Consider the following 41907-nt stretch of genomic DNA (forward strand, 5'->3'; position numbering starts at 1 on the left):
GTTAATTGTTAATTGTTAATTGTTAATTGTTAATTGTTAATTGTTATTCGTTGATTGTTAATGGTTAATGGTTGTTCACAAAAAAAGAAAGCTGCCCTTGTTTTAGAAGAGCAGCTTATGCAAGCAAAGAGGTTAAACATTTTTTTGATTTAGCTTAAAGATAGCGGTCCACTGGTAATTTTCAAAAATTAATTAGTGGCTTTAAGAAGACTCTAAGTGGTTTTAAGAAAACGCTACCACCAAAGGGCGGGACGAAGTCCCAAAAAGCGGAGTTCCGTAACAGTTGTTACAGTTGTCGGGAAAAGCACTTTTGGGACAAGTGTAACGCAGACAGACATTGACGTTTTCTTACAGACACTAACTACCTACTAATACAAATCCACCCCAGTAATAAGGTTCTTTATATTTGATTTTTAAGGCTAGCTGCGCTTCCTTAAAGGCCTGTTGTTTATTACCTGTCTTTAACCAGCCAGCATAAAATTTCGTCATTAGTTCCTGGGTGGCTTCATCGTCAACCTTCCACAAGCTCATGATCAAGGCTTTGGCGCCTGCCGCAAGAAATGCGCGTTGCAAACCGTAAACCCCTTCCCCTGCCTTAACGTCTCCCACTGCCGTTTCACAAGCGCTTAGCACCACCAGGTCCGTGTTGTCCAAAGACATATTCATGGCTTCATAAGCGGTAAGAACACCGTTATTGCTACTTTCAAATGTATTTTGCCGTTCACCCGTTGTGGATCCGGCCCCCGCCAGCAACAGTCCGGCCCTCAGCAAAGGGTTATCGCGAGCACTCTCGGAACTAATACCAAATACTTTCCCTTGTTGCAAATGCTTGTCTTCCAAAAAATAGCCATGGGTGGCAACATGTAGCACTTTCGGATTTGCAATGGCTTTAAAGGATTGTTCGCTGGCGTTGGCACCACTTAATGTCGATATTTTGTATGCCTTGCTTGTCAAAAGTCTGCCTATGTTAGTTACTTCGGCTTTGGTTCCCGGTAACGGTGGGATATCACCATTTCCATATTCCGGAAAGCCGACCAGCACAGCGGATTTGGTTTGACTGGCAGACTTATTATTCCCAATTAAATCCCTGCTATTCGCCAATAGGGTGAGGTCATATTCTTGTATTAAATAATTACCTGATGGATTTCGCAAAGTATTCAAACTGATTTGGTTATATACCCCATCCAACGATAAGTATAGATGCCTGGCTTCTTTTGTCAGGGGGCGGATAGGCGCCCAATACTGCGGGTATGAATATTCGTCAGTTATTTTTTGATGAATAGCGTTATTGTAGTACTTAAAATACCTTCCCTCCAGATGATCTCCATTGTCTATCACTACCTTGGATGGAAAGTCAGCCGTAGGGTTCAATGCCAATACCAGATACCTTGCACCGCTAAAGGTTTTATCATAATTTCTGAACCTAATCACCTCAATGGCTACTTCTGATTGCTTCAGCCTGGCTTTTACTTCTTTATATGTTACATTATTCAGTTGATAGCCCTCTGAAAAGATCTCAGATCTCTGTGACAACTCCTTTTCAGTTGCATTTGCCGCTTTTTCCAGAGAGTCACGATTTATTTTCTGTTCCACCAGTTCTTCCCGGGAATAGGAATATAGCTTTGCCAGCTTCTCCTTTTGGTCAAGCCACATTAAATATTTGCTGATGAGCTCCTTGTCATCGCCTCCCAGTATCTTTTTCTTTATTTTATTAGTAGAGTTAAGCAACAGTCCTTTTGTTGCTATATGATAGTCATAGACATCACCTAGCAAAGGATGGGTTTCGGAAGGCGCTTCTGCTGCGAAAGCATAAAAACGCTCAAACCTCGGACGAAGCTTGTCCCAATACCTCGTCTTTTCGGCTTCACTCATGGGTGGGAAGTACCTGTTGATAAATGACAGAGACTGTTGTAATGACTCCTTGTAAAGACTCTCAGCCTTCTCTCTTTCACCTTTCTTCCAGTACAAAATGGCTATATCCTCGGTAGACTGCACATATTGAGGGTGCTCGGTGCCAAGGAGTTTCTTACGAATATCTAATGTTTCGCTCAACAAAGGTTCAGCAGCACCAAAATCGGCCTGAAATCGATAAAAATTACCCAGATCACTGATTGCTGCTGCATATAATGGGTGTTCTTTTCCAAACTTGCGTTCATAGATGCCTATGGCTTCCTTCAATAGGGTCTCCACCTGGTCATACTTACCCATTTCCATGTAAAGGGCGGCCAGATTATTTAACACATGAGCATAATCGGGATGCCGTTTACCAAAGCGTCTTTCCTTTAGGGCGATCAGGTCTTTATAGGTGGTTTCGGCCAGATCATATTTGCCCATTTCCTGGTAAAGCAATGCCAGATTAGAAATGAATTTCTGATGGTTTCCTGACTTTGAGCTTTGCAGACCGGCAGAAATATCAATAGCCTTTTTTAATACCACTTCGGCCTGATCATATCTACCCATCGCCTGGTAGATCATCGCTTCATTATTTTGAGCGATCGCAAAGGGCATGCTGTTATTGCCATGTATATCAAGTAGTATGGCTGCGGCTTGAACAATGGAGGCCTCAGCTTCGGTATACCGGCCGGTTTCCTTGTGCAATACAGCAAGGTTGTTGAGCGAAGCGCCATATCCCGTGCTTTCTTCACCACGGCTTTCCTTTTCCTGGTTTAAAGCCTGCAGTATAAACTCTTCAGCAGCAGTGTACCTTCCTGTAGTACTATATAGCAAACCCAGGTTGGATATCACCTTGGGATAATTGATATCATCGGTGAGCTCGTGAGTTTCGTATTTTTCCTTTGATGCCAGAAGCAGACGTTCAGCCATCTGGTAATAACCACTTGCATATAAGCCCTCACCTCTGTCCAGCAGGTCGCGGGCCTTTTCTCTCTCCTCCTTCTCATCCTCTACCTTACCAAGGTTAGAATATATTTTTAAGAACCCTTCACCCTTTTCCCTGAGATCATACAGCCCTGAGTTATCATTCAGAGAAATTGCATAACTGAAGCTGGTAGAATCAAAGTTACTTCTGGCCTCGTCCAATCTTTCGGCCGTCAGATCCCTTAGCTTATTCAGACCATCACCTGATGCGAAATTTTTAGCTTTGTCCTTCAACATTTTTCCCAACTGGCCAAATGTATCGGAGGACGGCAAAATAAGGAGAACCAGCAGCAACAAAGTATAAAGCCGTTTCATCACATTATAGATCATTTACCAAAGGTAATATATAGAAAAAGATATTCATCATTATTAAAAAGCTTTTCGTAATTTGGCGCCCCTTATGAGACTTCTTAAGAAAATTATTTCTAAAATATACCTGGTATGGGTGCTGTTGGTATTCAATGTATTCATGCTCATCTTCCTTCCTATTATTGTACTTCCCATATTGCTGGGCGAAAAATATGGCAATGTCACTTATTTTGGGCTTTATCTTTGGTCATGGGTATTCAGCCGATTGACATTCATTGGCTACAAGATCGAAGGCCGGGAGAATGTTGATAAGAGAAAGTCATATATCTATACCAGTAATCATACATCGTTTCTTGATGTGCCAGGGCTTCGCCTGGGCATTCCTACTCAATTTCGGCCATTAGCCAAAAAAGAATTGTTAAAAATACCCGGTTTTGGCCTGATTGTGAGAGTAGCCACCATAGTAGTGGACCGCTCAAACAATGAAAGCCGAAAGAGAAGTGTAAAAAGGTTAAAGCAGGCATTGGATAGTGGTATATCCATCTTAATATTTCCGGAGGGCACTCAAAATCGAACGGACCAGCCGCTGCAACCGTTTTATGATGGCGCTTTTCGCATCGCCATTGAAACAAATACTCCCATTATTCCTATTGTGGTGATCAACGCTGGCAATCTTATGCCTCCCAGCAAACTAGACATTAAACCTGGCAGAATCAAAGTTATCTTTGGCCAGGAAGTAGCTGTTGAAGGATATGGGTTAAGCGACCTGCCTTTCCTGAAAGAAAAGGTCTTCAATGCTATGAAAGATATCGTGGAGAGGGAATCGGGAGATAAATACCTCAAGTAAAAAAGTTGACAATCGGCAGAAGCAGTTGGCAACTATTTGACTCATCAATCTCATACGTTCCTATTGATCCGGAAAAACCGGGCTTTTGTTACCCGGAAAAACATTTGTAATGAGAGGCTTTTAACTTGTCATAGGCACTTCGATAAATAAAATTTCAGAATCTTTGATAGCTTTTATAGCAACACCGGATACTTCAAAGACACCAAGTCCGTCTCTTTTTGTAAGAGATTCTCCTGCCACCTCTACCTCTCCCTCTATTATAAAAATGTATACTCCGTGGTTATCGTCTCTCAGTTTATAGTCGGTTTCAAAGCCTTCCATAAAAGTGGCTAATGAAAAATAGGCATCCTGATTTATCCATAGGGCCCCTCCTGATGAGTCCGGGCTCACCACCGTCTTTATCCTGTTGACCCTTTGTTTAGGATCGAAATTCTGTTGCCCGTAACGCGGGTTTATATTTCTTTCTTTGGGGTAGATCCATATCTGAAGAAAATTAACACTTTCCGTGGCGCTATGGTTATATTCAGAATGCATGATACCGGTACCTGCAGACATGATCTGCACGTCATGAGTACGGATCACAGAAGAGTTTCCCATACTATCTTTATGCTCCAGGGCACCTTTTAACGGTATAGATACTATTTCCATGTTATCATGAGGATGGGTGCCGAAGCCGCCGCCTCCCCCCACTACGTCATCATTAAGCACTCTTAGCATACCAAAATGCATGCGTTCAGGATTGTGATAACCTGCAAAACTAAAAGTGTGGTGGGAATCCAGCCAACCGTGGTTGGCGTGTCCCCGTGTCTCTGCCCGGTGAAGCACTTTTCTCATGTGTATATAAATAGTATTGAGTATTAAGATAGCTCGAAGACCGAAGTCGGAAGTCCGAAGTTCCCTTTTGCCTATTGCCTTTGCCAACTGTCGATTTAGTCGTTCTACGTTGGTATAACTAAGAATGACTAAAGTTTATGCTCATTTCATCTGTATATAATTTTTAATTTCAATGGCCACATGGAATTCGCTATAAACTTTATTCATCCGCGGTTGGTATAATTTAGAATGACTAAAGTTTATGCTCATTTCATATATTTTCGGACAGACACTACTCCATTTCCACCACCATATCATCCTGCTGCACCATCTCCCCTGCCGGCAGGTATACTTTCTTGATCTTTCCATTAGCCGGAGCGCTGATGGTGGTTTCCATTTTCATTGCCTCAATAACAAATAACGGTGCATTTTCCCGTACTTCCTCACCTTCTTTCACTTTTACTTCGGCAATCCTGCCCTGTAACGGTGCTCCTATCTGCTTTTCACCAGCAGCTTTTGCGTGAGCAACTTTGTTTGTTTTGTAGCTTTGGTCTCTAACCTCCAGCACTCTGGCCTGCCCGTTCATCTCAAAGTAGACCTTGCAGACACCATTCTCATCAGGCATCGACTTATACAGCTTTTTAATTATGATAGCCTTACCTTTTCCTATTTCGACAAAAATCTCCTCATTATTTTTCAGTCCATATAAAAATGACAGTGTTGGCAGACGCCAAACCTCTCCGTAGTGCTGCCAATGATCGTAAAGGTCTTTAAATACTTTAGGGTACAGCTTATAGGAAAGGAAGTCCAGCTCATCGCAATATTCATCAAATTCCTCCTGAAATTGTTCGAATTCTTTATCAAAATCAACAGGTTCCAGGTGTGCATTTGGCCTGTCAGTAAATGGTTTTTCTCCTTTCAATATTATTTTGGTAAGCTGCTCGGGAAAACCACCCGGGGGCTGACCCAGATCTCCTTTAAATAAGCTTACCACAGACTCCGGGAATGACAGGGTGTGGCCTTTTTGAAGAATATCGTCTGCTGTCAGGTTGTTGGAAGTCATGAACAATGCCATATCGCCCACTACTTTTGATGAAGGAGTTACTTTCACCAGGTCTCCAAACAGGTCATTGACTATGGCATAGTTTTCTTTGACCCTGGCAAACTGATCCTCAAGCCCCAGCCCTCTGGCCTGAGGTCTCAGGTTAGAATATTGACCACCGGGAATTTCATGCTCATATACCTCAGCCGTGCCCGCTTTTAGCTCAGATTCAAAGGGGTAATAGAACTCACGAACGTCTTCCCAATAGTTACCATATTTGTTCAGCGACTTCAGATCAAACTTATGCTCCCGTTCATGCCCCTCCAGCGCCGCCAATAACGAGTTGAAATTAGGCTGCGATGTCAAGCCGGACATAGAGCTGATGGCTACATCCACTACATCAACACCTGCATCTATGGCTTCAAGGTAGGTGGCACATTGAAGGCTCGAGGTATCATGCGTATGCAGATGAATGGGCAGATCCACAGCTTTTTTCAACTCACTGATAAGCAACCTGGCGCTTCTTGGTTTAAGAAGGCCAGCCATATCTTTAATAGCTAAAATGTGAGCACCCTCATCTTCCAATTGTCTCGCCAGGTCCAGATAATATTGCAGGTTATATTTCGGGTTTTCCTTATAAAGATCTCCGGTGTAGCATATACAAGCCTCCGCCAGTGAATTGGTTCGTTCCCTCACCGTACGAATGCTCACTTTCATAGCCTCTACCCAGTTGAGAGAATCAAATATCCTGAAGATGTCAATACCGGTCTCAGCGGTTTTTTCAACGAATTTTTCGATCAGGTTATCAGGATAAGCCTTATATCCCACTCCATTGGAGCCTCTGAGTAGCATTTGCAGCAGCAGGTTAGGCATAGCTTGCCTGAATAATTTTAGCCTATCCCACGGATTTTCATGGAGAAAGCGCATGCACACATCAAAGGTAGCTCCTCCCCAAACCTCCATGGAAAAGATATTCGGGTGATTTTTGGCGTATCCCTCAGCCACCTTCAACATATCCAAAGTCCTGACCCTGGTAGCTAGCAATGACTGGTGAGCATCACGGAAAGTAGTGTCTGTAAAATGGATCCTGGGCTCGTTTTTCAGCCATTCTGTAAACCCTTCGCGCCCGAGTCTTTCCAGCTTATCTTTGGTGCCTTCCGGATAGTCGCCCAGTCTGTCAAAGACAGGCACCTTCGGTTCTCTGAATACTTTATTCGGATCAACATGTTTTACATCAGGGTTGCCATTTACTGCCAGGTTGCCCAGGTAATTGAGAATCTTGGTGCCTCTGTTCAGCCTACGTGGCATATCGAATAACTCCGGGTGATCGGCAATGAAATTAACGGTGGCCTGGCCTGAGTAAAAAACGGGGTGTGAGATCACATTCTGCAAAAAGCCAACATTTGTTTTAACACCCCTGATCCGAAACTCACTAAGCGCACGGTCCAGCCTCTCGGATGCCCCTTTAAGCGTCCTCCCCCATGACGATACCTTCACCAATAATGAATCAAAAAACGGAGATATCGTCACTCCTGCATAACAATTACCAGCATCTAATCTGATCCCGAAGCCATTGGCGCTTCGGTAGGCTATTATAGTGCCATAGTCAGGCTGGAAATTATTATGGGGGTCCTCAGTAGTAACCCTGCATTGAATGGCGTACCCATTACACTGCACACCACTTTGATCTTTGATAAATATACGGGGATCGGCAAGATCATACCCTTTGGCTATCAGTATCTGAGAGCGTACGATATCCACACCGGTAACCTCTTCTGTAATAGTATGCTCTACCTGAATACGCGGATTTACTTCTATGAAGTATATATTCTCATCACTATCCACCAGGAACTCCACTGTTCCCACGTTGTTATAGTTAACTTCACGGGCTATGGCCAGTGCATAGCCATATAATTTGTCCTTAGCCTCCTGACTGAGGGTGACACTGGGCGCCACTTCCACCACCTTCTGAAATCTGCGCTGTACCGAACAATCCCTTTCATATAAATGAACAATATTGCCATAGTTATCGCCCATGATCTGCACCTCTATATGCTTGGGGTTGTCTATATACTTTTCAAGAAAAACAGTATCATCACCAAAAGCCTTGCCGGCTTCCTGACGTGCTTCGTCAAAAGCCCTTTTCAGTTGCTCATCATCGCGCACCACTCTCATCCCCCGGCCTCCGCCTCCGGCTGCTGCCTTCACCATCACAGGGTACCCTATGTTGCTCGCTTCCTTCAGGGCAATGTCTGTAGACGTTAGCTTTTCCCTGCTGTCTTCAATGATCGGGAGCTGAGCCTTGATCGCTATTTTTTTAGCCTGTACTTTATCTCCAAGTTTTTCCATTACCTCGGGCTCAGGCCCTACGAAAACAATACCCTCTTCCCGGCAACGCCTGGCCAGTTTTACATTCTCAGAAAGAAAGCCATAACCCGGATGAATGGCATCAACCTCGTTGCGTTTGGCTACTGCTATAAGCTCTTCAATATCAAGATAGGGTTTTAAGGGCTCGTTATCCGCTCCGATCTGATAAGCCTCATCGGCCTTGTATCTATGTAGCGAGTACCGGTCTTCGTAAGTAAAAACAGCAACAGTTCTTATTTTTAATTCTGTCGCTGCACGTAAAATTCTGATGGCTATCTCACCCCGGTTGGCCACCATTAACTTCTTTATCTCTTTTAAGTGAACAGTCATTTATTCTCTTTGGATTAATTTCAAACGTTTTAGATGCTGAAAAATAAAACTTTTACAGTGTCTTAACAAAGAAATTCAGTTGTGGTTAAGATTTTATTATTGGCCTCATGAAATATGTTATGCTATCACTTATAGCAGCCTTTATCATCATGCAGTTTCCCTGTTTGGATAAATCAGTTTCTGAGTTTAGCGATGCAGATGATTCCTCCCCCGTCCCCGTAAGAGGTTAGGAACACGGGATGCCAGCCCAGGCGACAACAATGGAAGGTATTGGTCCACATAAAATAGGCATTACAATTGGCGCCTTCTTCAACATCTCATCAAATTTCGGGCGTATTATTTGACAGGTGTTTACGAAATGCTGTAAATTTACATAGTGTCTCTAAGAAAACGCCAAATGTCTGTGTTATGCTCGTCCCAAAAACTCACCCCGACAACTGTACGGGACTCCAGCTTTTTGGCACTTCACTAGCCTTGACCTTAACGTTTTCTTAAAGCCACTTAGAGTTTTCTTGCAAACACTACATAAGAAGAAGTATCAGTATTTGTGAATGAGAAAGAGACATACCCGCCAAAAATTGATATTCCAAAAGAATTTCATTCGTTTTCAAAAGGAGACTTATTTGATACGTGTATAGAATGTGACAGGTTTCTGCTTGAAGAGGGCACGGAATATTTCATAGAAAAAGCTATTAAGACTTATTCCGGCTATCAGGCTACTGATGTAATCTTTGAATACGCCATTTGCCTGGATTGTGCGGAAAAAATGCGTAAAAGGATGTCGATAGAGTCTATGCGAAGTATTGAAGATTATTTCGCCCGGAACGTTGACTTTCATGAACGGATGGAGTTGATGCAGGCAAACCCTCATAACCCTGAGGCCTGGATGGATAAATGCATGGTAAACGGCCACAGCAAATACCAGCTCAATGAGTATCAGATATATGCCCACTGTAATGGCAAACATATGGAGCTTACGCATATGCCATACCTCATTAGTGGAGAAGTAATCGATGAACTCACTCACTTACTTTCAGAAAAGACACTGGACGAGCTGGATGGATTCTTTAACAATCATTTCGGCCCACCACCGGAACTTATGGAACCATTACCCAGAAAAAGAATTGCATTGATATAACTCCGCCTGACGGGCTAATCATCGAAAATAATATCTCCATTGCTTTCAAGTTTTCTGCGAATGTTCCTGATAACAATATCCAGTTCACCTGCTGACTTGATCAGGTGCTCTACTATTTCCCGCTCACCATCTGCCATGCCTGACCTCTGGAGCAGGTCTATCAGCCCCATTACGCTAGCTACGGGAGCCCGCAATTCATGGGCATTGCTGTAGGCATAGGCGGCTAATAGTTTATTCTGATCTTTGAGCATCTTTGTTCTGGATTTCACCTTATTTTCCAAGGTAGCGTTGAGCGATTCCAGATTTTGATTTAGCTTCATGAGCTTTTCAGCCTGCGCCTGGATCTCTTCCGTCTGCGCCTGTATTTTCTCATTTTTCAAAGCCAGTAATTTGTTCACCCCTTGCTGTAACTTTCTTTGTTTATAAAAAGCGCCTGCAACCGCTGCCGATAAAATAAACAACATAACAATAGCGATAATAACGGTATTGCGCTGCTTCAGCTTGTTTTCCGAGGCCTCGTACTCCTTTTTCAGCAATTCCGTTTCAAATGAAGTTTGCAGTGTTGCTATCTGTTTTGACTTTTCCTCATTGAAAAGGCTATCTTTCAACTGCGCGTAACGCCTGTGGTACTGATAGGCGCTTTCATGGTCGCCACTATGAGCAAAAGCCTCTGCTTTATTTTTATAAATATTTATCCTAATATCATTTGCACTGATCTGAGTAGCCAAAGCGAGTGACCGGTCGAAGAAGCTTTGGGCAGTATCGGGCTTACCCATGGCATCATATATATTTCCAAGTAAAAGGTAGGTGTAGCAAACCCCTCTGAAGTCCTTATTGGCGGAACGAATTTCCAAAGCAGTATTCGCGCTCTTCAAGGCTTCCCTATAATTTTTCCGTATCAACTCAACCTCTCCGATCCCATGGTAAGCATATCCTTCATATTTTTGATTTTTCTCTGCTCTATTTGCTCTTAAAGCCTTCTTAAAATAGTAGAGGGCAGAGTCATAATTGTGAAGGGTGAAATGGATCTCTCCCAGGTTTGAATAGCCTAGCGTAGGATATCCATACTTTTCAAGGCCCTTTGTTGCTTTACGCAGATACCTCAACGATTTCTGATTATCACCCAGCTTTTTGTGGATCTCCCCGATATTATTAAAAAGCATGGCTATTTCGAGCTTATCTCCTAATGCTTCATAAATACTTAAGGATTCCAAATAATTTTCCAGGGCCTTTTCATAACTGCCCAATGACCACTGTACGCCACCAAGCACATTTAGCGCATGCGCTTCGCCCTTTCTATAGCTGATTTCTCTTGATGCTTTTAGAGCTATATCCAAGTCATCACGTGCCACTAAAGGATCTACATGAATATAACTGAATGCCAGTTCGTTGAGGATATCAATCCTGGCCGTATCAGTATCAGCAGTCTTTAAAACTTTAGAAAGACTGTCAATTTTAGTTCCTTGCGCACAAACCAGCGCACTGAATAAAATCAAATAAATAAATAATGGATACCTCAACGGCTTAACATTTATATCAGGTGTTAAAGTACAAAGTTCATTAATCACTCTTACCAATTAAACTGCATGTATGTTTTTGAGTATTTTTTTGCCCAATTAATTAGGCTACTTCCTCAAAATATCTTCACTCCAGATTCTACAAACGATGCAGCGTTAATCTCCAACCAGCTCAAAATCAACAATATATAATCTAAAAATAAAAAATGGCCTGAAAATTTCAGTACCTATTATATAACTAAAATATTTTCAATCATGCTAAGATGGACAGTAATATTCTTAATAATTGCATTGATTGCAGCATTATTCGGATTTGGCGGTATAGCTGCCGGAGCAGCCAGCATTGCCAAGATCCTTTTCTTTATTTTCCTGGTGCTCTTTGTCATCTCGCTTGTTGCCGGTGCCGTAAGACGCTAGCCAGTTAATGTAAGAAAACTTAACGCTGTGGGGATCACAGCGTTAAGTTCTACTATGGATATAAATTTCCTACACTAAAGAAAAGTAACCCCATACGTCTGATATTTAGAGCATGCAATAGTTATGTCATATTCAAAAATTTTTAATTTATACTTAGTGCCTTGATAAACAAGCTGTAAGCTCTAAGTTTATGGATCAGGCTGAAATGCTAGCGCAGCAGAATCGCCGGGGCTCCAGTAAAAAAGGAGTCCGCGGTAATAAGCTATGGCCACCCAAAGAACGTGGATTTTTTCCTCGCTATGGTTAGGTCGGCAGGGTTACTTCTTCGCAGTCCTTCGCAGCGGGAGCCCCGGGAATAGTATCAGGGGGCAGGTGGGCAGGTGCTTTTTTGAGATCGGAAGAACCTGTTGTGATGTAATATTAGCAATTACAGTAGAAATATTGCTTGATCAAGTCCGGGACTCTTTTTCCAAATGAGGTATGTACAACAACCCAACAATAAGAAAGGCCCCGCTCGTTTGCGGGGCCTCATCCCAAAACTTACTTACATTAACATGTTATCAACCTTGCAATTAGTAAGACAAGTACTATGCCAAAGCTCAGTTACTCATCGCCCTTAGCAAATCATGTTGTGTAATGATGTGTACTTCGTGCGCCTGGTCGCGCACCAAAACAGCCTTATTATCTTTGTTTATCATAGAAGAAAGCACATCCAGGGTATTGTCCATGGCCACAAAAGGCATAGGATCATCCATTACTTCGCTTACTTCTTTATTTTTTATATCGGGGTCTTCTATCAACTTTTCGAGAAGCTTTGTTGTGGAAATACTTCCAACAAAGTGATTATTTTCCACGACAGGTACCTGATCGATCCCTTCTTTATTGAGCATTTTCACCACCTCCCCTATCTTCTCGGTCTTCTGAACAGTGTACAGTTTATCGGAACCATTTTTACTGGTAACAATATCCTTCGCAGTGGCGAAATCTCTGGATTCCAAAAATCCATGATCTTTCATCCAGTTATCATTATACACTTTCGCAAGATACCTGGTACCATGGTCCGGGAGGATCACCACCATCATATCGTCTTCTTTCATATGCTCTTTGGCATACTCCAAAGCGCCATACACGGCAGATCCACAGGACCATCCCACAAAAAGTCCTTCTTCACGAGCCAGCCTTCGTGTCATGATAGCTGCATCTTTGTCTGTGACCTTAATAAAATTATCAATCAGATCAAAATCCACATTCTTTGGAAGTATATCTTCACCGATACCTTCTGTCATATACGGGTAGATCTCATTTTCATCAAATTGACCTGTTTCTTTATATTTTTTGAATACTGAACCATAGCTATCTATTCCTACGGTAATGATATTTGGGTTCTGCTCTTTTAAGAACTTCGCAGTTCCGCACATAGAGCCGCCCGTTCCCACACCGGCTGCATAGTGAGTAACCTTACCTTCGGTCTGCTCCCATATTTCAGGCCCTGTAGTTTCATAATGTGCAGCAGTATTGGAAAGGTTATCATATTGATTAGGATAAAAGGAATTTGGGATGTCCTTGTTCAGCTTTTTGGCTACTGAATAGTATGATCTCGGATCTTCCGGAGCCACATTGGTAGGGCAAACAATAACTTCTGCACCCATAGCTCTGAGGATATTGATCTTCTCCTGTGATTGTTTATCTGATAATGTAAAAATACACTTATAGCCTTTGGCAATTGCAACAAGGGCCAACCCCATACCTGTATTGCCGGATGTCCCCTCTATAATGGTACCTCCTGGCTTTAATACTCCGGCCTTTTCTGCATCTTCGATCATTTTAAGGGCCATTCGGTCCTTCATAGAATTTCCGGGATTGAAATATTCTACCTTGACCAGAATGGTACCTTTTATGCCTTTTGTAACGCTGTTTAATTTCACCAGTGGGGTATTTCCAATGGCTTCGATAAGTGAATTGTAGTACATATCGTAGGTTTAAATTTTTCGTAAAAGTAGGAAGATAATTGCTGTTTTTTGCAAGATGGCTCTTCTTATTTAACCCCAATCCAAACAAGTTAGTGCGGTAATCGTATAAAATTTTAACGTCTACCGGTTAACTCATCATGATAAAACAGTATCTCTGCTACCTGCTTGTGTTTGGTTTTATATTGGCTGTATCATTTAATGCTGAATGTCAGGAAAATAGACTGAATATAACTGTTGTAAATGCCGAAAGCGGAGAGCCGGTATCTTATGCCACTATCTCCTTCCCATCCCAACAATACGGATTTAGCGCCAATGCAAATGGCCAGTTCAGGCTACCGCTTCATCACACCGATATGGACAAAAAAATTGCTATAACCAGTATAGGATATGAGCGGTATGAAACCACCATAGGGCAGCTTGTAAAGGACAAGGTAAAAACCATTGAGCTGCAACCGGTGGTAACGATGCTACAGGAGATACTGGTAAAAGCCGAAAAAGAAACTCCGACAGAAATAGTTGCTCAGGCCGCTAAAAATCTCAACAATTTTCTAAGGAAAGACCCTTATTATCTCTACGGCTTATATAGAGAAGCACTAAAGAAGAATGGCAGATATGCGGGCTACACTGAAGCCTACGGTGTATTCCATATTTCCGGTTACCAGCCTTCTTATAATAGAAAAAATAAAGTTTTTGCCTATGACCTCGCTCAATGGAAAAATGTAAGGCGGTCTGAATATCGTCTGCCTCCGATATGTAGCACAAGGGAAAAACGCCTTTTATCCATTGACCGGCTCGCCAAAGCCAAGGCTGAGTATTTATATAACGGACCACTTACAAATAAAAACCGGGACCACTTTCGCTACACGATTGATAGCTTAACAATATATGACAATGCCGATGTTTTTGTAATCGGATTTACTCCTCTCAATTCGGAAAATCAATATTATGGGCGTTTGTATATCAAAGCTGATGATTATGCCCTATTGAAAATGACCATCCGCCAACCCAATATTACAGGCATATTATATGATGACTGTGACCTGAAGGTTTCTGGAAATTTTAGTGTTAGTTTCACGAAAGTGGGAGATAAATATTACCCCGACCGCATGGCGCTTACCTCTCTATATCAGGCGGGGTCAGGAAAGATTGAAGAATCTGCGGAAATAATAGGAGGGGAATTTCGTGACAATAAGGTAGTACAGCTTAACCAGGAGCAACGGATCATAGTGTACAATGAAATGTTAAATCCGAATATATTTTTTGATCCGGATTTTTGGATAGACCATGGAACGGGTATACCTCCACAAGCCCAAGAAGACCTGGGTAGGGAGACCCCTCTGCTGGATCAGTTCTTTGCCAACCATGGAAAAAGGATCATACCTTTGCCGGAAGGTTTTACAAGCTATGAAGATATGTCTCGTGACAGAGAGGTTTTCCGATTATTTTTAGAGGGTGATTTTTAGCTATCAATCTTTTCCTCCGGCCAGCAAGTAAAGCACTGCCATTCGCACAGCCACACCATTTTGCACCTGCTCAAGGATAATAGAATGCTCCGAATCTGCCACATCACTATTCAATTCCACACCTCTGTTGATAGGTCCGGGATGCATAATGGTAATCTCCTTATCCAGTTCATCCAGCATCTTTTTATTAATGCCGTAATAAAGCGAATACTCTCTTAAAGACGGGAAATATTTAATCTGCTGACGCTCCAACTGAATGCGCAATACATTAGCCACATCGCACCATCGAAGCGCCTTCCGTACATCCAATTCCATTTTTACGCCCAGCGCACCAATAAACTTTGGCAGCAGTGTATTTGGGCCGCAAACCATTACCTCCGCTCCTAGTTTTTGTAGCGCAAAAATGTTTGAAATAGCTACTCTCGAATGTAAAATATCTCCAATAATCGCCACTTTTAAGCCCTCGAGAGAACCGTGTTTTTCCATAATGGAGTAAGTATCCAGAAGTGCTTGTGTTGGATGTTCGTGAGTGCCATCTCCGGCATTGACGATATTGGCGTTGATATGTTTGGCAAGAAAATGGGGAGCTCCGGGACTGCTGTGACGCATAACCACCATGTCCACTTTCATGGCCAAAATATTATTGACGGTATCTAATAAGGTTTCACCCTTTTTAACAGAGCTGGTGGAAGAAGAGAAGTTTACTACATCTGCAGACAGTCGTTTTTCAGCCAACTCAAATGATAGCCGTGTACGAGTGGAATTCTCAAAAAACACATTGGCAATGGTAATGTCACGCAGTGATGGTACCTTCTTGATCGGACGGTTAATAACTTCTTTAAATGATCTGGCGGTTTCAAAAATAAGTTCAATGTCTTCCCGAGTGATGTTTTTTATGCCCAGAAGGTGTTTTTGACTTAATTGTGACATTATTCGCTTTCCTTGTTTATCAACCAGATTTTATTATCCTTAAAGCCTTGTGCCTCAAGCTCTACCAGTACTTTTTGTGTATCCATAGTATTGACATCCTTACCCACATAGTCGGGTTCGATAGGCAGATGCCTGGTATATTTTCTATTGACCAGTACGAGCAACTCCACTTTCTGCGGGCGCCCAAAAGCTATCATCGCATCTAGCGCCGCCCTTACCGACCGCCCGGTATATAGCACGTCATCTATCAACACCACGTTACGGTCTTCAATAATAAATGGCACCTTGGTGGTATTGGCTTTTACAGGCGTATCCCTTCTGCGAAAGTCATCCCGGTAAAAGGTAGTATCGAGGTAGCCAAGGTCTATTTTCCTATTGATATCACTTTCCAGCTTGCGGTGGATCATCTCGGCCAGATAAATGCCACGGGGCTGCATGCCGATGATAGCGGTATCTGAAAAGTCTCCGTGGTTTTCAATAAGTTGCTGGCAAAGCCTGTTGACTGTGATGTTGAGCAGGTGGGTGTCGAGTATTAGTTTTTTTTGCATGGCCAAACTGATGCAAATATAGACAAAAGTTTATAGGAAAGGCAATTGGTGAAGTGGGTTTAAAGAAAGTTTTATTCTTCATGCCACGAAGGCTCTAAGACACCAGGTTTTTCGCTTTGCGCCTTTGTGCCTTTGTGGTAAAATTAACAAGAGATAGACATTTGTGTGGAATATCTGCATCACTATTAAGTAGTTCTAACCGTTAAAACACTAAAATTGAGCATTGGAACAAAATTTGGCGCTGTAAAAGCAGTACCAAATAAATAAACATCATGTCAGCATCAAAGACAACCACTGATCATAATAAAATCAAGCAATGGGCGGAACAAAGACAGGGCAAACCGGCCATTGTGAAAGGCACCGAAGATAACCAGGATGGCGCAGGCCTGCTAAGGATCAACTTCCCGGGCCATGCGGAGGATAACCTGAAGGATATTTCCTGGGATGAGTTTTTTGACACCTTTGATAAAAGAAAACTGGCTTTTCTATACCAGGATGAGACCGATGGTGAGAAGAGCAGGTTTTTTAAATTGGTGGACAGGCAGAATTGACAAATTTTCGACTCTATGCAGCAACGGCACGAAGTCGCATAGAGTCGAAACATCACTTTTCTTTGGACAATTCGTTCACTTTTACTTTTAGTTCCGCAACTTCTTCCATCAGTTGCTTATTCAACTCATTTTGCTGAATGAGATAGAGTGTGAGTTCTTCTACTTTTTGAAGCAGTTTGATATTCATCTCCCCTAGTTCCAGACCATTTTCAAGCATTTCCTTTTCAGAAGGAATTTCAGGCAGGTGTTTATTTTCCATTACAAAGGCTGAGACATCTTCCAGGCTTGGGAGTGAATAATCATTTTCAAAGACAAAGTCAGCACCAGCATTTACAGTCACCTTCACCTCTCTGGAGTGGATATTTCCAGCCACAGTAAGTTTATCTGTAGCGTTGCTTGTACCTATACCCACATTTCCATTGTACGAGATGAACATTTTAGGTGTTGCATCTGCATTTGTCAGGAATTTTAATGTACCAGTAGAAAGAATAAAGCCCTCTGTGCTGCCACTGGTGATTCCCATAGAAATCTTGGCGCCATTAGTACGTTCCAGTCCTATAGAAGCATAAGGATCAGACTTCACCAAAATACTTCCGTCTATAACTTCGAGCTTTTGTGTCGGAGTGTTTGTTCCAATTCCTATTCTGCCATTAGTGTTGATGAACATCCTTGGCGTTGCATCACCGTTTGTTAAAAATTTAATGGAACCGCTCGATGACAGGTGTCCTTCATGGCTATCGGAAGTTACACCCATTCTAATCGTTGCTCCATTTAGCCTCTCTACCCCAATAAAGGAATAAGGATCGGATTTAACGTTAATACTACCGTCAATTACTTCAAATTTTTGTGTAGGTGCCTGTGTACCAATACCAATTCTGCCATTTGTTGTAATGAACATTTTAGGCGTTGCATCTGCATTTGTCAGGAATTTTAATGTACCAGTAGAAAGAATAAAGCTCTCTGTGCTGCTACTTGTGATTCCCATAGAAATCTTAGCACCATTAGTACGTTCCAGCCCGATAGAAGCATAAGGATCGGACTTCACCAAAATACTTCCGTCTATTAGCTCCACATTGCGGTTATTGGAATTACCAATATCACCACCTGGAACCAATAATGTCTGGGCGTTTACGCCAGTGGCCAATAATGTTAAAAGGATTGCATAAAGGACTTTCATTATTTTTTATTTTCTAATTCTTTAACTTTTTTTTCGAGCACTTCAATTTTTTCATTTTGCTGAATGAGGTAAAGTGTTAATTCCTCCACTTTTTGGAGCAGCTTAATATTCATTTCACCGAGCTCCAACCCGTTCTCAAGCATTTCCTTTTCAGAAGGAATTTCAGGCAGGTGTTTGTTTTCCTTTACAAAAGCAGAGACTTCCTCCAGGCTTCTGAGTGAATAGTCATTTTCAAAGACAAAATCAGCTCCGGCACCTACTGTTACCTTTACTTCGCGAGAGTGGATGTTGCCTGCTACGGTGAGTTTATCGGAAGGATTGTTTGTTCCAATACCCACCTTGCCATCTAAAAGCGTCATGGTCTCTACATTCCCTCCAGACCAGGTGTTAAACTGTAGCCCTGTACTTTGGGAATCGCTTCCCCTTCTGACTAATATTTCAGCCGCGCTACTATTTACATCCGTAACGAATCTGACTCCGGCTGAATGAGTTGAATTGTCGACATTCGCTGAACTTTTAATAAGTATCTTTCCCGAGTTTACATGAAGTTTTTCCAATGGAGTCGATGTACCTATTCCTACACTGCCATTGAGAAGCGTCATTGTCTCCAAATTTGCTCCGGACCACGTATTGAACTGTAGCCCTGTGCTTTGGGAATCGCTTCCTCTTCTAACTAATATTTCCGCTGCGCTACTATTAACATCTGTAACGAATCTAACTCCTGCAGAATGAACTGAATTATTAGAGTTTTCTGAACTTTTGATTAGTATCTTTCCTGATTGTAAGTGAAATTTCTCCAATGGAGCTGATGTACCTACGCCTACTCGACCGTTTAGCAACGTCATTGTCTCCAAATTTACTCCAGACCAGGTGTTAAATTGTAGTCCTGTGCTTTGTGAGTCGCTTCCCCTTCTAACCAATATCTCCGCTGCACTGCTATTTACATCCGTAACAAACCTGACTCCTGCAGGATGAGCTGAATTATTGGTATTTCCCGAACTTTTAATGAGTAGTTTTCCTGAATGTACGTGAAGCTTCTCCAGCGGAGCCGATGTACCTATACCTACACCAGTAGTTGTACTGGCTCCAACACCTCCGCTTCCACCAGGAATGTACAGAGTTTGTCCATGACCTGCCAGACATCCGACAAAAAATATTGACAATAAATAATACTTCATGTTTTTGTTTATTTTGAATTTATTCGTACCAGTTTATCCATGATCATTGCATTAACCCTTTTCAGCTCTTCTATTTCTTTTTCCTGATCTTTATTAACTTCATATTGCTGAATAAGGTGTAGTGTCAGTTCCTCCACTTTCTCTAAAAGCTTTAAGTTCATTTCTTTTAGCTCAATGCCATTTTCTTCCATTTCTTTTGCAGAGGGAATATTCGGTAAGTGGCTATTTGCCTGAATATAACTTTTCACATCCTCGAGGCTTTTAAGCTGATACGTCTCACTAAAGACATAATCAGGAGCAACTGCACCATTAAGATCCACTTTTACTTCCTGTGTATGGATTTGGCCTTTGACGGTGAGTAACGCATCAGGGGTTGTAGTGCCGATACCTACATTACCTCCGGTGAGATAGGAATTACCATTAGAACTGATCAGAAATTTTTTCTCCAATTGATCATCTCTTCCCACAAGGTATCCATCCCCCTGACCATTCATCGCTACACGATAACTTCCGTTTCTATCTACCGACACATATTCTGCACCATTGATTCGATCTGTAGTTCTAAGGTTACCTGCAACATGCAAGGTAGCAGAAGGCGAAGAAGTACCAACCCCCACATTACCACCATTAAAAAAAGAATTGCCATTAGAGTTGATAAGAAACTTCTGAACCAACTGATCATCCCTTCCCGTGATATAGCCATCCGCCTGGCCATTCATAGAGACACGATAGCTCCCGTCTCTATCAACAGAAACATACTCTGAGCCATTGATCTGGGCTGAAGTTCTAAAATTGCCAATGACATGTAGCGTTGCTGAAGGGGTTTCTGTACCAATACCCACCTTGCCTCCATTAAAAAAAGAGGTGCCATTAGAGTTGATAAAAAACATTTTTTGTGCTGCTTCATTACGACCAGCCACAAAGCCATCCGCAGTTGCGTTTAAAGCCACTCGATAGGAACCGTTATTTTCAACCACGATAGTATTGCTACCACGAATATCGCCATTTACATGCAGTTTAACGGTCGGGACTGAGATACCGATGCCGACATTGTCATTGCTTGTGTTATTTACTACACCACTGTCCGTTCCTCCGGGTACGTATATTTTGGTTTGGGCGTAGGTGGTTAGGGTGAGTAGGGTTAAGAGTAGTGTTAATAGTTTCATTTTCAATTTACTTTGCGTTATTGCTATTTAATTGTAATCCGCTCATTATAGGCTACCGTATCAACTTCCAACCTTAGAATGTAGAGACCATGTGATAAATGTGATAAATCTATCACTTCATTGATTGAGGTAACTTCAGTGAAATTTTGCTCTAGAAGTACTTTGCCTTGAAGATTAATGATGGATAAGTGAACTGTTTTTGGTCTATCATAAAAAGACATAACATTGATAGCGCCTTTAGAAGGGTTGGGATACACCACAACCTCCTGATGCGTTTTATTCAATCTGACAACTCTTTTATTAACAGAAGTTGCAGGTCGGTAATTGCTAACAATTTGAGGTATTGAATCTCTTACCTGTCCATAAGAGTTTATCTTTCCTGAAGATGAACTACTACATTGTCCAACCGAGCCATAAAAGGCATAATCATTATCCACAGCTTTAAACCTAAAACCTGGTTTTAGATGAATATTGTTGCTGGCGAAAAAAGCTACATTACGATCTGCTGTCAGGTCATTCTCCAACATAAAATCATCCTGAGAGTTAAAATACACAAATTCTGATCTACCTGAATGAACACCCTCGGCATCATAGGCCTTCACAGAATAAGACTCATTTCCCGAACAGGGGATAGGAATATCTGCATAGTTTTTCCAGCCTTCCACCGTCATAAAGCTATAATACTCAGTGCCCAAATATACTCGGTAGCCAGAAACAGTGGAATTAGAGGAACTGGAGTAATCCCATTCTAATCTAAAAAAATGCTCTCCCACATCCTTGATGCTAACATTTGTTGGTGTAGTTGGACCTTCTGTACTACCTCCACCTCCATCACCTCCGCCATCATCAACCTCTCCATTATCATAAATGGTGATTTCTGTCACGATAAAAGCCCTGATTCACCATAATATTCCTGAAAAGAATGTAGCCAAAATTGGCTGTAGTTTGCATCTGGTCTGAAGTCACTAATCTCTACCGTTTCCAGGTTACCCTCAGGGCCGTCATAAACATATGGTTGATAAAAAATTTGATCTTTTTGTGATATGGAAGGAATGGCATCCTCTTTGCACTCCGAATTTGATTTTTTAGTAAGACCATTGGTAGCGTAAATAGCAACCCCGAGTTGGCTTCCTGAATAATGTGCCATCGTAACCAGAATATCATAAGAATGAGTGCTGCTAAAGGTAAAATCTATAAATAGCCCCTCTGATTTAGCACTTGTTTCATAACTAGCCTTAAATACTGCTCCATCATAAAATCCGTCCTGATATATATCTCCTGCTGCTGGTGATCCATGAGACACCTTCCAGGAATCATAAAAATTGTAAGGCTCATCCTCAAATGGATTACATGGAGGTGTAATACCCAGGTATTCTAACGAGTAGTTAACTACTTGCGCAGTAGATGCAGAACCAAGTAATAAAGATAATAATAGTATGAAAGTGTACTTCATTTTGACTTAGCCAATTCAATATGATGAAAGTGTATTAATTATTATTATTTAAAAGCTATCATTGTTCCAGATAAGGGACTAACCTAATCTCAACCGGATAGTGGTAATCAGCACTATCAACCAGGAATTCCGCTGGAATAACTGCATCTCTAAGAAGGATGAGATCATCATTGTCTTGATAGATAATTTCATATAACAATGTATCTCCTGAATCCAATATCTGCAAAAATTCCGGATCTGACGTGGATACTTGTTCTATCTCATATGAGCTAGTTACTTCTGGGGTTGTTCTGGCATTTTGAAAATCCTTTAAAGTAACAGGCTGCTTTGATGAGAGCATCTGACCTTCATTTGAGAAAAACAAGAAGAGTGTGTCTTGCACAAGAGCAGAATCAACGTAGATTTCAGAAGCTTCCCAAATTCGTTCCTCTATGTTTATTTGAGTCTGGGCAAAGGAGATTGCTGGACAAACAATAAATGCAAACAAAATAAGCTTTTTCATATTCTTTATTAATTAAAATATTTTATATATCTCCACTACTTCTTTAATAGTTTAACTACTTGCTGCTTTCCATTGCTACTGATTTGCAAGAAATAGAATCCATCCGGTATACTTCCGTTTACCTTGAACTGATACTGAGATATCCCGCCGAATGATTCTCTTACTACATCAAAATGAAGCCTCTCTCCCAGATTATTATACAATACGAATTCAGCTTCGTCATCCGCCCCAAACATTTTTACACGAAATTCATTTTCTGAAAATGGATTAGGAAATATCTCTGTTCTTGTGTAAAAAACATCATTTTTCGAGTTAGTAGCTCTCTCATTAAGATATTCATCCAATGGTTTATAATCTTTGTCTTTTTTTGTATGAACTTCATTGATGACAGGTTGCTCGGCAATCAACTCCTCATTCATGCGAGAACCTATTGACTCTTTGTTTGCCATCTGAGTGCTAGCAGAACTCGGGTTTAACAGCTCTCCGAATTCATCCAGTTGATCACCGCAGGCATTTGTAGGTCCGGTTATATAAAAATGTAATTCATTAGATGAACTGGCTGTAGCGGAAAAACCAGGCTTTAAACTGATATTTTCTGCTGCCGATAAATTTCTGGATCCACTATAATTTAACGTTGACGAGAAAGTGACGGTGTTGTAGCTGTGAAGATCCTGAGTAACGCTTTCATTAGAGCTTATCTTCAAATTGAATTTAGGCATCAAGGATGGAATATTTCCAACATATGCCGTATTCACATTCTTATAATATAAACAGTACAAGTTATAAAAGAGCATATAATCAATCCCATTAAACTTACCCATACTTTGAAAATCAATTGGATTAGGATTCCATCCTTGGTCCTCCATCCATTTGAAAAGATTATAAGGATCTCCATTCCTTTCATCCCCCCCTAAAAATTTAAACATAGCTCTCCATGGAGCTTTCCCCTCAAAATAAGCGTGGTTTTCGTCCATGTTGGTTGGTGCCAATTGAATTCCATAACAGGGAGCCTGACGAAGGTCCTCATGCCATTTGCGGTCAATAACGTGATCGGTCTCATTATACAGATATTTGAGTAAGAGTTTATATAAACCAAAATCATATCTAGCTGATCCATCCAATTCATTGACGATACCGTGGGTACTAAATTGGGACCAGCCATGTCCGGCATTTCCCACTGCAATTCCAGCGCCCATATGTCCGGCAACATAATCTTTAAGTTTATCTCTTTTTAAAAGCCATTGTTGAGCTAAAAGAGCCCACATCATGTTGGATATTCTAAAACCACTAAGAGAAGACAGGTAAGAAAGAGGCCCTCCTGGTTGTGGCGATACATAATTGGCTGCCCATGCAGTAATATAGCCATGCCCTTCCGTTCTAAATGTTCTCCAGGTTTTTTTATCGCTTCCCATTATATTACCAGCCTCGTTTCGGTCAAACCAACTCACACTATTGAGATAACTTGCAATATCGTCCGCATAATTCATGGCGTTATTAACAAAGTTATAGCCACTATAAGCCTTATCTGGTTCTATACACTTCTTGACGAGAGCAAAACCCACCATCAAAGGCTGAACTTGGTCGGGAGTAAGGTTTCTGACAAACACTGGATTAGCATTAGTCGCCTGCATTTCCTTATATTTTGAATTAAAGCTATAATTGCCATTCCTGATATACTTTTGAAATACTGGGTTATCATCAAATATTAACGGTTCCACGTCATCCCGTATAAAGTAGCCGTTTTGCAGACATTGATTTGGGGTACCTTCCACACCCTTTATGGCAGACCTGGTATCAATACGCTCATATGCCTTCATGGCGTAATAAAGTTCCTTTTCTGTTTCTGAAGTATCCCAGCCTGCATCCTTGAGCAACCGATATTCGGTTGCTAATAATCCAATATAGTAACCCTGAAACAAAGTTCCGTCAGACCAAACAATAGAATGATCCCTAAGATTAAAGGTCTTTTCAGCAGGTATGCTGTATCCTCCGGCATCATAGCCACATGATGCTATTAACCCGGGCACCATAAATTCCTTTACTAACCGATTGCGGTAGTACCAATATTTCTCATATTCATTTTCCGTAATTTGCGCCTCTATTCCAAAGGCAACAAAAAGCAGGATAATGGTTATTAAACTTTTAAAATTCATTGTTGATTTTTTTTCTAGGCTGACTTAAATGTTATTCGTTTTCTTCGTTTGAGCTTACAAGCAACTCCAGTTGTTGCTTTAATAGATTATTCTGTTCTTCAAGTAATTGATTACTTGCTTGCAAAGCTTTCACCTGCTCGTTCAATGAGTTGGTTTGATGGTTCACATCTATAACATAAAGCGTCAACTCCTCCACCTTCTCGAGCAGTTTCGCATTCATCTCTCCCAGATTCACTCCATTTTCTTCTACTTCTTTAGCAGTGGGGATACCGGGAAGGTGCTTTTTCTCTTTTAAATGACTCTCAAGTTCTTCGAGAGAGGTAAGCGCATAATCTTCTTCAAAGACATAATCGGGCCAGGGGGAGGTGGCGGTCACCTGAACCTCCCTTGCTCCTATTTTACCTTCTACAGCGAGTTTGAACGTGCCGGGGTTGGAGGTGCCAATACCAACATTGCCTCCGGTTATAACTGTTTTACTTTGTGCATTAATTTCCACTAAGCCTGAGGTTTGCAAGTAGGTGTTTCCTCGGATATAATTGTTGCCGTTTCCATGGCTAAAATGTGTAAAACCGTCTCCTATTCCAGAACTACCATTGGTTGCTCCGGAAAAGCGTATATTACCACGTACGTCCAACTTCGTACTAGGACTACTGATACCAATACCCAGATTGCCATTAACTGATGCATTAAGCCCAACGTTGAGCATTCCTCTCAGAAAAACTGTGTTACCTTCCTCACCGACGTAAATATTTTCGGTATTTGTATGCCCATAAAAGTGTGAAGACTGCAAAACATAGCCGCTTATGCTGTTATCGTGGCGAGGACTCGGCTGCCCATACATCTTAATTTTGCCAGCAACTTCAAGTTGCTCGGTTGGTGTTTCCGTGCCAATCCCAACATTACCTCCGGTTATAACTGTCTTACCTCCCGCATTAATCGCCACTAAGCCTGAGGTTTGCAAGTAAGTATTGCCCCGAATGTAGTTGTTGCCGTTGCCATGACTAAAGTGGGTGAAGCCATCGCCAACCCCAGTGCTGCCATTAGTGGCACCTGAGAACCGAATATTACCGCGTACATCGAGTTTTGTACCGGGGCTACTGATCCCTATTCCCACATTGCCTCCGTTATAGTATATATTTCCGGGAGTCGATCCGCTCCAGTTCTGAGCGGCAGCAGACAAAGACACTGACATGAATGCCAGAAGAAGTAATTTCTTAATCATCACTTCCTCCTTCCAGTTTTTCAATTCTCTTTTTCAATTCTATATTCTCTTTTTTATTTCGATTAAATATAGCGTCAACTCCTCCACCTTCTCCAATAGCTTCGCATTCATCTCACCCAGATTCACTCCATTTTCTTCTACTTCTTTGGCAGTGGGAATGCCGGGAAGGTGTTTGTTCTTTTTTAAATGGATCTCAAGTTCTTCGAGAGGAGTAAGCTTATAACCCTCTTTAAAGACATAATCAGGCCAAGGGGAGACGCTTGTCACTTGAACCTCTCTGGCTCCTATTTTTCCTTCTACAGCCAGTTTGAAGGAGCCGATATTTTCCGTACCTATTCCCATACTTCCTTTGAAGTATGAATACCCATTATAGCCACTCAGCCAGTGCATCACTTCTTGCGAAGAATTCTGGATGATAAATTTCTTGTTTCCTTCCAGAGCCAAGTGAGCACTGATTCCCGTGCCGGTTTGCTTGAATACCCATGATCTTTCAGTAGAAAACCTCAAAAGCTCTGCGCCATCACCTGAAGCGCTAATATCCAATTTGGCGGTGGGTGAAGATGTACCTATCCCAATGTTACCTGTGTTATCAATCACCATCCTATCCTTGTCGCTGTCATCGCTCGTAAACCGTCTGAATATGTGGAGTTTTGTAGTATTATTCCCTGTTTCTGTAACTCTTATTCCATAGAGATCTCCTGAGGCCGTTCCTTTAGGATCCAACTGAAAACTGGATACCGCACTGATACTGCCCCCGACTAATAATCTTCCGTTGAATGTTCCATTGTCGGCATGAATGGAAGTATGGCTTGTAACCGAGTTCCAAAATCGAATAACTTTATTATGCCCATCATAAAAAAGCTTCGCATAGGATCCGTCATCGTACGTACTGCTGAAAGGTTGCATTGTCAAATAATTGTTGGTGTGGTTTAAAACACCACTGTACGTTGTCTGGGCATAATTCCTCAATGCCGGAAAAGTCATAATCAGGATAAGTAAAATTTGCTTCATATATCATTTTTAATATTAAAATTCACCTTAAACGTCTATACCGATAGCACAAGTATAGCAGGCGCGCGTCTCAAAAAATGAGACTCCACTTTTTATTTTTCAGAAATTTATAATTATGTACAAAAAAAGCCGGATAAGCGACTGTTTTTGAAATATGGCGGCAAAATATTGCTTTAAATAATATAATCAAACTTATTTTAAATAAAATATTAAAAATAATAATAACAACTTATTTAAATGTTCAAACATCCTTATATTTAAGAGTCACTATCCAATTTAGTCACCTACAAGAGTAAGGGGAATAAAAATATAATTACAGGATGTATCATTAAATATAAATAGAGGAATAATAACGGTAGGAATAGCTCAAGATGGAATATAAAAGTCAGCTAAGAAATGAAAATGCTTTATAATTGATCACTCATAAATCACCTTATTCACAAAAAATACTTCTCTTGCAGGTATGGCAGTGCCGGTGCTTTTGATATTTTGAACTCCGTAGGTAAAAAAAACATTTCCATACCACTTTTCCAGTCCCTCGATCTTTGTCTTGGCTTCTAATGCCTCACTGGTCTCAATAGTCAGCCGGACCTTACTCTCCTCTTTGCCCTCTAACACTTCGCTGCCCCTGATTATTTTGGACCTGATGGCATCATCAAATACATATAGCAATACAATTTTATCCCGCTCAATGTCTACCTGCACAAACTGCTCAAGTTCAAAAGATATGACATCATTGATCTCAAAGCTGTTGTCCCACAGCAGGTTACCTTTTTTATCAAACCCCAAGATAACCGCGTGGGTATATCTATAGCCATCAAAAATTAAGTTGGAGTGGTAAATGCCGCGATTCACCGTCCAAACCGAATTAAAAAGACCTGAATTGCTATTGACAGTTCTATATTTAGGGTAAAAGGCTTCACCCAGCAAAATATACTGATCATCACTTTTGATCAGCTCATGTACGAGTAAGCGATAGTTGAACCGGAGTTTTTTATTCTTGAACTTTTTACGCTCTATCCTGTTCAGTACCCTGCGTTCGCGTTTGGCCTTCATATACCTGAAGAAGTTTTTCAGCTCGCCATAGTTGTAAAATTTGATCTGCTGCTCCCCATATTCATTGATGTTGGCTACAAAAATTCCCCGGGAATATTCAGAATATCGCTTTCCATATACTCCGGCTATTAACTGTGCCTGCCCATCCAACGATTGTCCACGTCCAAATAACAGTCCCTTTGATTTTTCGGTATCCAATACAATTTTTTTGATCAGATTTCCATTGCTGTCGAAAGTGCTGATAAAAAGGGTCATCACCTTTTCCAATGTCCTTCCCTTTAAAATGACATCAAAAGTATCATCCGGGTTGATCTTTATCTCTATAAGTTCTGACCGCTCGTTGAACAGTCCCGGCAGTACCCTCGGGACATTTTTCTCCAGATCATACAGTATTACTAAAGGACGGTAGTTGTAGTATCCTCCCACAAGTACTGAGGCGTTATTCAATACCTTAAAGCTTTGAAGGGCAAAAGGAATAAAATTTCGAATGGTAGTAGTGGCAACAGCGCCACTGGAGGCGGTAAGGGTAAATAGTTCGAGATTACGCTTACTAAGGTTTTGACTTCTGAAGAGCAGGTACAACTGATCATTTTCAAAGTACCGCCCCAGCAGTGTCAGATCGGCAGGAATAAAATATTCCTTCTTCCATAGAGCATTAAGCGCTGTATCCAGCTTAATTATTTCCCACAGTTGATCACCTGTCTTGTGGGTATTTTCTTTCTCCCTAAAGAGCAAAAGTCCTCCCTCACCCGCAGACACGACTTCAAAATCATGTCCGCCAGGTATTTCCACTTCAAAGCGTGCTGGCTGCGCTATCTGCCCGATGACCGTCAGAGTTGATATCACAAGCAAAATAAGCAGCAGGCAACAACGAAATAATTTGTTGTATTTATTCAAATGCCACTTTATTGATAAACAAAACACTTCTCCTATTCTCAACATCCGGATTTGCCTTATTTTCCACGCGATGGTAGCCCCATACCAGAAAATAATCGCCATACCAATAATGGGTTTTCCCTACACCATCGTAGGTATGTACTATCTTATCATTTTCATACAATAAATGAATACCCTCTTTCCCACTTGTTAATGTTTCCGATTGATCAACAACTTTATAATTCAACGCTTCTTCAGATTTATAAAGTAGATTTACATTGTTTGCTGATTCATAGAAGTCTACAATCTGCTCAAGTGAATATGTTTCAACATCTTCTACTTTTATACTATTATCCCAAATGAGCTCACCTTTATTATCCAACTTTACGATTACAGATTCTAAATATTTAAAATGTGTGGCATCATCAACATTGGCCAACGGGCTGCTACGCTTCACATATCTTTGATTCGCGGCATTGGAAAAATCCTGATAGCCGGTATTGAAGCCATAACCATAGTAGGGATTATAGCTCCTTGAATTAATTCCATCAGACTGAGGGTTATAAATTTCCGCTGCCAATATATAGCCATCGTCCTTTTTCCTAACCTCATGCATCAACAATCGGGAACGGTATCTAAACTCCTTGCCACGCGCCAGCTTGCGGTCAATCCTTCTTTTTATTCTGGCGGCCCTTCTTGATCCCATATAGTCAAAGAAGTGTTCAAGCTCTGTGAAATTATAAAACCGCACAATATCCTGCTGCCCCTCCGGTTTTACGATAGCAAAATAAATCCCCTGAGCATAATTGGAAGATGAGCTGCCATATGTACCCGTAACGGCAATATTTCCATTCACAAAATCAGTGGTCTTCCCGCTGAGCAACCTGTAATTTTCCTTTAGTTCGAGAGACTTTTCAAATAGCATGGTGCCCTCCGGGGCGTATGTGCGTAGCCGTAAAATATAGCCCTGATAGGTCTTTTCAAGTGTTAGAATATTAAAAGTGGAATTATCATTGGTCCGCAGGTCGACAATATCGCTTCTATCCTTGAAAAACCCGGGGACTACTGCTGCCCGGTTCTCGCCTATTTGATAAGTTACCACTGTTGGGCTGTACCGCACATAACCGGCCAACACCAGATGATCTTTCACTACGGTAAGGTGAGACAGCTCAAGCGCCAATTCATTTTTAATGTCATAACTCCTGACTTCCTCGCTTAACAGGTGAATAGTTACCAGGTGGAAGTCGCTGACCGCAGATTCACTTTGAGTAAAGATAAGGTACAGCTTGCTGTCGTAGAGATCAAATCCTTTAAATATGTAACGATTATCAATGGCCAGCTCTTTTTTGTATCGTTCAGCCATTGCGGTATCCAGCGTAGTGATCTCCCAAATATCTCCCTCACCTTTTCTATACTCGTCCGTATCCCTGAAAATAACCAATCCATCGCGCCCAGCGGGTAGCACGTTGAAATAATCGTCATTATTCTTTTTCTCCAGTTCATAACGCTCCAACTGCCTCAGTTGTGGGTATACAGTATGGACCAATGTTGTAACTAGGATGACCGACAGTATATATTTTTTCATATGCATGCTTGTATGGAGTCGTCAGTGTTGATGTATTCAGAGGCCCCAAAGGCATTCCACTTGTCTTGCCAAATTTTACTCATGACTCACGACTCTGTACTCAAGACTCTTCTATTCACTCATACCTAAGATAATATCAAATTCTTCTTTTTTCACTGGTTGTACTGACAAACGAGAATTTCTCACCAATACCATTTGCTCCAGTCTTTTATCATTTTTGATATCATCAAGCGTAACGCTGCTTTTCAATTGTTGGTAAGGAGCCACATCCACTACCACCCATCTTTCATCATCAGTACTGGGGTCCTGGTAATATTCTTTTACAATTTTCGCCACACCAACAACTGCCTTTTCATTAACACTATGGTAAAAAAGTGCCAGGTCGCCTTCTTTCATAGCTTTCATATTGTTTCGCGCCTGGTAATTCCTTACTCCATCCCAATGTGTCCGCTTATCCCTAACCAGGTCATCCCACGAATAGGTTCCCGGCTCAGATTTCATTAACCAATAGTTCATTGAATTATTCTTTTTCGTTAATACGTTTTTATAAATTTACACAATTATCGGTACTGCAAAATATAATTAAAAATTAATAGCCTTGGATAACAAAAGCATCATCAGATTGATCAGACATAGCGTAGCGCTCATGGAACTACACGGGGAAAGCGACTCTAAAATTAAAGCATACAACAATGCACTTTTTAACCTGGAAAGGGAAACCAATGCTTTGTCAGAGATGAGTTGTGTGGAATTGGAGGAGATCAATGGTGTAGGAAAAAGCATAGCTGCCGCTATTGAGGAAATTTGCAAAACCGGAACATCGACAACCATAGAAAAACTGACAGGAGAAACCCCTGAAGGCGTCATAGAAATGCTTGACATTAAAGGCATAGGCGCCAAAAAGATCCGGCAGTTATGGAAAGAGCTGGATATTGAAAGCTGTGATGCCCTGTTACAAGCGATTGATGAAGGAAAGCTGGCCAAGCTAAAGGGGTTTGGCGAAAAGACACAGGCTAACCTGAAAGAGGCTATTTTATATAAACGGCAACATGCGGGCAAAGTGCTTTACGCAGAAGCCGAAGTGTTGATGAACTTTTTGAAGAAAAACATTACCGAACACTTTCCTGATATTTTGATCTCAGAAAGTGGCGCTTTTCGCAGAAGAGTGGAGATCATTGATGAGTTGACTTTGGTTATTGGCAGTGAAAATATCAATGCCGTAAACGCGTATATTAACACCATTGATGGTTTGACCTATCTAAAGAAACAATCCAGCCCGTTTAACTGGCGTGGAACTTTCGAGGGAGCAAACCTGCCGGTAAGAATAAGATTTACCTCCCGTTCAGAGTTCTATAAAATACTTTTCATCACCACAGGTTCTAATGTTCATATCCACCACCCTATCAACGAAGACGACAGTCTGTACAGCCTCATAAAAAGCTCTGCTGATATACCTTCCGAGCAAGCCATTTATGACCTGGCCGAATTGCCGTTTATCGAACCCGAGATCAGGGAAGGACAGTTTGAATTTGAAAGCGCCACCAACAATGCCCTGCCTCAACTTATCAAGATGAAAGATCTAAAAGGTATTCTTCACAATCACAGCACCTATAGCGATGGGAAACACAGCATTGAAGAGATGGCCCGCTATTGCAAGGAACTGGGGTATGAGTATCTTGGCATTTCAGATCACAGTAAATCATCATTTTACTATGCTAATGGCCTATACGAAAACAGGGTAAAGGACCAACAGAAAGAAATTGATGAGCTGAATATTGCTATGGCCCCTTTCAGGATCTTCAAAGGTATAGAGTGTGATATTTTACCGGATGGAACTTTAGACTATGACAATGATACCTTAGCCACTTTTGATTTTATAGTGGCATCCATACATTCTGTATTGAATATGGATATCCAAAAGGCCACTCAAAGGTTGGTCACCGCCATTGAAAATCCCTTTACCACAATTCTTGGGCACATGACCGGACGTCTCCTACTGCAGAGAGATGGCTATCCGGTAGACCATAAAGCAATTATTGATGCCTGTGCTAAAAACAATGTGGTGATTGAGGTAAATGCTCACCCCCGCAGGCTTGACATTGATTGGCGTTGGATCTATTATGCCCTGCAAAAGGGGGTTATGTTGAGTATTAACCCTGATGCTCATGCCCGGGAGGGTTATCATGACATGCGCTATGGCATACTTGCAGCCCGCAAGGGAGGTCTAACAAAAGACATGAATCTAAACAGCCTGACACTGAGTGAAATAGACCAATACTTCAGAAATAAGAAGGAAAGGGCATTGGAAGCAGTTACATAAACAGTTACTGTAGGTAGTATTTGCCTACTAGATAAATTGAAAGTTGGCAATCGGCAAAAGCAATAGGCAAACTGGATTATCAATTTATTTTACAACTTTGGAGCAATTATAAATCCTTATTTGTTGAGTGACGTAAGTTAACCATTAATGAGTCTGAAAGTTTTAGTCATACGTTTTTCATCTATTGGAGATATTGTGCTCACCACACCCGTAGTGCGTAACCTTAAAACTCAATTGGATGACCCTCAGATACACTACTGCACTAAGGAACAATTTAGGTCAATTGTAGAGCCCAACCCCTATATTGATAAAATACATTATCTAAAAGACAGTCTTGGCGACCTTATTAAAGCGTTGAAAACGGAAAAATTTGACTATGTTATTGATCTGCATCGTAATTTAAGAACACGGATAATTAAAACCAGACTCGGAGTAAAAAGCTACTCATTTGATAAACTCAACTGGGAAAAGTGGCTGATGGTGAACCTCAAGATCAACAAACTACCCAACAGGCACATCGTAGAAAGATATATGGATACGGTAAAACCATTGGGAGTTAAGATCGACAGCCTCGGCCTCGATTACTTCATCCCGGAAAAGGATATAGTACCTTTGGAGTGGCTACCGGAAACGCATAGAAAAGAATACATAGCCTATGCCATAGGCGCCCAACACAATACAAAAAAGCTTCCTCTGAAACGGATGATCGAACTGTGTGATAAGATCAATAAGCCCATCGTTCTACTGGGAGGCCCGGGAGATGCAGAAACAGGCGAAGCCATTCGGCAGTTTTTCGAAAAAACAGAGAAGTCCGCTCCTATGGAAGAAGGATTGATGCGGATGAACAAAAAGACCATCATTTACAATGCCTGCGGAAAATACAATTTAAATCAGTCTGCTTCACTGGTAAAACAAGCACGCTACGTTTTCACACATGATACAGGGCTGATGCATATTGCAGCGGCTTTTAAAAAAGAGATATTCAGCATCTGGGGAAACACCATTCCTTTATTTGGGATGTACCCTTTTAGAACAAAATTCACAGTTTTTGAAAATAACAAGCTAGACTGCAGGCCTTGTTCTAAAATAGGTTACGAAAAGTGTCCGAAGGGGCATTTTAAATGCATGAATAATATCAATTTTGACTTTTACTTGCCATAGTTATTTGGAAAAGCCGCGGGGAATTATTATAATTGACCTCATGAAGGCTCTAAATGCACCTCTATACAGATTCATTTCCATCTCAGCAAAACCACTGAGCCTTCTTAATCTTCAGCCCATTTTTGATTGTTAGACTTACATTTTCAGGATCAATCAGTACGTAAGGTTTTTTACGGATTTTAATTTCTAATTCTGATGATGTATGAAGTCTACTATATCTAAGGTAGTTGGTATATCCATTTTTGACATATACCTTTTTCTAAATAGTGTTTGTAAGAAAACTCTAAGAGGCTTTAAGAAAACGTTAAGGTCAAGGCTTGTGAAATGCCAAGAAGCTGGAGTCCCGTACAGTTGTCACAGTTGTCGGGATGAGCATTTTTGGGACGAGCATAACGCAGACATTGGCGTTTTCTTAGAGACACTAAATAAATTAACCGTTTCTGGCAGCCCTCGGGAAGCGTTCTATTCCGTTGCTTTCGGAAAATCATTGAAGCCTATTCCTGCCCAGGCAGAAAAAATCCTGGGACTACGCAACCTGCAGCCTGTTTTCGACTGTTAGTTGACCGGTCTTCCCTATTGCTTATGCTCGTTTGAGAGCATACCAAAAACCCATTTTTCTTAAAAATTTATTTAAAACAAAATAAGTATGTTATGAAACACATGTTTACTATTATTTGTATTTGTTTGGTATCGCTGGGTGCGTATGCTCAAACAAATATCTCAGGTAAGGTCACCTCGGCAGAAGATGGAGAACCTTTACCTGGTGTAAGTGTAATTGTGAAAGGTACTACACAAGGTACAGTCACAGATGTTAACGGTCAATACACATTGTCCGCTCCTTCAGCAGGAACACTTGTTTTCTCGTTTGTGGGCATGGCATCTCAGGAAGTTACCGTGAATGGACGATCTGTAATTGATGCACAGCTTGAGCCAGACATCAAACAACTATCCGAGGTGGTGGTAGTTGGCTATGGAACCCAGATCAAGAGTGACTTAACGGGTAATATAGCGCAGGTAGATGGCGAAGTAATTGCAAATGTACCTGTTCCCAGTTTTGAACAGGCCATACAGGGCCGATCGGCTGGTGTTTTGGTGAGTTCACAAAACGGCAAGGTGGGACAAGGCATCAATATACGTATCAGGGGCGGTTCATCAATAACAGCAAGCAATGAACCGCTTTATGTGGTTGATGGTATTCCCATCACTGCTGATAACCAGTCGCGTACGGGTGCGGCAACTAACCCACTGGCAGACATTAATTTTAATGATATAGAGTCTATTGATATTCTGAAGGATGCATCTGCCGCTGCAATATATGGTTCCAGGGCAGCGAATGGTGTTGTTCTGATAACTACCAAAAAAGGAAAGCAGGGAAAAACTCAATTTACTGCCAACTTTCAATATGGCGTCAGCAGTCCGACCGGAAAGAGAGAATGGCTAAATGCTAAGGAGTATGTTGAATTATATAGAGAGGCAGCATATAACAATGATCTGGCAGAGGGATATGACCCTATCAATGATCCTGGCGATTATCCTGGCTCGTGGCTGGAGTATATGGAGGAAACCTTTGACTTTCTGGCCGGAGACACCGACTGGAGGCAGTTAGAAAATGATACGGATTGGCAAAAGGAGGCATTCCAGGATGCCCGGCTAACTGCTTTTGACCTATCCGCAGCGGGTGGAACAGAGAAAACGAGGTTCTATGCCAGTGGATCGTACAGCGATCAAGATGGTATCCTGATCGGCAATAATTTCAAAAGAATATCCGGTCGCCTCAACCTCGACCATACAGCGACAGACAAATTGACCTTTGGTTTAAATGTTGGTATCTCAAAAACTACTAATAACCGGGTGACGGAGGACAATCAATTTTCAACTCCTTTGCAACTGGTGGCACAATCTCCTTTGACTCCGGTAAGGGACAAGGAAGGAAACTTATATGACAATGCACTCAACCCGGCCATGTTCTATTACCCTGCCACTGTTGAACTGGAAAATTCCCATTTTGTATCGACTGTATTTAGAAATTTGGTCAACACGTATGTTAGCTATGACATTACAGATGCCCTAACGTTAAAAGGAGAATATGGCTTCGACCTGCTGACACAGTATGAAGATCGTTACCAAAATTCCAAAACACAAACAGGACTTGATGTAAATGGATACGGCACATCCCGATGGGTAAGGATTTTCAACAACACCTCACGAATCTATTTGAATTGGAATAAGGAGTTGGGCGTTAGTAATTTCGATATTATTGGTGGATTTGAATATCAAAAGTCTACCAGGGATCAGACAAATGTTGAAGGGCAGGGCTTTCCGATCGACAATCTTAAGACTGTTGCCTCGGCCGCAGAGATTGTGGCCGGATCAGGTACTTTAAACGAATTTTCTTTTCTGTCGTATTTTGCACGAGCCAATTACAAGCTTCATGGCAGATACCTGCTTTCACTGAGTGGCAGGGTTGACGCTTCCTCCAGGTTCGGTGAAAACAATCAATATGGATTTTTCCCTGCAGCATCGGTAGGCTGGATAATCAGTAATGAGCAATTCTTATCCGACAACAGCTTCTTATCATTCCTAAAGCTGAGATCAAGTTATGGATTGACAGGAAATGCTGAAATCGGCAATTATGACCATTTCGGACTCTATCGCCCGGTAAGCTATGACCAAACATCCGGTCTCAGGCCCTCGCAGATCCCAAATCCTGACCTGGAATGGGAAAAAACCGCTCAACTCGACATTGGTTTAGATTTCGGTTTAATGAACGATAGACTTTCCGGGGAGCTTGATTACTACATAAAAAAGACCAGCGGGCTATTGTTGGATGTACCTGTTCCCGGCACTACAGGGTTTGAATCCCAGACCCAGAATATTGGAGAGCTGGAGAATCAGGGAATAGAACTTGTATTAAACTATAATGCCATAGCGACAGGCAACTTCCGTTGGACTACCTCTGTGAACCTGGCAAAAAACAACAACAAAATCACCCAGCTAAGTGGTGACCAGGAGATAATAGACTCGGGAAGTTCCAGGTGGTTGAATGTAGTCAAGGTCGGTGAGCCCATTGGAGTGTTTTATGGGGTGGAATATGCCGGAGCAGACCCGGATAATGGAGATGCACTGTTCTATGTAAATGGAGAAACTCCCGGAGAGACAACGAATAACTTTAACAGTGCCAACAAAGTAGTATTAGGGAACCCTACCCCTGATTTTATTGGTGGCTGGAGCAATAACATCAGCTTTAAAGGATTGGAACTAAACTTCCTGTTCCAGTGGGCTACAGGTAACAAGATCTTTAATGGTGGCGGAGGTTTTATGTCGGCTAATGGCAGATATGAAGACAACCAGACTAAAGATCAGCTTAGGAGATGGCAAAAGCCTGGTGACATTACCGATATACCCCAGGCAAGGTTATACGAAAACAATGGTGCACAAGCTTCCAGCAGATACTTATCAGATGGCTCATATATCCGTCTTAAAAATATAACTCTGGCCTACAATCTGCCCGTCAATCTAATCCAAAATATAGGTTTTAATACGGCACGCATATATGTATCAGGGCAAAATGTACTCACATTTACAGACTATGACGGCTGGGACCCGGAAGTAAATACTGATTACCGGGCCTCTAATATCAACCTGGGCAATGATTTTTATGCTGCTCCGCAAGCCAGGACATTTACTGTTGGAGTAAAAGTTGGATTTTAAACTTTAAACTAGAAAAGTGATGAAAACATTAAAAAATATATTGGCTGTGGTGGCGATTATCGGTCTCCTTATTGGCTGTAATGAAGAACTAGACCTAAGACCTCCGCAAGATGTTGATGCGGATCTGGCATTAAGTAGTGATGCCAACGTAAAAACTACTCTACTGGGCGCATACGATGCTTTGAGTGAAGGCGATCTTTTAGGAGGAAGCCTTCAAAGAAATGCTGAATTGCTCGGACAAAAGAGTCATATACAGTTCTCTGGTACGTACAATGCACCTGCTGAAATATGGAGAAAAGACATTACTACGGTAAATCTGGATGTAACCGAAGTATGGCTGGGTGGTTATGATGTCATCAACATTGTCAACAATGTCATTTCCGCTCTAGAAGTTGTCGATGAAGATGATAGAGACCGCATTTCAGGTGAAGCCCATTTCATTCGGGGGCTGGTGCATTTTGAACTGGTGAAATTCTTTGCTCAACCCTATTCGGCTGGCAATGTAGCCTCTAACCTTGGTGTACCACTGATACTTGAGCCAACAAGAGGAATTTCGGAAGAAAATTATGTTGCCAGAGCTTCAGTTGCAGACGTTTACGACCAAGTGATCCGTGATCTTCAAATAGCCGAAGCTAACTTACCCTCTGATAATGACGTATACGCCAACAAAGCAGCCGCAGCCGCGGTGCTCAGCCGTGTTTACCTTCAACAGTTGGCATATGAAGAAGCTCGTGATGCGGCGAACCGAGCCATCGGCCATACCAATGGACTGTTTTCTTTGGCGAGCGGCTACGCAGCACTTTACAACAACTCTTCTAATTCAAGTGAAGATATATTTGCGATCCAGGTCAATACTCAGGATGGGGTTAACAATCTGCAACTATATTTTGCCGCAGCAGGTTTTGGCGGTCGTGGAGATATAGAAATTCAACCTGGTCAGTTAGCACTTTATGATCCCGGCGATCTTAGGTTGAACCTGTACTACGATGACCCCGCCACAGGAGAAACCAGGACAGGCAAGTATATCAATCAATTTGCCAACGTTCCGTTTATCAGGTTAAGTGAGTTATATCTTACAAGGGCAGAGGGGAATATCCGGCTCGGTGAAACAGTGGGAGATACTCCGGAAAATGACCTTTTTCAAATACAGGAAAGAGCCGGGTTACCATTTAACGCAACGCCCACAGTAGATGATGTTTTATTAGAAAGAAGACGTGAGCTGGCCCATGAGGGGCATGCCATCCATGACTACAAAAGGTTGCAACTTCCCGTGGATGGATTACCTTTTGATGCTAACGAACTGGTATTCCCAATTCCACAACGTGAGATGAACGTAAATAAAAACCTGAAGCAAAACGCAGGATACGGAGGATAATTTTTATTTTTTGTTTAGGTTAAGGGCTGTATCGGGAGGATCGTTGTCATGAATTTGCAATGATGACAAAAACTTCTGATGCAGCCATTCTTATATCAATACACTATGACTAATAGATTTCAAATACTGTTTCTGTTGGCGCTATTGGCGTGTACACGTGGACCGGAGCCAACAAACACCCCAATGGAGCGTCCTGCGGGCAAGCTCTTTATCATCGGTGGTGGTAAACGACCTGCCGCAATGGTTAAGGAACTGGTGGAACTATCAAAAATTGATAAGGAAGGCTATGGTATCATCCTGCCTATGTCCAGCGAAGAACCTGATTCATCCGTCTACTACGCCAAAATCCAGTTTGCAGACCTCGGAATAACGAATGTTACAGGCATGAATTTCACTAAAGATCAGCCTGCAACACCACAGCAGTTAGACTCAATAAAAGGGGCTCATCTCATTTACATTTCAGGGGGTGATCAGAACAAGTTTATGCAGGTAGTTTACCAAACTCCCATAGAGGTCGCTATTAAAGAAGCCTTTAAAAATGGAAGTGTAGTTGCAGGTACAAGTGCCGGAGCCGCTGTAATGAGCAAAAAAATGATCACCGGAAATGAACTCAAGTATCCACTTTATGAGGAAACCTTCCGCAACATTGAATCGAACAACATAGAGATCAAGCCGGGTTTGGGACTGATAGAAACTGCCATTATCGATCAGCACTTCATCAAAAGAAGCAGGTATAACCGGCTGATCTGCGCAGTCATTGAATATCCCGGCATGCTGGGTATTGGTATCGATGAGTCAACTGCCATTATTGTTGAGGGTGATTCTGCCCGAGTCACAGGTGAATCCCAGGTGATCCTGTTTAGAAACCCCGACCATTCGCAGGCAGATCACAACGGGTTGCTTGGCGCCAACGACTTACGGCTGGATGTGTTGCTACCTGGCGCAAAATTTTCTCTTTCCAATAAATGATTAAGTAAGCAAGCAAGTCTCTTCGATTCTTGTTTTTAAGAAAGGAAAGGCTCGAAATTAACACACACATGAAATTTAAATTACCGGATACGCTCATTCTGCTACTCATTATTTTAGCGGCTTTTACATTGTTGACCTGGATCATCCCGGCAGGTGAATTCGATAGACAAATAGTTGATGAACGAGAACTAGTCACCCCCGGCAGCTATCATGAAACAGAAAGCAACCCCGCAGGCTTTTTTGATTTTATCCTGGCCCCTATTAAGGGGTTTATCTCCTCAGCACAAATTATAGTGTTCATCTTTTTTGTAGCCGGTTCTTTCGGCATCATCAACAAAACAGGAGCCATTGAAGCCGGGTTGCAATCGGTGGTACGGCTGAGCAGACAACGGCCTAAAAGCAAAAAGTTTGTCATCCCTGTCTTAATGATGCTGTTTTCTTTGGCCGGAGCAACCTTCGGCATGAGCGAAGAAGTGCTTGTATTTATTCTTATCACTCTTCCTTTAAGCTTCGCGTTGGGTTACGATTCAATAGTGGGTGTAAGTATCCCCTTCATCGGGGCCGGAGCTGGTTTTGCGGGTGCATTTCTGAATCCATTTACCATCGGCATTGCACAGGGTATTGCGGAGCTCCCCCCCTTTAGCGGCTGGGAATACCGGCTGGTAGTTTGGGCGCTATTTACCATCACAGCCATTGTATTTGTTTTGATATATGCCAACAGGATCGAAAAAACACCCTCTGCAAGTCCAATGCATGAGATTGATAAAAAGTCCAGGTACAAGGATCATGAAGGTGTAGAGGCCACCTTTAACCTGAAGCATAAAGCGGTGGTCTCCATCTTCTTGTCGGGACTCGTTTTGCTTATCGTGGGTGTAAATCAGTGGGATTGGTATATCAATGAGATCTCAGGGCTGTTTCTGATCCTGGGGGCCATATCAGCTTTGGTCTACCGGATGCCGGTGAGCGATGCAGTAGAAGCTTTTGTGCAGGGCGCAGCAGAAATGATCAAAGTTACTTTTGTTATTGCCATTGCCAAGGGGATATTGATAGTAGCTTCTGAAGGAATGATCATCGACACCATACTTCAGGCTTTATCCACTGCCGTTAAGGACTACCCAAAAGCGGTCTCAGTGGAGTTGATGTTCTATATGCAAAGCTTCCTTAATTTCTTCCTGCCATCCGGAAGCGGACAGGCGGCTCTCACTATGCCAATCATGGCTCCCCTGAGTGATATATTAGGCATTTCGCGACAAACAGCGGTACTGGCATTCCAACTTGGTGACGGACTTTCTAATATCATCATTCCTACCAGCGGTGTAACCATGGGAGTACTAACTATAGCCAACATCCCTTATCAGAAATGGTTTAAATGGGTATTGCCATTAATGATCATTTTCTTCCTGCTGGCGATGCTGGTTTTGCTTCCTCCGGTGTTGTTTTTTGACTGGTCGGGAATGTAAATTGACTTTTTGCTGAGCTAACGAAAACTATTGAACCTGACAGAAGGACTGCCAATAAAGAAGTTGCACCATAGCTGTATCAAAGACACGTGACCATTAGTGGTTTCGTAGTTCCTGTAGTAGACAACAACCTCGGGCCTTGTGAACTGGATACTTTAATTAGTGTTTGTAAGAAAACTCTAAGTGGCTTTAAAAAAACGTTCCCGCCAAAGGGCGGGACGAAGTTCCAAAAAGCGGAGCGTACTGAGGTACGAGAGCATTTTTGGGACAAGCGTAACGTAGACATTGGCGTTTTCTTAGAGCCACCAATTAATTAACTTACTTTGTGGCTATGTGTCACGGAAGTAACTGTCGAGTAGGAACGAGGAGTTTCACCTCGCCCCTCTCACAGAATCGTACGTGATGGTCTCCCA

At 41.8% G+C, this 41907-nt stretch carries 30 protein-coding genes; 11 read left to right on the top strand and 19 right to left on the bottom strand.

What is annotated here, in order from left to right; all coding sequences use genetic code 11:
* Window positions 1-357: 357 nt before the first annotated feature.
* The gene (locus C900_RS23950; RefSeq protein WP_040497454.1) at window positions 358-3192 is read right to left on the bottom strand and encodes a CHAT domain-containing tetratricopeptide repeat protein; all 2835 of its coding nucleotides are present in this window, start codon (window positions 3190-3192) and stop codon (window positions 358-360) included.
* Window positions 3193-3277: 85 nt separating this feature from the next.
* Here C900_RS23950 and C900_RS23955 point away from each other — a divergent pair, with 85 nt between their 5' ends.
* A complete protein-coding gene (locus C900_RS23955; RefSeq protein ID WP_009582916.1) occupies window positions 3278-4033 on the top strand; it encodes a lysophospholipid acyltransferase family protein in 756 nt (251 codons plus the stop codon).
* A 120-nt stretch (window positions 4034-4153) separates the two neighbouring features.
* Here the strand turns inward: C900_RS23955 and C900_RS23960 are convergent, their stop codons facing one another.
* On the bottom strand, window positions 4154-4867 hold the full coding sequence (locus C900_RS23960; protein WP_009582918.1) for a pirin family protein: 714 nt from the start codon (window positions 4865-4867) through the stop codon (window positions 4154-4156).
* A gap of 271 nt (window positions 4868-5138) precedes the next feature.
* On the bottom strand, window positions 5139-8585 hold the full coding sequence (locus tag C900_RS23965) for a pyruvate carboxylase (RefSeq protein WP_009582920.1): 3447 nt from the start codon (window positions 8583-8585) through the stop codon (window positions 5139-5141).
* Between the two features lie 547 nt (window positions 8586-9132).
* Here C900_RS23965 and C900_RS23970 point away from each other — a divergent pair.
* A complete protein-coding gene (locus C900_RS23970; RefSeq protein WP_009582923.1) occupies window positions 9133-9723 on the top strand; it encodes a hypothetical protein in 591 nt (196 codons plus the stop codon).
* Window positions 9724-9737: 14 nt separating this feature from the next.
* Here the strand turns inward: C900_RS23970 and C900_RS23975 are convergent, their stop codons facing one another.
* Window positions 9738-11243, bottom strand: a complete 1506-nt coding sequence (locus C900_RS23975) for a tetratricopeptide repeat protein (protein WP_185113997.1) — start codon at window positions 11241-11243, stop codon at window positions 9738-9740.
* 252 nt (window positions 11244-11495) lie between these two features.
* On the opposite strand from C900_RS23975, the gene C900_RS29500 reads away from it, so the two are divergent.
* A complete protein-coding gene (locus tag C900_RS29500) occupies window positions 11496-11657 on the top strand; it encodes a DUF1328 domain-containing protein (protein ID WP_009582925.1) in 162 nt (53 codons plus the stop codon).
* Between the two features lie 599 nt (window positions 11658-12256).
* Here C900_RS29500 and C900_RS23985 read toward each other — a convergent pair.
* Window positions 12257-13627 carry a cystathionine beta-synthase gene (locus C900_RS23985; RefSeq protein ID WP_009582926.1) on the bottom strand — a complete coding sequence of 457 codons (1371 nt, stop codon included), beginning with the start codon at window positions 13625-13627 and terminating at the stop codon, window positions 12257-12259.
* Between the two features lie 137 nt (window positions 13628-13764).
* On the opposite strand from C900_RS23985, the gene C900_RS23990 reads away from it, so the two are divergent.
* The gene (locus tag C900_RS23990; protein ID WP_009582927.1) at window positions 13765-15090 is read left to right on the top strand and encodes a carboxypeptidase-like regulatory domain-containing protein; all 1326 of its coding nucleotides are present in this window, start codon (window positions 13765-13767) and stop codon (window positions 15088-15090) included.
* 3 nt (window positions 15091-15093) lie between these two features.
* Here the strand turns inward: C900_RS23990 and C900_RS23995 are convergent, their stop codons facing one another.
* Both C900_RS23995 and pyrR read right to left on the bottom strand, forming a co-directional pair.
* A complete protein-coding gene (locus tag C900_RS23995; protein WP_009582928.1) occupies window positions 15094-16020 on the bottom strand; it encodes an aspartate carbamoyltransferase catalytic subunit in 927 nt (308 codons plus the stop codon).
* On the bottom strand, window positions 16020-16568 hold the full coding sequence (gene pyrR, locus C900_RS24000; protein WP_009582929.1) for a bifunctional pyr operon transcriptional regulator/uracil phosphoribosyltransferase PyrR: 549 nt from the start codon (window positions 16566-16568) through the stop codon (window positions 16020-16022). The genes C900_RS23995 and pyrR overlap by 1 nt, the downstream gene beginning before the upstream one ends.
* Window positions 16569-16840: 272 nt before the next feature.
* On the opposite strand from pyrR, the gene C900_RS24005 reads away from it, so the two are divergent.
* Window positions 16841-17119 carry a hypothetical protein gene (locus C900_RS24005; protein WP_009582930.1) on the top strand — a complete coding sequence of 93 codons (279 nt, stop codon included), beginning with the start codon at window positions 16841-16843 and terminating at the stop codon, window positions 17117-17119.
* A 52-nt stretch (window positions 17120-17171) separates the two neighbouring features.
* On the opposite strand, the gene C900_RS28890 is transcribed toward C900_RS24005, so the two are convergent.
* The 12 genes from C900_RS28890 to C900_RS24065 form a co-directional block, all read right to left on the bottom strand.
* Window positions 17172-18296 carry a vacuolar protein sorting family 37 protein gene (locus C900_RS28890; protein ID WP_051053001.1) on the bottom strand — a complete coding sequence of 375 codons (1125 nt, stop codon included), beginning with the start codon at window positions 18294-18296 and terminating at the stop codon, window positions 17172-17174.
* Window positions 18296-19474, bottom strand: a complete 1179-nt coding sequence (locus tag C900_RS28895; RefSeq protein ID WP_051053003.1) for a tail fiber protein — start codon at window positions 19472-19474, stop codon at window positions 18296-18298. Before C900_RS28895 ends, C900_RS28890 begins: the two co-directional genes overlap by 1 nt.
* An 8-nt stretch (window positions 19475-19482) precedes the next feature.
* The gene (locus C900_RS30455; protein WP_009582933.1) at window positions 19483-20640 is read right to left on the bottom strand and encodes a tail fiber protein; all 1158 of its coding nucleotides are present in this window, start codon (window positions 20638-20640) and stop codon (window positions 19483-19485) included.
* A gap of 23 nt (window positions 20641-20663) precedes the next feature.
* Window positions 20664-21524, bottom strand: coding sequence for a T9SS type A sorting domain-containing protein (locus C900_RS24025; RefSeq protein WP_009582934.1), 861 nt, complete (start codon window positions 21522-21524; stop codon window positions 20664-20666).
* Window positions 21521-22093 carry a hypothetical protein gene (locus tag C900_RS24030; protein WP_009582935.1) on the bottom strand — a complete coding sequence of 191 codons (573 nt, stop codon included), beginning with the start codon at window positions 22091-22093 and terminating at the stop codon, window positions 21521-21523. The genes C900_RS24025 and C900_RS24030 overlap by 4 nt, the downstream gene beginning before the upstream one ends.
* A 58-nt stretch (window positions 22094-22151) precedes the next feature.
* Window positions 22152-22595: a hypothetical protein gene (locus C900_RS24035; protein WP_040497447.1), complete on the bottom strand. Its 444-nt coding sequence runs from the start codon at window positions 22593-22595 to the stop codon at window positions 22152-22154.
* Window positions 22596-22630: 35 nt separating this feature from the next.
* Window positions 22631-24748 (bottom strand): T9SS type A sorting domain-containing protein, encoded by a 2118-nt coding sequence (locus tag C900_RS24040; RefSeq protein WP_009582937.1) that lies wholly within the window; start codon window positions 24746-24748, stop codon window positions 22631-22633.
* A gap of 31 nt (window positions 24749-24779) precedes the next feature.
* Window positions 24780-25970, bottom strand: coding sequence for a tail fiber protein (locus tag C900_RS28905; protein ID WP_157494176.1), 1191 nt, complete (start codon window positions 25968-25970; stop codon window positions 24780-24782).
* Between the two features lie 39 nt (window positions 25971-26009).
* The gene (locus tag C900_RS24050) at window positions 26010-26981 is read right to left on the bottom strand and encodes a hypothetical protein (RefSeq protein ID WP_009582939.1); all 972 of its coding nucleotides are present in this window, start codon (window positions 26979-26981) and stop codon (window positions 26010-26012) included.
* A 417-nt stretch (window positions 26982-27398) separates the two neighbouring features.
* Entirely contained in the window at window positions 27399-28934 is a 1536-nt protein-coding gene (locus C900_RS24055; protein WP_040497448.1) for a hypothetical protein, read from the bottom strand.
* On the bottom strand, window positions 28927-30498 hold the full coding sequence (locus tag C900_RS24060) for a hypothetical protein (RefSeq protein ID WP_157494178.1): 1572 nt from the start codon (window positions 30496-30498) through the stop codon (window positions 28927-28929). Before C900_RS24060 ends, C900_RS24055 begins: the two co-directional genes overlap by 8 nt.
* Window positions 30499-30609: 111 nt before the next feature.
* A complete protein-coding gene (locus C900_RS24065; protein ID WP_040497450.1) occupies window positions 30610-31014 on the bottom strand; it encodes an EVE domain-containing protein in 405 nt (134 codons plus the stop codon).
* Between the two features lie 82 nt (window positions 31015-31096).
* Here C900_RS24065 and polX point away from each other — a divergent pair, with 82 nt between their 5' ends.
* The 6 genes from polX (at window position 31097) to C900_RS24100 (ending at window position 41494) form a co-directional block, all read left to right on the top strand.
* A complete protein-coding gene (gene polX, locus C900_RS24070) occupies window positions 31097-32818 on the top strand; it encodes a DNA polymerase/3'-5' exonuclease PolX (RefSeq protein ID WP_009582943.1) in 1722 nt (573 codons plus the stop codon).
* A gap of 147 nt (window positions 32819-32965) precedes the next feature.
* A complete protein-coding gene (locus C900_RS24075) occupies window positions 32966-33979 on the top strand; it encodes a glycosyltransferase family 9 protein (protein ID WP_009582944.1) in 1014 nt (337 codons plus the stop codon).
* A 651-nt stretch (window positions 33980-34630) separates the two neighbouring features.
* Window positions 34631-37690 carry a SusC/RagA family TonB-linked outer membrane protein gene (locus C900_RS24085; protein ID WP_009582945.1) on the top strand — a complete coding sequence of 1020 codons (3060 nt, stop codon included), beginning with the start codon at window positions 34631-34633 and terminating at the stop codon, window positions 37688-37690.
* A 19-nt stretch (window positions 37691-37709) separates the two neighbouring features.
* Window positions 37710-39065, top strand: coding sequence for a RagB/SusD family nutrient uptake outer membrane protein (locus tag C900_RS24090; RefSeq protein WP_009582946.1), 1356 nt, complete (start codon window positions 37710-37712; stop codon window positions 39063-39065).
* A gap of 105 nt (window positions 39066-39170) precedes the next feature.
* Window positions 39171-40034 carry a cyanophycinase gene (locus tag C900_RS24095; protein WP_040497452.1) on the top strand — a complete coding sequence of 288 codons (864 nt, stop codon included), beginning with the start codon at window positions 39171-39173 and terminating at the stop codon, window positions 40032-40034.
* A 68-nt stretch (window positions 40035-40102) separates the two neighbouring features.
* Window positions 40103-41494: a YfcC family protein gene (locus tag C900_RS24100; RefSeq protein WP_009582948.1), complete on the top strand. Its 1392-nt coding sequence runs from the start codon at window positions 40103-40105 to the stop codon at window positions 41492-41494.
* The last annotated feature ends 413 nt before the right edge of the window (window positions 41495-41907 follow it).

It is taken from the genome of Fulvivirga imtechensis AK7 (assembly GCF_000331535.1).
Classification (GTDB): domain Bacteria; phylum Bacteroidota; class Bacteroidia; order Cytophagales; family Cyclobacteriaceae; genus Fulvivirga; species Fulvivirga imtechensis.

What these genes read in the sequence shown, in the direction of transcription:
- C900_RS23950 (WP_040497454.1), bottom strand. Translation starts at nt 3,192, where the DNA reads ATGAAACGGCTTTATACTTTGTTGCTGCTGGTTCTCCTTATTTTGCCG.
- C900_RS23955 (WP_009582916.1), top strand. Translation starts at nt 3,278, where the DNA reads ATGAGACTTCTTAAGAAAATTATTTCTAAAATATACCTGGTATGGGTG.
- C900_RS23960 (WP_009582918.1), bottom strand. Translation starts at nt 4,867, where the DNA reads ATGAGAAAAGTGCTTCACCGGGCAGAGACACGGGGACACGCCAACCAC.
- C900_RS23965 (WP_009582920.1), bottom strand. Translation starts at nt 8,585, where the DNA reads ATGACTGTTCACTTAAAAGAGATAAAGAAGTTAATGGTGGCCAACCGG.
- C900_RS29500 (WP_009582925.1), top strand. Translation starts at nt 11,496, where the DNA reads ATGCTAAGATGGACAGTAATATTCTTAATAATTGCATTGATTGCAGCA.
- C900_RS23985 (WP_009582926.1), bottom strand. Translation starts at nt 13,627, where the DNA reads ATGTACTACAATTCACTTATCGAAGCCATTGGAAATACCCCACTGGTG.
- C900_RS23990 (WP_009582927.1), top strand. Translation starts at nt 13,765, where the DNA reads ATGATAAAACAGTATCTCTGCTACCTGCTTGTGTTTGGTTTTATATTG.
- C900_RS23995 (WP_009582928.1), bottom strand. Translation starts at nt 16,020, where the DNA reads ATGTCACAATTAAGTCAAAAACACCTTCTGGGCATAAAAAACATCACT.
- pyrR (WP_009582929.1), bottom strand. Translation starts at nt 16,568, where the DNA reads ATGCAAAAAAAACTAATACTCGACACCCACCTGCTCAACATCACAGTC.
- C900_RS24005 (WP_009582930.1), top strand. Translation starts at nt 16,841, where the DNA reads ATGTCAGCATCAAAGACAACCACTGATCATAATAAAATCAAGCAATGG.
- C900_RS28890 (WP_051053001.1), bottom strand. Translation starts at nt 18,296, where the DNA reads ATGAAAGTCCTTTATGCAATCCTTTTAACATTATTGGCCACTGGCGTA.
- C900_RS28895 (WP_051053003.1), bottom strand. Translation starts at nt 19,474, where the DNA reads ATGAAGTATTATTTATTGTCAATATTTTTTGTCGGATGTCTGGCAGGT.
- C900_RS30455 (WP_009582933.1), bottom strand. Translation starts at nt 20,640, where the DNA reads ATGAAACTATTAACACTACTCTTAACCCTACTCACCCTAACCACCTAC.
- C900_RS24030 (WP_009582935.1), bottom strand. Translation starts at nt 22,093, where the DNA reads ATGAAGTACACTTTCATACTATTATTATCTTTATTACTTGGTTCTGCA.
- C900_RS24035 (WP_040497447.1), bottom strand. Translation starts at nt 22,595, where the DNA reads ATGAAAAAGCTTATTTTGTTTGCATTTATTGTTTGTCCAGCAATCTCC.
- C900_RS24040 (WP_009582937.1), bottom strand. Translation starts at nt 24,748, where the DNA reads ATGAATTTTAAAAGTTTAATAACCATTATCCTGCTTTTTGTTGCCTTT.
- C900_RS28905 (WP_157494176.1), bottom strand. Translation starts at nt 25,970, where the DNA reads ATGATTAAGAAATTACTTCTTCTGGCATTCATGTCAGTGTCTTTGTCT.
- C900_RS24050 (WP_009582939.1), bottom strand. Translation starts at nt 26,981, where the DNA reads ATGAAGCAAATTTTACTTATCCTGATTATGACTTTTCCGGCATTGAGG.
- C900_RS24060 (WP_157494178.1), bottom strand. Translation starts at nt 30,498, where the DNA reads ATGAAAAAATATATACTGTCGGTCATCCTAGTTACAACATTGGTCCAT.
- C900_RS24065 (WP_040497450.1), bottom strand. Translation starts at nt 31,014, where the DNA reads ATGAACTATTGGTTAATGAAATCTGAGCCGGGAACCTATTCGTGGGAT.
- C900_RS24075 (WP_009582944.1), top strand. Translation starts at nt 32,966, where the DNA reads ATGAGTCTGAAAGTTTTAGTCATACGTTTTTCATCTATTGGAGATATT.
- C900_RS24085 (WP_009582945.1), top strand. Translation starts at nt 34,631, where the DNA reads ATGAAACACATGTTTACTATTATTTGTATTTGTTTGGTATCGCTGGGT.
- C900_RS24090 (WP_009582946.1), top strand. Translation starts at nt 37,710, where the DNA reads ATGAAAACATTAAAAAATATATTGGCTGTGGTGGCGATTATCGGTCTC.
- C900_RS24095 (WP_040497452.1), top strand. Translation starts at nt 39,171, where the DNA reads ATGACTAATAGATTTCAAATACTGTTTCTGTTGGCGCTATTGGCGTGT.
- C900_RS24100 (WP_009582948.1), top strand. Translation starts at nt 40,103, where the DNA reads ATGAAATTTAAATTACCGGATACGCTCATTCTGCTACTCATTATTTTA.